55 protein-coding genes and 1 riboswitch (1 of these 56 cut by a window edge) are annotated in these 56,581 nt (G+C 68.5%); of the genes, 35 read left to right on the plus strand and 20 right to left on the minus strand.

All coding sequences use genetic code 11. The annotated features are described in order from the left end of the window. Positions 1-1,308 (minus strand): sensor histidine kinase (locus RU09_RS13090; RefSeq protein ID WP_156145933.1); only part of this gene is annotated, 1,308 nt, incomplete at its 3' end. A 109-nt stretch (positions 1,309-1,417) separates the two neighbouring features. Here RU09_RS13090 and RU09_RS13095 point away from each other — a divergent pair. From RU09_RS13095 to RU09_RS13110, 4 genes are all read left to right on the plus strand, one after another. Further along, positions 1,418-1,822 carry a VOC family protein gene (locus RU09_RS13095; protein ID WP_042541255.1) on the plus strand — a complete coding sequence of 135 codons (405 nt, stop codon included), beginning with the start codon at positions 1,418-1,420 and terminating at the stop codon, positions 1,820-1,822. Next, positions 1,819-2,097: a winged helix-turn-helix transcriptional regulator gene (locus RU09_RS13100; protein ID WP_042541257.1), complete on the plus strand. Its 279-nt coding sequence runs from the start codon at positions 1,819-1,821 to the stop codon at positions 2,095-2,097. The genes RU09_RS13095 and RU09_RS13100 overlap by 4 nt, the downstream gene beginning before the upstream one ends. Before the next feature lie 69 nt (positions 2,098-2,166). After that, on the plus strand, positions 2,167-2,793 hold the full coding sequence (locus RU09_RS13105; protein WP_042541258.1) for a dihydrofolate reductase family protein: 627 nt from the start codon (positions 2,167-2,169) through the stop codon (positions 2,791-2,793). 139 nt (positions 2,794-2,932) lie between these two features. Beyond that, positions 2,933-4,870 carry an MSCRAMM family protein gene (locus tag RU09_RS13110; protein ID WP_082041131.1) on the plus strand — a complete coding sequence of 646 codons (1,938 nt, stop codon included), beginning with the start codon at positions 2,933-2,935 and terminating at the stop codon, positions 4,868-4,870. A gap of 64 nt (positions 4,871-4,934) precedes the next feature. Here RU09_RS13110 and RU09_RS13115 read toward each other — a convergent pair whose 3' ends face one another. Further along, complete coding sequence (locus RU09_RS13115; RefSeq protein ID WP_042541261.1) at positions 4,935-5,750, minus strand: Cof-type HAD-IIB family hydrolase; 816 nt, start codon at positions 5,748-5,750, stop codon at positions 4,935-4,937. 38 nt (positions 5,751-5,788) lie between these two features. After that, positions 5,789-6,637: an exodeoxyribonuclease III gene (locus RU09_RS13120; protein WP_042541263.1), complete on the minus strand. Its 849-nt coding sequence runs from the start codon at positions 6,635-6,637 to the stop codon at positions 5,789-5,791. A 37-nt stretch (positions 6,638-6,674) separates the two neighbouring features. On the opposite strand from RU09_RS13120, the gene pyrE reads away from it, so the two are divergent. Both pyrE and RU09_RS13130 read left to right on the plus strand, forming a co-directional pair. Beyond that, the gene (pyrE, locus tag RU09_RS13125; protein ID WP_042541265.1) at positions 6,675-7,235 is read left to right on the plus strand and encodes an orotate phosphoribosyltransferase; all 561 of its coding nucleotides are present in this window, start codon (positions 6,675-6,677) and stop codon (positions 7,233-7,235) included. Further along, complete coding sequence (locus RU09_RS13130) at positions 7,232-8,134, plus strand: ROK family protein (protein ID WP_042541267.1); 903 nt, start codon at positions 7,232-7,234, stop codon at positions 8,132-8,134. The genes pyrE and RU09_RS13130 overlap by 4 nt, the downstream gene beginning before the upstream one ends. Positions 8,135-8,155: 21 nt before the next feature. On the opposite strand, the gene RU09_RS13135 is transcribed toward RU09_RS13130, so the two are convergent. Further along, positions 8,156-8,539, minus strand: coding sequence for a hypothetical protein (locus RU09_RS13135; RefSeq protein ID WP_052492975.1), 384 nt, complete (start codon positions 8,537-8,539; stop codon positions 8,156-8,158). A 200-nt stretch (positions 8,540-8,739) separates the two neighbouring features. Here RU09_RS13135 and RU09_RS13140 point away from each other — a divergent pair, with 200 nt between their 5' ends. After that, a complete protein-coding gene (locus RU09_RS13140) occupies positions 8,740-9,906 on the plus strand; it encodes an anhydro-N-acetylmuramic acid kinase (RefSeq protein WP_042541269.1) in 1,167 nt (388 codons plus the stop codon). Between the two features lie 27 nt (positions 9,907-9,933). On the opposite strand, the gene RU09_RS18760 is transcribed toward RU09_RS13140, so the two are convergent. From RU09_RS18760 to RU09_RS13160, 5 genes are read right to left on the minus strand one after another with little or no spacing between them, the layout of a single operon-like run. Beyond that, a complete protein-coding gene (locus RU09_RS18760; RefSeq protein ID WP_194285971.1) occupies positions 9,934-10,101 on the minus strand; it encodes a hypothetical protein in 168 nt (55 codons plus the stop codon). Further along, a complete protein-coding gene (locus tag RU09_RS13145) occupies positions 10,098-10,667 on the minus strand; it encodes a YdeI/OmpD-associated family protein (protein ID WP_042541271.1) in 570 nt (189 codons plus the stop codon). Before RU09_RS13145 ends, RU09_RS18760 begins: the two co-directional genes overlap by 4 nt. A gap of 1 nt (position 10,668) precedes the next feature. Then, a complete protein-coding gene (locus tag RU09_RS13150; RefSeq protein WP_042541273.1) occupies positions 10,669-11,478 on the minus strand; it encodes an HAD-IIA family hydrolase in 810 nt (269 codons plus the stop codon). A gap of 55 nt (positions 11,479-11,533) precedes the next feature. Beyond that, positions 11,534-12,166 (minus strand): metal-dependent transcriptional regulator, encoded by a 633-nt coding sequence (locus tag RU09_RS13155; protein WP_042541275.1) that lies wholly within the window; start codon positions 12,164-12,166, stop codon positions 11,534-11,536. Between the two features lie 14 nt (positions 12,167-12,180). Then, the gene (locus tag RU09_RS13160; RefSeq protein ID WP_042541277.1) at positions 12,181-12,483 is read right to left on the minus strand and encodes a hypothetical protein; all 303 of its coding nucleotides are present in this window, start codon (positions 12,481-12,483) and stop codon (positions 12,181-12,183) included. A gap of 158 nt (positions 12,484-12,641) precedes the next feature. Between RU09_RS13160 and RU09_RS13165 the strand changes: the two genes are divergently transcribed. Continuing rightward, complete coding sequence (locus tag RU09_RS13165; protein WP_042541279.1) at positions 12,642-15,203, plus strand: rhamnogalacturonan lyase; 2,562 nt, start codon at positions 12,642-12,644, stop codon at positions 15,201-15,203. Positions 15,204-15,346: 143 nt separating this feature from the next. On the opposite strand, the gene RU09_RS13170 is transcribed toward RU09_RS13165, so the two are convergent. Further along, complete coding sequence (locus RU09_RS13170) at positions 15,347-16,636, minus strand: Nramp family divalent metal transporter (protein ID WP_042541281.1); 1,290 nt, start codon at positions 16,634-16,636, stop codon at positions 15,347-15,349. Between the two features lie 70 nt (positions 16,637-16,706). On the opposite strand from RU09_RS13170, the gene RU09_RS13175 reads away from it, so the two are divergent. Together RU09_RS13175 and RU09_RS13180 are read left to right on the plus strand one after the other, a co-directional pair. Next, positions 16,707-17,366, plus strand: a complete 660-nt coding sequence (locus tag RU09_RS13175; RefSeq protein ID WP_194285970.1) for a TrmH family RNA methyltransferase — start codon at positions 16,707-16,709, stop codon at positions 17,364-17,366. A gap of 70 nt (positions 17,367-17,436) precedes the next feature. Beyond that, on the plus strand, positions 17,437-17,904 hold the full coding sequence (locus RU09_RS13180) for a VOC family protein (protein WP_153302259.1): 468 nt from the start codon (positions 17,437-17,439) through the stop codon (positions 17,902-17,904). A gap of 2 nt (positions 17,905-17,906) precedes the next feature. Here RU09_RS13180 and RU09_RS13185 read toward each other — a convergent pair whose 3' ends face one another. Next, positions 17,907-19,226, minus strand: coding sequence for an MATE family efflux transporter (locus RU09_RS13185; protein WP_042541282.1), 1,320 nt, complete (start codon positions 19,224-19,226; stop codon positions 17,907-17,909). Positions 19,227-19,340: 114 nt separating this feature from the next. On the opposite strand from RU09_RS13185, the gene RU09_RS13190 reads away from it, so the two are divergent. The 4 genes from RU09_RS13190 to RU09_RS13205 all read left to right on the plus strand — a co-directional run bounded on the left by RU09_RS13190 (position 19,341) and on the right by RU09_RS13205 (position 23,466). Then, positions 19,341-19,898, plus strand: a complete 558-nt coding sequence (locus tag RU09_RS13190; RefSeq protein WP_042541284.1) for a J-domain-containing protein — start codon at positions 19,341-19,343, stop codon at positions 19,896-19,898. Positions 19,899-19,961: 63 nt separating this feature from the next. Continuing rightward, the gene (locus tag RU09_RS13195) at positions 19,962-21,926 is read left to right on the plus strand and encodes a M13 family metallopeptidase (protein WP_042541286.1); all 1,965 of its coding nucleotides are present in this window, start codon (positions 19,962-19,964) and stop codon (positions 21,924-21,926) included. 179 nt (positions 21,927-22,105) lie between these two features. Next, positions 22,106-23,029: a serine hydrolase gene (locus RU09_RS13200; RefSeq protein WP_042541288.1), complete on the plus strand. Its 924-nt coding sequence runs from the start codon at positions 22,106-22,108 to the stop codon at positions 23,027-23,029. Positions 23,030-23,070: 41 nt separating this feature from the next. Beyond that, on the plus strand, positions 23,071-23,466 hold the full coding sequence (locus tag RU09_RS13205; RefSeq protein WP_042541290.1) for a hypothetical protein: 396 nt from the start codon (positions 23,071-23,073) through the stop codon (positions 23,464-23,466). Positions 23,467-23,485: 19 nt separating this feature from the next. Here the strand turns inward: RU09_RS13205 and RU09_RS13210 are convergent, their stop codons facing one another. Both RU09_RS13210 and RU09_RS13215 read right to left on the minus strand, forming a co-directional pair. After that, positions 23,486-24,928 (minus strand): MFS transporter, encoded by a 1,443-nt coding sequence (locus RU09_RS13210; RefSeq protein ID WP_042541292.1) that lies wholly within the window; start codon positions 24,926-24,928, stop codon positions 23,486-23,488. Positions 24,929-24,985: 57 nt separating this feature from the next. Then, positions 24,986-26,449 (minus strand): peptide MFS transporter, encoded by a 1,464-nt coding sequence (locus RU09_RS13215; RefSeq protein WP_042541294.1) that lies wholly within the window; start codon positions 26,447-26,449, stop codon positions 24,986-24,988. Between the two features lie 92 nt (positions 26,450-26,541). Between RU09_RS13215 and RU09_RS13220 the strand changes: the two genes are divergently transcribed. Next, on the plus strand, positions 26,542-27,231 hold the full coding sequence (locus RU09_RS13220; protein ID WP_042541296.1) for a GNAT family N-acetyltransferase: 690 nt from the start codon (positions 26,542-26,544) through the stop codon (positions 27,229-27,231). 103 nt (positions 27,232-27,334) lie between these two features. After that, complete coding sequence (locus tag RU09_RS13225; RefSeq protein WP_042541298.1) at positions 27,335-28,720, plus strand: glycine--tRNA ligase; 1,386 nt, start codon at positions 27,335-27,337, stop codon at positions 28,718-28,720. A gap of 57 nt (positions 28,721-28,777) precedes the next feature. On the opposite strand, the gene RU09_RS13230 is transcribed toward RU09_RS13225, so the two are convergent. The 4 genes from RU09_RS13230 to RU09_RS13245 all read right to left on the minus strand — a co-directional run bounded on the left by RU09_RS13230 (position 28,778) and on the right by RU09_RS13245 (position 31,518). After that, positions 28,778-29,203, minus strand: a complete 426-nt coding sequence (locus RU09_RS13230; RefSeq protein WP_042541300.1) for a DUF1801 domain-containing protein — start codon at positions 29,201-29,203, stop codon at positions 28,778-28,780. Beyond that, positions 29,200-29,772, minus strand: coding sequence for an HhH-GPD-type base excision DNA repair protein (locus RU09_RS13235; protein WP_042541302.1), 573 nt, complete (start codon positions 29,770-29,772; stop codon positions 29,200-29,202). The genes RU09_RS13230 and RU09_RS13235 overlap by 4 nt, the downstream gene beginning before the upstream one ends. Before the next feature lie 36 nt (positions 29,773-29,808). Beyond that, entirely contained in the window at positions 29,809-30,066 is a 258-nt protein-coding gene (locus RU09_RS13240; protein ID WP_042541304.1) for a hypothetical protein, read from the minus strand. A gap of 144 nt (positions 30,067-30,210) precedes the next feature. Then, positions 30,211-31,518, minus strand: a complete 1,308-nt coding sequence (locus RU09_RS13245; protein WP_042541306.1) for a glutamyl-tRNA reductase — start codon at positions 31,516-31,518, stop codon at positions 30,211-30,213. Between the two features lie 61 nt (positions 31,519-31,579). On the opposite strand from RU09_RS13245, the gene hemE reads away from it, so the two are divergent. From hemE to RU09_RS13300, 11 genes are all read left to right on the plus strand, one after another. Continuing rightward, a complete protein-coding gene (hemE, locus tag RU09_RS13250) occupies positions 31,580-32,602 on the plus strand; it encodes a uroporphyrinogen decarboxylase (RefSeq protein WP_042541307.1) in 1,023 nt (340 codons plus the stop codon). Positions 32,603-32,701: 99 nt separating this feature from the next. Continuing rightward, positions 32,702-33,040, plus strand: a complete 339-nt coding sequence (locus tag RU09_RS13255) for a metalloregulator ArsR/SmtB family transcription factor (protein ID WP_042541309.1) — start codon at positions 32,702-32,704, stop codon at positions 33,038-33,040. 107 nt (positions 33,041-33,147) lie between these two features. Next, positions 33,148-34,686 carry a protoporphyrinogen oxidase gene (hemG, locus tag RU09_RS13260; RefSeq protein ID WP_052492976.1) on the plus strand — a complete coding sequence of 513 codons (1,539 nt, stop codon included), beginning with the start codon at positions 33,148-33,150 and terminating at the stop codon, positions 34,684-34,686. Between the two features lie 203 nt (positions 34,687-34,889). Further along, the gene (locus RU09_RS13265; RefSeq protein WP_042541310.1) at positions 34,890-35,312 is read left to right on the plus strand and encodes a hypothetical protein; all 423 of its coding nucleotides are present in this window, start codon (positions 34,890-34,892) and stop codon (positions 35,310-35,312) included. 1 nt (position 35,313) lies between these two features. After that, entirely contained in the window at positions 35,314-35,721 is a 408-nt protein-coding gene (locus RU09_RS13270) for a phage holin family protein (protein WP_042541312.1), read from the plus strand. Next, positions 35,708-35,989, plus strand: coding sequence for a hypothetical protein (locus tag RU09_RS13275; RefSeq protein ID WP_042541313.1), 282 nt, complete (start codon positions 35,708-35,710; stop codon positions 35,987-35,989). The genes RU09_RS13270 and RU09_RS13275 overlap by 14 nt, the downstream gene beginning before the upstream one ends. A gap of 67 nt (positions 35,990-36,056) precedes the next feature. Next, positions 36,057-36,734, plus strand: a complete 678-nt coding sequence (hemQ, locus tag RU09_RS13280; RefSeq protein ID WP_042541315.1) for a hydrogen peroxide-dependent heme synthase — start codon at positions 36,057-36,059, stop codon at positions 36,732-36,734. A gap of 7 nt (positions 36,735-36,741) precedes the next feature. After that, positions 36,742-37,758: a hydroxymethylbilane synthase gene (gene hemC / locus RU09_RS13285; protein WP_042541317.1), complete on the plus strand. Its 1,017-nt coding sequence runs from the start codon at positions 36,742-36,744 to the stop codon at positions 37,756-37,758. After that, the gene (locus RU09_RS13290; protein ID WP_042541318.1) at positions 37,755-38,546 is read left to right on the plus strand and encodes a uroporphyrinogen-III synthase; all 792 of its coding nucleotides are present in this window, start codon (positions 37,755-37,757) and stop codon (positions 38,544-38,546) included. Before hemC ends, RU09_RS13290 begins: the two co-directional genes overlap by 4 nt. Further along, positions 38,543-39,520 (plus strand): porphobilinogen synthase, encoded by a 978-nt coding sequence (hemB, locus tag RU09_RS13295; RefSeq protein WP_042541320.1) that lies wholly within the window; start codon positions 38,543-38,545, stop codon positions 39,518-39,520. The genes RU09_RS13290 and hemB overlap by 4 nt, the downstream gene beginning before the upstream one ends. A 106-nt stretch (positions 39,521-39,626) precedes the next feature. Further along, complete coding sequence (locus tag RU09_RS13300; RefSeq protein ID WP_042541321.1) at positions 39,627-40,949, plus strand: glutamate-1-semialdehyde 2,1-aminomutase; 1,323 nt, start codon at positions 39,627-39,629, stop codon at positions 40,947-40,949. A 150-nt stretch (positions 40,950-41,099) separates the two neighbouring features. On the opposite strand, the gene RU09_RS13305 is transcribed toward RU09_RS13300, so the two are convergent. Beyond that, a complete protein-coding gene (locus RU09_RS13305) occupies positions 41,100-42,503 on the minus strand; it encodes an HNH endonuclease signature motif containing protein (protein WP_042541322.1) in 1,404 nt (467 codons plus the stop codon). 144 nt (positions 42,504-42,647) lie between these two features. Here RU09_RS13305 and RU09_RS13310 point away from each other — a divergent pair, with 144 nt between their 5' ends. Further along, a complete protein-coding gene (locus RU09_RS13310; protein ID WP_042541324.1) occupies positions 42,648-43,097 on the plus strand; it encodes a hypothetical protein in 450 nt (149 codons plus the stop codon). 79 nt (positions 43,098-43,176) lie between these two features. Here the strand turns inward: RU09_RS13310 and RU09_RS18765 are convergent, their stop codons facing one another. Further along, positions 43,177-45,081, minus strand: a complete 1,905-nt coding sequence (locus RU09_RS18765; RefSeq protein ID WP_082041132.1) for an ATP-binding cassette domain-containing protein — start codon at positions 45,079-45,081, stop codon at positions 43,177-43,179. Between the two features lie 121 nt (positions 45,082-45,202). On the opposite strand from RU09_RS18765, the gene RU09_RS13320 reads away from it, so the two are divergent. From RU09_RS13320 to RU09_RS13330, 3 genes are all read left to right on the plus strand, one after another. Further along, complete coding sequence (locus RU09_RS13320) at positions 45,203-46,264, plus strand: enoyl-CoA hydratase/isomerase family protein (RefSeq protein WP_042541325.1); 1,062 nt, start codon at positions 45,203-45,205, stop codon at positions 46,262-46,264. Positions 46,265-46,464: 200 nt separating this feature from the next. After that, the gene (locus RU09_RS13325) at positions 46,465-48,192 is read left to right on the plus strand and encodes an ABC transporter ATP-binding protein (protein ID WP_042541327.1); all 1,728 of its coding nucleotides are present in this window, start codon (positions 46,465-46,467) and stop codon (positions 48,190-48,192) included. Further along, complete coding sequence (locus tag RU09_RS13330; protein WP_052492977.1) at positions 48,189-50,432, plus strand: ABC transporter ATP-binding protein; 2,244 nt, start codon at positions 48,189-48,191, stop codon at positions 50,430-50,432. The genes RU09_RS13325 and RU09_RS13330 overlap by 4 nt, the downstream gene beginning before the upstream one ends. A 181-nt stretch (positions 50,433-50,613) precedes the next feature. Here the strand turns inward: RU09_RS13330 and RU09_RS13335 are convergent, their stop codons facing one another. Next, complete coding sequence (locus RU09_RS13335; RefSeq protein WP_052492978.1) at positions 50,614-52,251, minus strand: D-alanyl-D-alanine carboxypeptidase family protein; 1,638 nt, start codon at positions 52,249-52,251, stop codon at positions 50,614-50,616. Between the two features lie 82 nt (positions 52,252-52,333). Then, positions 52,334-52,443, plus strand: a riboswitch (TPP riboswitch). Here RU09_RS13335 and RU09_RS13340 point away from each other — a divergent pair. From RU09_RS13340 to RU09_RS13355, 4 genes are all read left to right on the plus strand, one after another. Beyond that, entirely contained in the window at positions 52,437-53,093 is a 657-nt protein-coding gene (locus tag RU09_RS13340) for an ECF transporter S component (RefSeq protein ID WP_042541329.1), read from the plus strand. It overlaps the preceding riboswitch by 7 nt. Continuing rightward, complete coding sequence (locus RU09_RS13345) at positions 53,090-54,550, plus strand: ATP-binding cassette domain-containing protein (protein WP_231567589.1); 1,461 nt, start codon at positions 53,090-53,092, stop codon at positions 54,548-54,550. Before RU09_RS13340 ends, RU09_RS13345 begins: the two co-directional genes overlap by 4 nt. Further along, the gene (locus RU09_RS13350; RefSeq protein WP_042541330.1) at positions 54,547-55,344 is read left to right on the plus strand and encodes an energy-coupling factor transporter transmembrane component T family protein; all 798 of its coding nucleotides are present in this window, start codon (positions 54,547-54,549) and stop codon (positions 55,342-55,344) included. Before RU09_RS13345 ends, RU09_RS13350 begins: the two co-directional genes overlap by 4 nt. 215 nt (positions 55,345-55,559) lie before the next feature. Beyond that, positions 55,560-56,581: the 5' portion of a TerC family protein gene (locus RU09_RS13355; protein ID WP_042541332.1), read on the plus strand. 67 nt of this gene lie beyond the right edge of the window; the window shows 1,022 of its 1,089 coding nt (coding positions 1-1,022); the start codon lies at positions 55,560-55,562; its stop codon lies beyond the right edge, outside the window.

The raw sequence follows: 56,581 nt of genomic DNA on the forward strand, positions 1-56,581 counted from the left end.
ATCGACTTCGGTAGGCGCCGTGGGGGCGGTGGGCGCGGTGGGGGCGGTGGGGGCGGTCTGGCTGCCGTCGCCGGTCAGTGGAACGCGAGCCCGCACGCGCAGCCCTCCCGCCGCACGCGGGGCGACGTCGAGCGTGCCCCCGGATGCGGCGGCGCGCTCGCGCATGCCGAGCTGGCCGAGCCCGGGGCGCAGCACCGCCACTGCGCGGCCGGTGTTGACGATCTCGACCTCGACGCCGTCGTCGTCGTAACGCACGCGCACATCGGCGGTGGCGCCGACGCCGGCGTGACGGCGGGCGTTCGTGAGCGACTCCTGGGCGATGCGATACAGATTCACGGCGACGATCGAGGGCACGGGCACCGGCTCGCCGATCACGACGTAGTGCGTGGGCAGGCCCGCTTCCGTCGACGCCTCGACCAGCGAGCGGATGTCGTCGAGCGTCACCGTCGATGCGACATCCGTCGTCTCGCCGCCAGGGGTGCGGAGGGTCTCGAGCAGCTGCCGCAGCTCGTGGATCGCATCACGCGCCGATGCCTCGATCCCCGTGAGGATGCTCTTGGACTTCTCCGGATCCTGATCGATCACGAGCCGGGCGGCTCCCGCCTGCACGCCCATCACCGACACATGGTGGGCGACGACGTCGTGCAGCTCTCGGGCGATGCGCACGCGGTCGAGCGCGACGGCCTGGGCAGCGGTGACCTCGCGCTCCTTCTCGAGCTCGGCCGTGCGCTGCTCCAGCACCGCTCGCTCCTGTGCGGCGTGCCACGAGCGCTCGCCGAAGTAGTAGGCGCCGCCGAAGTACAGCACGTTCAGCAGCAGCTGGATGAGCATGAAGGCGAGGTAGGGCGAGAGGAGGCCCGCCGCGACCTCGGCCTTGTCGGCCTCTTCGATCGCCTGTCGGTACATCGTGATGATCAGCCAGACGAACATGCCGACGATAATCGAGACGCGCACGATCATCGCGGCTCTGCGGTTGTTCATCCACGCGCCCACCGTGTACAGCGACACGAACATCGCGATGTTGCCGACGTAGATCTCGGGCACCTGGAACGTGATCGCGAGGAAGTACGCGAGCGAGATGGCGACGGCGACCGGGGCGGGCCAGCGCCGGCGCACGGCGAGCGGCGCGGTGACGGCGACCGCGTAGACCAGCGCGGTCCACGGCTCTGCCCTGGTGTCGCCGTAGATCTCGGCCACCGTCGAGAGTGCGGCGCTCAGCACGGCGCCGACGAACATGACCGCAGCGAGCACGATATCGCCGCGCTGCTCGCGGACGCTGGGGATGCGGGTGAACGGCGCTGCAGGCATCCCCCCACCGTAGAGCCGGGGCGGATGCGGTGGCATCCCCCGCACGGGGGATCGTTGCCCGCCGCGAAGACCTCTTGACGTCTTACTTGCTTTTTGCAAGTGTGGGCGCATGAGCATATTCATCACCTGCCCGGTCGAGAGCGTCGACCGGGCCACCGCCTTCTACACCGCTCTCGGCTGGACCCTCAACGCCGAGATGTCCGATCACAACGTGTCGTGCTTCGCGATCGCGCCCGAGCAGTACGTCATGCTCGGCAGCCGGGAGATGTATGCGAGCGTCGGCGGCACCGAGGACGTGATCGGTGGACCCGATACGCCGTCGAAGGTCACGGTCTCGTTCGATCTCGGCAGCCGCGAGGCCGTCGATGAGCTCGTCGAGCGTGCCGCTGCCGCCGGTGGCAGGATCGGCGACACCGACGACTACTCGTTCATGTATCAGCGCCAGTTCGACGACCCCGACGGGTATCACTACTCGCCGTTCTGGATGAAGTCGGATTCCGATCAGAACGCGTGAGCGACCTCGCTGCCGCCCTCGACATCGTCGGCGCCCGGTGGGCGCTGCTCATCGTCGAGCAGCTGCTCGCTGGGCCGCAGAGATACGGCGACCTGCAGCGTGAGCTCGGGGTGCCGACCAACATCCTCGCGACCCGTCTGCGCGAGCTCGAAGCGGCCGGGGTCTTGAGTCGACTTCCGCTGCGGCACAACACGCGTGCCTACGCGCTCACTGATCGTGGTCTCGCGCTTCGCGAGGCCATCGAGCAGCTCGGGCGCTGGGGCGCGGAAGGGTAGACGGCGCGACGGCAGCGCACGAGCGCATACTGGGAACATCGCCGCACTCTTGTGCAAAGGAGCACTCTGATGACCGGACGCATCCTGATCGACCTCTTCATGACCCTCGACGGCGTCGCCCAGGGCCCGGGCGGCACCGACGAGGATCCGTCCGGAGGGTTCGAATTCAGCGGCTGGCAGGCGGGGTATCCGTCGTCGGGCATGGGAGAGACCGTCTCGCAGGGGATGCAGCGGCTCGACGCCCTGCTGCTCGGCCGCCGCACCTACGACATCTTCGCGTCGTACTGGCCGCATCACACGGAAGGCCCGTCGGGGGAGATCGGCAGGCTCTTCGACCGGGTGCCGAAGTATGTCGCGTCGCGGAACCCTGATGTCGCGCTCTCGTGGCAGAACAGTCACCGCGTCGGGGACGATCTCGCCGCCGAGATCGCCGAACTGAGAGCGCAGCACGACGAGGTGCACGTGATCGGCAGCATCGACTTCGTGCACTCGCTGCTCGCCGGAGGGCTGTTCGACGAGCTCAACCTGTGGGTGTATCCGATCCTGCTCGGCACGGGCAAGAAGGTGTTCGACGACGGTGCCATGCCGTCGGTGCTGCGCCTGCTCGAGCCGCCGGCCGTCGACGACAGCGGCGTGATGCTGCTGCGCTACGGACGAACGGATCGGGTGCCGGAGGTCGGGACGTTCGAGGACTGAATCGAAATATCGCCCCGCTTGTTCCCTCCTGCGCTGTGATCGGATAGCTTCAACCCAACGCGGCCGAATCGGCAGCGGTTCCGAGGTCCGGCGCAGGGTTCACTCACGGCGCGCTCGACCTCCGTCGGAGGGTGGGACTATGGCGCAACGACGCGCTCTGATTCATGCAGTCCTGGGTGGGGTGGCGGCGATCGCCCTCGCACTCGGGGGAGCGACGGCAGCGGGAGCGGTGGAGGACGATCCCCCGACGGGCGCGGTCGCGGACGTGGTGGCTGCGGCCGCCGGCGAGACCGCCGACCCGCTCGAGGGCGTCGCCGACGACGTCGACACGGCACCTGCCCCGGCCGTCGTCGAGGACGCACCGGCATCTGCATCGGCACAAGCGCTGATACCGACCCCCGCAGTGGTTCCGCCGCCGCCCGTGCCACAAGGCACAGGAACGATCAGCGGCACAGTGACGCGCGAAGACGACGGGGCTCCGATCTCAGGCGTCAGCGTGTCGCTGACCGGGCGCGGGTGGGTGACGCCGTCGGCCCTCACCGACGCGAACGGCGACTACACCGTGAGTGGACTCGCGGACGATTCTTACGTCGTGTCCTTCTTCGCGGGAGGAGGAACGGACCTCATGCGCGAGTACTGGCAAGGCGTGACGGACTTCTCAGCCGCCACGCCTGTCGCCATCACGGGCGGCGCGTCGGTCACCGACATCGACGCTTCGCTGCGTGCCGGAGGCGCCATCGAGGGAGTCGTCACGCGAGCGCAGGATGGTTCCCCGGTTGCGGGGGCTGACGTCTCGGCGCTCAACGCGAACAACGAGATCGTCGCGTCCACGCAAGCGGACACCGCGGGAGAGTACCGTCTCGGCGGACTTCCTGCGGGCGCGTACCGCGTACGTTTCGGCTCGCCTGACCCGGAGCTCGTCTCGGAATACTGGAGCAACGCATACAGCTGGGACACAGCGACGCCCGTCACGATCACCGGGGCGCAGGCGATCATGAACGTGGATGCCGCGCTCGACTCCGTCGGCTACATCAGCGGCACCGTGACGAAGAGCGCCGACGGAACTCCCGCTTTCGGTTCTGTCATGATCAGCGGCGTCGACCGGGACATGCGAGTCGTCTCGATCAACGGTGACGGGAGCTATCGAGCGGCCGTCGCACCGGGGACCTATGTCGTGCACTTCGACGCATTCGATTCCGGCCTGCTCGACGAGTACTGGGAGGATGCCGCCACCGAGGAGGCTGCGACTCCAGTGGTCGTCGAATCTGGCGACGACATCACAGGCACCGACGCTCAGCTCGACTCAGCAGCGACAATCACCGGCACCGTCACGATGGTGAGCTCGGAGGGCCGCGAGATGCTCGTCGAAGCCTGGGATGGCGATGAGCGTGTCGGATATGTGATCGCCGACTGGCAGACGGGGTCATACACGCTCAACATCCCGGCGGGAACGTACATCTTCAAGGCATCCGTGATCTTCTACAACGACAGCCCGACGACGGCGAAGCCGCAGTTCTACGACGGCGTCGAGACGGCGGATCTCGCGACCCCCGTGACGGCGGCAGCGTCCACGACAGTGGGCGGCATCGACTTCACGCTCGTGCCCATCACGAAGCCGGAGCCGGAGCCCGAGCCGGAGCCGGAGCCGGAGCCGGAGCCGGAGCCGGCACTCGCGCTCGCAACGGGGTCGATCCGGGCCGGCAGCGACATCGACATCTCGGGCACGGGGTTCGCGCCTGGCGCGAAGATCGCATTCGAGTTGCGCTCGGCTCCTCAAGCGCTGGGAACTCTGACCGCCGATGCGAGCGGCGCGCTGACGGGTACCTTCCGCGTCCCTGCGAGCACGTCACCCGGAACGCACACGCTCGTGGCGTTGAACGCGCAGTCGGAGGTCGTGGCGAGTGCCCGGCTCCTGGTGACTGCGGCACCCGGCGCCACGGTCACGGGGGCGGTGACAGGGGCCGACGCACCATTGGCCAGCACTGGCGCGGATGCGCCGGCGTTCGCGGTGATGATGGCATCCGGCCTGCTGCTCGCCGGCATGCTGCTTGTCCGTCGTCGACGGGCTCAGAACTGACCCGAATGCTGACGAGGGCCCGGCAGCTTCCGCGGAAGCGGCCGGGCTCTCGTGTCATGTCCGGTCAGCAGACCCCGAGCACCCGCTCGATCACCCTCGCCACTCCGTCGTCGTCGTTCGACGCGGTGGTCTCGTCGGCGGCATCCTGCACGACGTCCGCCGCGCCGGCCATCGCGACGCCGTGGCCCGCCCAGCGCAGCATCTCGACGTCGTTGAGGGCATCGCCGAAGGCGATGACGTCGCGGCGTTCGATCTCCAGGTGCTCGCAGAGGCGAGCCAGCCCCGTGGCCTTGGTGACGCCGTCGGCCATGACCTCGAGGAACGGGGCGCCTGACAGCGTCGCCTCGAAGCCGGTGAGTTCGAGCGCGCACAGTGCGTCGAACAGCGCTGTCGGGGCAAGCTCGGGATGCCGGATCACCAACTTGAGGCTCGGTGCGGCGAGCACGTGGTCGAGGGCGACGCCGCCCATCGTGCGCGGATCGCGTTTGTGGTCGGCGAGGTCGGCGATCTCGGCGTAGCCGTGCTGGGCCACGAACGTCTCGCCGCCCTCCCGCACGCTCGCGAACAGCAGCCCGGGGATGCTGGCGCGCAGCGCCTCGGCTAGGGTGCGGATGGTCTCTGCCGGAAGCTCTTCGGCGAACAGCATCCGCCCGTCGACGAGGTGGGTCGCGTAGGCGCCGTTGCTGCACAGCGCCCATCCGTCGAATCCTGCATCACTCGCGAGAGTGCGCAAGCCGATCGGCTGACGGGCCGTCACCGGAACGACGTGGATGCCGCGTGCCCGCGCCGCGTCGAGCGCCGCGCGCGTGCGCACGCTCACCTCGGATGCCGACGTCAGCAGAGTGCCGTCGAGGTCCGTGGCGATCAGGCGCAGGGTCATCCGTTTCGTCTCGCTTCGCTCGCTCAACGACGGGGAAGTCAGGAGAAGATCATCGGCAGGTCGTCGTCGTCTTCGTCGGCACCGCCGAGGTCGAACTCGACGACCACGGGAACGTGATCGCTGGGCTGCTCGCCCTTGCGCTCTTCCCGGTGGATGGATGCGCCGGTGACGGCCTCTGCAAGCGTCTTCGAGCCGAGGATGAAGTCGATGCGGATGCCCTCGTTGCGAGGGAACTTCAGGCGCTGGTAGTCCCAGTACGTGTAGCCCTCAGGGAGCAGCGGGCGCACGACGTCGGTGACTCCCGCGTCGCCGAACGCGAAGAAGGCCTGGCGCTCCTGCGGCGAGACGTGCGTCGAGACGCCCTCGACGATGTCGGGGTCGCCGTTGTCGGCGTCGAACGGGATGATGTTGAAGTCGCCCACCAGGGCGAGGGGCAGATCGGGGTTCGCCGCGAGCTCGGCAGCGGTCGACTTCTTCAGCTCTTCGAGCCAGTGCAGCTTGTAGGCGTAGTGCGGGTCGTCGAGCGAGCGGCCGTTCGGCACGTACAGGCTCCACACGCGCACGCCGTCGACGAGCACCCCGAGGGCGCGAGCCTCGAGCGGAGCATCCGGCCCCTCATGCCCCTTGGCGAAGCCCGGCATGCCGTCGAACGCCGTGCGCACATCGGTGATCGGCAGCCGGCTCGCGATCGCGACGCCGTTCCACTGATTCAGTCCGTGCACCTCGACGTGGTAGCCGGCCTCTTCGAACGGAGCATAGGGGAACTGCTCGGGTTTGCACTTGATCTCCTGCATCGCTAGCACGTCGATGTCTTCCCTGACGGCGAACTCGACGGTGCGGGTGACGCGGGTGCGGATGGAGTTGACGTTCCAGGTGGCCAAGCGCATGCGTCAAGCCTAGGGCCCACCTCCTACACTGGATGCCGTGACCGCACTCGACGCTGACCGCCAGACCCTCCTCGACCTGATCAAGGACGAGGCCGTGTTCCACGGAGACTTCACGCTCTCGAGCGGCAAGAAGGCGACGTACTACGTCGACATGCGCAAGCTCACCCTCGACCACCGCGCCGCTCCCGCGATCGGCCGCATCATGCTCGACCTGATCGGCGACCTCGACGTCGTGGCGGTCGGCGGCCTGACCCTCGGCGCCGACCCGATCGCCAACTCGGTGCTGCACGCCTCGGTCGCCGCCGACAAGCCGCTCGACGCCTTCGTGGTGCGCAAGGAGCCGAAGGATCACGGCCGCGGCCGCCAGATCGAGGGCGCAGACGTCAAGGGCAAGCGCGTCGTGGTGCTCGAGGACACCTCGACCACGGGTCAGTCCGCGCTCAAGGCCGTCGAGGCGCTGCGCAAGGAGGGCGCCGAGATCGTCGCCGTCGCCGTGATCGTCGACCGCAAGACCGGCGCTCAGGCCGCGATCGAAGCCGAGGGTCTCGAATGGCGTGCGGCCTTCGACCTCGACGACCTCGGACTCGACCCCCAGTGACCCGCTACGCACTCGCCGTCGACGTCGGCGGCACCAAGATGGAGGCCGCGCTCGTGAGCGAGCACGGCGTGCTGGTCGACGGCAGCCGCTCGCGTCAGGCGACCGGACGCGAGGCGACGCTCGAATCGCTGGACCTGGCCGTCAGTGCGATCGTCACGCATGCTCTGGCTGCGCTCCCCGCTGACGCGGAACTCGTCGGTGCGGGAGCGGGCAGTGCCGGCCCGATCGACCGCGGCGCCGGAGCGATCATGCCGGTGAACATGCCGCTTGCGCGGGGATTCGGGCTCGCGGAATCGGTGCGCTCTGCGGCATCCGCTGCGCTCGGCCGCGAGGTGCCGACCATTCTCGGCCACGACGGCGGGGCGCTCGCGCTCGCCGAGTCGTGGCTCGGTGCGACGCAGGATGCCGGTGCCTCACTGTCGATCGTCGTCTCGACCGGAGTCGGTGGAGGGTTCGTCGTCAATGGCGCATACATTCCCGGCGCCACCGGCAATGCCGGACACCTGGGCCAGGTGCGCCGCGAGGGCGGACTCACGCTCGAGGAGATCGCCTCCGGCCCGGCGAGTGCCGCCTGGGCGCAGCAGCAGGGCTGGACCGGAGCCACCGGTGAAGACCTGGCGCGGGATGCCGCTGCCGGTGACGCCATCGCCCGCGCGGCCATCGAACGGTCGGCGAAGGCGGTCGGCGAAGCGCTGGCGGATGCCGCGACCCTTGTCGACCTCGACATGGTCGCGATCGGCGGCGGGTTCTCGCGGGTCTCGGCCGACTACATCGACCTCGTGCAGCAGGCCCTCACCGCGAGCGCGGCGCACGAGTACTCCCGCCGCACGCGTGTCGTGCGCTCGGGTCTCGGCGACGAGGGGCCGCTCATCGGCGCCGCGGCGCTCGTCCTGCGCTGACGTCCGACCCCTGACAGCAGGTCAGTGCGTCGCGACGATCAGATGACGCTGCGGCCCTTCGAGTCTGGCCATCGCGATCTTGAGCTCGGTCGTATCGGCGGCGACCGTGTCGATGCGTGCGCCGAGCGAGCCTTCGACTCCGTCGATGCGTGCGGTGAGGTTCTGTTCCACTCCGTCGATGCGTGCGGTGAGGTTCTGTTCCACTCCGTCGATGCGTGCGGTGAGCTTCTGTTCCACTCCGTCGATCCGCGCTCCGAGCGACTTCTCGACGCCTGCGAGATCGGTGCGGAGGGAGTCGGATCGGCGGATGCACCAGGCGAAGCCCGCGAACATAGTGCCGCCCAGCGCCAGCAGGAGGCCGACTGCGCTGATGACGATCGTGATGATCTCGACGGACATGAACATGCTCCCATTCTGGGGGTGGAGGGCGAGGTCTCGCAGAATGCTACGGGCGACGACCGGGGGCCGCCGGCGGTGCAGGTCATCCTTCGTGCACTAGGGAGAACGCCGTCTAGAAAGTGATCGTGCAGAAGAGATCGATCCGTTCCGTTCGCCTCCCTAACAAATCGGCCTTACGCTCATAGCAGGCGACGGAAGGAACACGCATGCGCATACTCGGACTGCTCTCGGGCACCTCGCACGACGGCATCGACGTCACGGTCGTGGATTTCGAGGAGAGCGATGGCGCGCTGCACGGCACGGTGCTGCACGAGGACAGCATCCCGTACGCGCCAGACCTCCGTGCCCGACTCGTCGCCGCGCTGCCCCCGGCGCCCACGACCCTCGCTGAGGTCTGCGAACTCGACACTCTGATCGGGCAGGCCTTCGCCGAGGTCGCCGCGGCGGCATCCGACGCGGTCGGGGGAGTGGATGCCGTGTGCACGCACGGCCAGACCGTCTTCCACTGGGTCGCCGACGGCCACGCGCTCGGCACGCTGCAGATCGGCCAGCCGGCATGGATCGCCGAGCGGGTCGGCGCGCCGGTCGTGTCGGATGTGCGCATCCGCGACATCACCGCCGGCGGACACGGCGCTCCGCTGGTGTCGTTCCTCGACGAGCTGCTGCTGCGTGGCCGAGCGGGCGTCTCGGCGGCCGTCAATCTCGGCGGCATCGCGAACATGACCGTGGTGGGCGCCGACGGGCTCTCGGCGTATGACATCGGTCCGGCGAACGCGCTGGTCGACGCCGTCGTCGTGGCGGAAGGCCTGAACGAGCGCGGGTACGACGCGGACGCCGCGATCGCCCGCACCGGAACGGTCGACGAGGCGCTGCTGGCCACGCTCCTCGCCGACCCCTATTACGCGCTCCCCGCCCCGAAGAGCACGGGCAAGGAGCACTTCCACCTCGACTATGTGCGTGCTCACATCGATCGCATGACCGCAGACGGACGAGAGATCTCAGTCCCCGACCTCGTGCGCACCCTCACGGAACTCACCGTCCGCACGGTGGCTCAGGACGTGCGTGCCGCCGGTATCCGATTCCTGGCCGTCTCCGGGGGCGGATGCCACAACCCGCTGATCATGCAGGGTCTGCGCGATGCTCTCCCCGGCGTCGAGGTCGTGCTCGCCGATGAGCTCGGTGCCCCGGTGGACAGCAAGGAGGCGATCCTGTTCGCACTGATCGGGTGGTGCACCATGCACGGAGTCGCCGCGGTGACGCCCGGCGGCACGGGAGCGCGCGAGCCGCGCATCCTCGGCACGATCACGCCGGGTGCGGGGCCGCTGCGGATGCCGGAACCGGTCGAGCGCGTGCGCAGTCTGACGCTGCGCTGATCCACGTCGGGTGCGAAACGCCGCCGGTCAGCGCTTGCGGTCGTCGTCGTCCCAGGGGCCTTCCCACCAGCCGGCGCGGCCGTCGCCGTCGCCTCCGCCGCGGCGACGGGAGCGGACGAACTGCACGATGAACACGGTGAGCGAGCTGAGCAGGATCACGAAGATCACCAGGAACAGCAGGTCGGACTGGTTCATGGGCGCTTCCCTTCGGCGGCATCCGCCACGATCTTCGCGATCCGGGCGGATCGCGTCTCTGCACGCTTGGCCATCGCGATGTGCGTCAGGCCGAACTTCTTGACCGACTTCGGGAAGGCGTCCCAGTTGGCTCGTGCAGCGGGCACGGCATCCAGCGCCTCGGTCAGCTCCGGCGGCTCGATGCCCGCCTCCGGGCCGTCGAGCAGTGTCCACGACCCGTCGGCCTTGGCGGTCTCGAGCACGCGGATGCCGGCGGGCGCGAGCAGCCCGGCGGCCTCGAGATCGATCAGCCGCGCCTTGTTGGTCGCCGCCCACCCGCTGCCGCGTCGGCGGGGCGAGAACCACTGACCCACGGTCTCGTCGTCGAACGTGCGCACGGGGCCGTCGATCCATCCGAAGCACAGAGCCTGACGCACGGCGTCGTCGTATCCCACCCTGCCCTCGTTCTGACCGCGCACGCTCAACAGCCAGACGCCGGAGGTGCGCTCGTGATGCTCTTCGAGCCAGGCGCGCCAGGCGGCCGCATCCGCTGCGACGACCCGTTCTCCTTCGTCGAGCGCGCCCATCTCAGTCCTCGTCGAGCGTCGGAATCGACTCGGTGACCGTCGGCAGCAGATCGGCGACCGAGTCGACGATCTCGTCGGGGCGGAACGGGTACTTCTCGACCTCGGCCTCGTCGCTGATGCCCGTCATGACGAGCACGGTGTGCAGTCCTGCCTCGATGCCGGCGATGATGTCGGTGTCCATGCGGTCGCCGATCATGCCGGTCTTCTTCGAGTGCGCGCCGATCTTGTTGAGGGCCGAGCGGAACATCATCGGGTTCGGCTTGCCGACGACGTACGGTTCCTTGCCCGTGGCCTTGGTGATCAGGGCCGCGATCGCGCCCGTCGCCGGCATCACGCCGTCGGCTGACGGCCCGGTGGCATCCGGGTTCGTGACGATGAAGCGCGCGCCCTTGATGATGAGCCGGATCGCCTTGGTGATCGCCTCGAACGAGTAGTTGCGGGTCTCGCCGACGACCACGAAGTCGGGGTTCGTCTCGGTCATGATGAAGCCGGCCTCGTGCAGGGCCGTGAGGATGCCCGCCTCGCCGATCACGAAGGCCGAGCCGCCGGGCAACTGCTGCGCGAGGAAGTCGGCCGTCGCCAGTGCCGAGGTCCAGATCCGCTCCTCGGGCACGATGAGCCCGCTGGCGCGGAGGCGGGCCGACAGGTCACGAGCCGTGAAGATCGAGTTGTTCGTCAGCACGAGGTAGGGGATCTCGTTCTGCTCCCACCCTGCGAGCAGCTCGGACGCTCCGGGGATGGCATCGTTCTCATGAACGAGCACGCCGTCCATGTCGGTCAGCCAGCATTCGATGTTGTCGCGGTGTGCCATGTGCACAGCCTATGCGGCGGCGGTTACGGGCAGGTGTCAGGTTCTGACGAGGTTCTCAGGCGCTGAGCCAGACGACCTGTGCGGCGCCGTCGGGGAGCTCGGTCGCGGTGCCCTCGAGTTCGATGCCCGTGGGGGTCGTCGTGATGTTCGCGGCGACGGTGACGCCCGCCCCCTCGAGAGCACGCAGCAGTTCCGGGTCTCGGTCATCGACGCGCAGCACGCGTCCGACGTGCCCCGACGGCGCATCGGCGAGAAGCACGAAGGGCTCGCGTTCGACGACACCTGCGGCATCGGGGATCGCGTCGCCGTGCGGGTCGAACCGCGGGCGTCCGAGGCGTGCGTCGATGCCCTCGAGCAGACGGTCGCTGATCGTGTGCTCGAGCACCTCGGCTTCGTCGTGCACCTCGTCCCATCCGTAGCCGAACTCCTGCACCAGCCAGGTCTCGATCAGGCGGTGCCGACGCACCATGGCCAGAGCTCGCTGCGTGCCGGCATCCGTCAGCCGCACCGCACCGTAGGGCACGTGCGAGACGAGCCCGGCGGCGGCGAGCTTCTTGACCATCTCGGTCACCGACGACGGGGCGATGCCCAGCTTCGCCGCGAGCACCGAGGGGGTGATCGGCGCGTCCTGCCATTCGGTGTGCGCGTAGACGGTCTTCAGGTAGTCGTCTGCTGCAGGGGATGCCACGGGTCCAGCCTAGATCAGGGGTTCGCGACGTCGACGAGGATGCCGAAGGCGACCTGCCCCGCGAAGAAGATGATGAGGAACCCGAGCAGGGCGGCGAAGAGCGAGAGCCGACCGTCGAACCCCTCGATCTCGGCGATGCCGATCTTGCGCGCGCGGAAGGCCAGCACGAGGGTCGCGATGCCCAGGGCGAGCTGCACCCAGGGGCCGCCGAAGGGCAGCACGGTGGGGAAGGCGACGAGCAGCCCGCCGATCACGCCGGTCGCGATGCCGATCCAGGTGAGGATGCGGACGTTGCGGCGCGCGGTTTCGGCAGACATCCTTCGAGCCTAACCGTCGGAGCACTCCGCCGCGCACGCTGTGAATCGTGTCAATCGGCCCGGATTCCTTGACGGGGGACGAGCTCTGCGGGTAGCTTCGACCGGGCACGGGAAAACGCTATCCGAGCGGGCGCCATGCCCAGAGAAGGATTTCGACGATGAATATCCGACACCAATCGTTCCGCGCCGTCGTGGCGGTGGCCGCAGTCGGCTGCCTCCTCGTGGGAGGCGCGCAGAGTGCGACGGCGGCGTCGCCCACAGCGCCGACGGCCGGCCGCCATGACTCCGGTCCGAAGACGCCACAGCTCGAGACGCTCGACCGCGGTCTTGTCGCCGTCTCGACCGCCGACGGGGTCTTCCTCAGCTGGAGACTGCTCGCCACCGAGGCGAGCGGTGCGACCGCCACCGGGCTCGCGGGTCCCGACTTCGCCGTCTACCGCGACGGAGCGAAGATCGCCACGATCACCGACAGCACGAACTACGCGGATGCCGACGGCGCGGCCGCATCGCAGTACTCCGTGGTGCCGGTGGTGAACGGCGTCGAGCTGACGGCATCCGCTTCGCCATCCGTATCTGCGTGGGCGGAGGGGCACTACGACCTTCCGCTGCAGAAGCCCGCCGACGGCGTCACACCGAAGGGCGAGGCCTACACCTACTCGGCCAACGATGTGTCGGTCGGCGACGTCGACGGCGACGGGCAGTACGAGTACGTCGTGAAGTGGGACCCCTCGAACTCGAAGGACGTCTCGCAGCGCGGTTACACGGGCCCCGTCTACCTCGACACCTACGAGCTCGACGGCACGCTGCTCAATCGCCTCGATCTCGGCGTGAACATCCGCGCCGGTGCGCACTACACGCAGTTCCTCGTCTACGACTTCGACGGCGACGGACGCTCCGAGACGATGCTGAAGACGGCCCCTGGCACGAAGTCCGTGCAATACACCGCCGACGGCAGCGTCGCGAGCGAGTCGTACATCACGCTGCCGAAGGACGACCGCAAGGCGGGCTACTCGAACGACGACGACTACCGACTCAGCGCCGCGGACTACGAGCAGCACCTCGTCGAGATGTTCCTCGGCTGGAGTGAGCGGGAGGAGGTCGTGTCGGGTCAGTGGCCGGCCACTCTCGAAGAGGCGTGGGGCATGCCTGTCACGCACGAGTATCCGCTTTCGCCCGAGTCGGCGCAGGAGCTCGCCACGACCTTCATCGACGTGTACGCGCCCGGTCGCAGCTCTCGCAACCTGCTGCGAGAGTTCGAGGGGTTCATCGTCGACGGACCCGAGTACCTCACCGTCTTCGACAGCGCGACGGGCAAGGAGCTGCAGACCATCCCGTATCCGACCGAGCGCGGCGACGACGGCCTGCTGTGGGGCGACTACGCGATGTCGCGCATCGAGCCGGGCAACCGCGTCGACCGCTTCCTCGCGGGAGTCGGTTACCTCGACGGTCAGCATCCGTCCGCCGTCTTCGCCCGCGGCTACTACACACGTACGACCGTCGCGGCCTTCGACTGGGACGGCAAGCGGCTGAAGGCCCGCTGGGATGTCGACAGCGGCCACGTGCCCCTGACGAACCCGTTCAACGACTCGCCGCACGGCCGCGACGGCAGCGACCCCGAGTTCGGCACCATCACGACGCAGGGCGATCACTCGCTGAGCTTCGCCGACGTGGATGGCGACGGCAGGCAGGAGCTCGTCTACGGTTCCGCGACGATCGACGACGACGGCAGCCTGCTGTACAGCTCGTTCGACGTGCTCCCCGAGGGCAGTGCGGATCCCGGAGCATCGGTGCGCCTGGGACACGGCGACGCGATGCACGTGACCGACATCGATCCGAGCCGCCCGGGTGTGGAGATCTGGACGGCTCATGAGGGTGCGACCAGCGCGCCGTACGGGTCGGTGATGCGCGATGCCGCCACGGGAGAGTCCCTCTTCGGCGCCTACTCGGGCCGAGACACGGGTCGGGCGATGATCGGCGACGTGCGGCCGGACGTGCCGGGGATCGAGGTGTGGTCGAGCATGCCGGGCGGCACGGAGGGCAGCGGTCTGCTCAGTGCGACGGGCGAGGTGCTGCAGGCGCAGACGCCCGGCACGAACATGTCGATCCGCTGGGCGGGCGACCTGACGACGCAGCTCGTCAACGGCAGCGGCGACCAGACGCCGACCATCGACGACTGGACGCGAGGCACTGTGCTCACCGCGACGGGCACGCTCACCAACAACGGCACGAAGGGCAACCCCTCGCTCGTCGCCGATGTGCTGGGCGACTGGCGCGAGGAGCTGCTGGTGCGCACGGCCGACTCGAGCGCGCTGCGGTTCTTCACCACGACCGAGCCCACGGCGCACAAGCTCACGACCCTCATGCACGATGTGCAGTACCGGGCTGAGACCGCGCGTCAGCAGACGACCTACAACCAGCCGGCGTACACCTCGTTCTATCTCGCGAGTGACCTCGACTGGGCGGACGTGCCGGTGCTGACGGCCCCGACGGAGCCGAAGGCGCCGAAGTTCACCGACAAGCCGGGCACCTCTCGCGACGAGGTCAAGGTGCCGACGAACGTGAAGGGCGTCAGCTACTACGTGAACGGCGAGAAGGTCGAATCGCCGGGCGGCAAGGTGCGGGTCACCGGTGAGGTGACCGTCGTGGCGGTGCCGGACGCCGGCTACCGCATCGCCGACGGCGCGACCTCGCGATGGACGGAGAACCTCCGCTCTCGGTGACAGACCGCCGCCCCGAGTCGACTCTTCCCGTGCCGGCTCGGGGCGGTTCTGTGCGCTCTGCGTCTTGCGTCCTGACCCCTGCGTCTTGCGTCCTGACCCCTGCGTCTTGCGTCCCGGTGCCTGTCTGCTCGAGGGGCTGCGGTTCAGGCGCCGGTGAGCACCAGCCAGAGCAGGGCGCCGTTGAGGGCGATGAGCAGGACGGACGCGATGATGCCGGCCGCCGTCGTCCACAGGCGGTTCGCCCAGACGCCGAGTGTGCGACGCTGAGCCGTGAGCGCGATGAGCGGGATCAGGGCGAAGGGGATGCCGAACGAGAGCACGACCTGGCTGAGCACGAGGGCGAGCGTCGGATCGAAGCCGATGCCGAGGATCACGAGCGCGGGGATCAGAGTCACCAGCCGACGCGCGAGCAGCGGGATGCGCACGTGCAGCAGTCCGTGCATGATCTCGGCTCCCGCGTAGGCGCCCACCGATGTCGAGGCGAGGCCTGAGGCCAGCAGCCCGACCGCGAAGAACGTCGCGACGACAGGACCGAGCCCTGCGGCCAGCGCGGCGTGCGCGCCTTCGAGCGAGTCGGTGCCCTCGACACCGGCGAGGTTCGCGGCCGCGAGCAGCAGGATGCCGAGATTCACCGTACCCGCGATGACCATCGCGATCGAGACGTCCCACCGGGTCGCGGTGAGCAGGCGACGGATGCGCGAGGTCTCCGTGCGCACGGCCTCCGTCGGCGCATCGGTCGTCGTCGAGCCGAAGCGGTCTCGGGTGAGCGACGAGTGGGCGTAGATCGCGTGCGGCATGATCGTGGCTCCGAGGATGGATGCGGCGAGCAGCACCGATCCGGTGTCCTCGAAGCGGGGCACGAGGCCGCCGACGATGCTCGAGGCGTCGGGCGGGGCGACGAAGAGGCCCGCGATGAAACCCACGGTGATGATCACCATGAGCGCGATGATCACGAACTCGAAGGGTCGGGGCCCTCGGCGGCTCTGCACCGCCAGCAGGATCATCGACACCGCCCCTGTGATGATCCCGCCGAGCAGCAGGGGGATGTCGAACAGCAGATGCAGAGCGACGGCGCCGCCGATGACCTCGGCCAGATCGGTCGCCATCGCGACGAGCTCGGCCTGCAGCCAGTACGCGCGTCGTGCCCACGGGTTCTTCAGTCGCGTTCCCAGCACTTCGGGCAGGCTCTGACCGGTGACGACTCCGAGTTTGGCCGAGAGGTACTGGATCAGCCAGGCCATGATGTTGCCGGCGACCACGACCCACACGAGCAGGTACCCGTACTGAGCGCCCGCGGTCATGTTGCTCGCGACGTTGCCCGGATCGAGATACGCGACGCCGGCCACCAGCGCGGGGCCGAGAAGCCAGAGGCTGCGGGGCGCTGTGGCGCGAGCGGTCGGCGCAGCCGTCTCGAGTGCGGAATTTTTAGGCATGCCGAAATCGTAGCGGATTTTTCGGTGTACCTAAATATTTCGTGCGGGGCTCGGCGGATAGCCTGGCGGAATGGAAGAGCAGGCGGCCGCAGATGCAGCAGAGACAGGCGGATCGTCGGCGCAGCCCGGCTACGGAGTGGGGCCGTGGCCCGGAGGCGAGGCGGAATGGCCCGCGGGAGAGCAGTACGACCCTGAGCTGCTGACGGTCGGCGACACGCGCAATGTGATCGATCGCTACCGCTACTGGCGGATGGACGCGATCGTCGCCGACCTCGACACCAGACGGCATCCGTTCCACGTCGCGATCGAGAACTGGCAGCACGACATGAACATCGGCTCGATCGTGCGCAGCGCCAACGCGTTCCTCGCCGATACCGTGCACATCATCGGGCGGCGCCGCTGGAACAGACGGGGCGCCATGGTCACCGACCGCTACCAGCACGTCGTGCACCACGAGGACGTGGAGACGTTCACCGCCTGGGCCGCGGCAGAGGGGCTGCCGGTCATCGCGGTCGACAACGTCGACGGCGCAGTGCCGGTCGACCGCGCCGACCTGCCGCAGCGCTGCGTGCTGCTGTTCGGACAGGAGGGGCCGGGGCTGTCGGATGCCGCGCTCGCCGCGGCGTCGGCCCATATCGAGATCACGCAGTATGGCTCGACGCGATCGATCAACGCCAGCGCGGCAGCCGCCGTGATCATGTACGAGTGGTGCCGGAGGCACGCGGGCTGACAGGTGGGCGGACCCTCTCGACACGGCGGCTGCGCGGGCGTAGCGTGAGTGCCGATCTGAGGAGGTCGACATGGCAGAGATCAGTCGCATCCGCCCGTTCCTCTGGTTCGACGGTCAGGCGCAGGAGGCGATGGAGTACTACGTCTCGGTGTTCCCGAACTCGTCGATCGACCAGGTGGTGCTCTACCCCGACGAGTCGCTCGATCGACACTTCGAAGGGATGACCGGCAAGGTCCTCAACGGCGACTTCACGCTGAACGGCTCGCCGTTCGGATGCCTCGACGGCGGACCTGAGTTCGCGTTCAACGAGTCGATCTCGTTCGTGATCGGATGCGAGGACCAGGCCGAGATCGACCACTACTGGCAGGCGCTCTCGGCCGTGCCGGAGTCGGAGGCGTGCGGCTGGTGCAAGGACAGGTTCGGCGTCAGCTGGCAGGTCGTGCCCGCAGGCCTGGATCTGCTGCAGCAGAGGCCGGAGCAGATCCAGGCGCTCATGCACATGAAGAAGATCGTGATCGCCGAACTCGAGAACGCCTGATCTCAGACCCCGGCAGTGACCCAGCGTCCTGAGCGCACGCGCCAGCCGAGGGTGGCCAGCCGAGCGAGCAGGTACACCCCGAAGAACGCGACAGAGAGCCAGACGAGACCTGCGGCGTCGTCGACGCCGGTCGCGGCGATGACCCACAGCGCCGGGAGGAACGGCAGGAGGTTCAGGCCACCCGCGATCGCGAGATAGCGCGCGTCGTTCGCACCCATCAGCACCCCGTCGAGCACGAAGACGACACCCGCGATCGGCTGCGCGACCGCGAGGATGAGGAGCGCAGGCTGCACGAGCGCGGCGATCGACGGATCGCCCGTGAACACGATGCCGAGCACACCCGAGAGCGCCGCGATGAGCGCGCCGACCACGACGCCGAACGACACTCCCCAGGCGACCGTGCGTCTGAGCACCCGGTGCACCTGCCGTTCGTCGCCCGCGCCGAGCTCCTTGCCGATCAGTGCCTGGGCCGCGATCGCGAGGGCATCCAGTGCGAACGCGGCCGCCGAGAAGATGGTGAAGACGATCTGCCACCCGGCGAGTTCCTCCGTGCCGATGCCCGTGGCGACCGCGACGGTCGCCAACAGCGCAGCCCGCAGGCTCACCGTGCGCAGGAACAGCCAGCCGCCCGAACGCGCAGTGCTGCCCATGCCCGCTCGCTGCGCCATCAGCGACGCATCGTGCTTCGCGGCGAGGCGCCGGATCACCAGCACGTAGGCGCCGACCATGCCCCACTGGGCGACGACCGTGCCGGCCGCCGACCCGGCGATGCCCCAGCCCAGCCCGTAGATGAACAGCACGTTGAGCAGCGCGTTCGCGCCGAAGCCGATGCCGGCGATCCACAGGGGCGTCATGGTGTCCTGCATCCCGCGGAGCAGTCCGGTGGCGGCGAACACGATGAGCATCGCCGGGAGCCCCCACATCGAGACGACCAGATAGGCGTTGGCGTCGGCGGCCACGGCCTCGCTCGCGCCGAACAGCGACACGAGCCACGGCGAGGCGACCGCCCCGGCCGCGGCGAGCACGGCCCCGATCGCCAGCGCCAGCCACATGCCGTTGATCCCGACCGAGACGGCCTCGCCCGGCCTGCCGGCGCCGAACAGCCTGGCGACCGCCGGGGTCGTCGAGTAGGCGAGGAAGACCATGAGTCCGACGATCGTCTGCAGCACCGCACCCGCGATGCCGAGCCCGGCGAGCGGCGTCGTGCCGAGGTGCCCGACCAGGGCGGCGTCGACGATGAGGAACGCGGGCTCCGCCATCAGGGCGCCGAGCGCGGGGACAGCGAGGCGCAGGATCTCACGATTGAGAGTGCGCTCGGTCATCCTCCGAGCCTATGGGCTGGCGCCGACCTCAGAGCATCCAGCGCGCCCGCACTCGGCCCGCCGGATCCCGTGCAGTCGTACCCTGGAGGAATCCCGGATGCGACGGAGGCGCCCATGACGGATCCACGAGAGGCCGCGGCGAGGTACCGCGCGCGACAGCAGAGTGAGAACGCCGGCGAGGACGCCGAAGACGGCACGGCACCGGGCATCGCCGCAGCCACCGACCGGGCCGCCTTCATCGAGACGGCGATCCAGGTCGCGATCCGCAGGGGCGACTTCGACGATCTCCCCGGAGCCGGCAAGCCGCTCGAGGGTCTCGGCACGCACCACGACCCGGACTGGTGGATCCGGCGCAAGATCGAGCAGGAGAACCTGACGGGTCTCGGCCCGCCCGCCATCCTGCTGCGGACCGAGAACCGAGAGCTCGACGACCAGCTCGACCTGCTCGGTCGCGAGGTCGACGTGCGGGAGGTGCTCGAGGACTTCAACCGTCGGGTCATCGAGGCTCGACGTCAGCTGCAGGGCGGACCGCCCGTCGTGACGGAGCCTCGCGACATCGACGCCGAGGTGGCCGCGTGGGCCGAGCGTCGTGCGGCGCGCCTGGCCGCTCGGCCGACGCCGGAGCCGATCCAGCCGCGCACGCGTCGCTTCGGCATCCGTCGCCGGGGCTGAGGTCGGCGAGGACCGCCAGCCCGTTCCCGCCCGAATGTCGGAGCGACGCCTAGGCTGGTCGGCATGACCGACGTGCTTCCCTCTGGCCTTGAGACCTCCGAGTTCAGCTCCGACATCCGCCCGCAGGACGACCTGTACCGCCATGTCAACGGCGCATGGCTCGCCCGCACCGAGATCCCCGGCGACAAGGCGCGCTGGGGCTCGTTCCATCTGCTCGCCGAGCAGGCCGAGAAGGACGTCAGGGCGATCATCGAGGAGTCGCAGGATGCCGAACCGGGCACCCTCGCCCGCAAGATCGGCGACCTGTTCGCGAGCTTCATGGACACCGAGCGCATCGCCGATGCCGGTGTCACGCCGCTCGCCGAGACCCTCGCCGAGATCGAGGCGATCGATGACATCCCCGCGTTCCTGCGCACCGTCGGCGCCTACGACCGCGACGGTCGCGCGCACCTGATCGGGTTCTACGTCGACGGCGACCCCGGAGATCCCGAGCGCTACCTTCCGGTGATCGTGCAGTCCGGCCTGTCGCTGCCGGACGAGAGCTACTTCAGACTCGACACCTTCGCCGAGACCCGAGCGGCCTACCGCGCCCACCTCGAGCGTCTGCTGGCGCTCGCCGGTGTCGCCGATGCCGCGGGCACCGCCGACCGCTCGGTCGCCCTCGAGACCGAGCTCGCGGGCCACCACTGGGACAACGTGCGCAGCCGCGACGCCGTCGCCACCTACAACCTCAAGACATGGGCCGAGATCCAGGAGCTCGCCGGTGTCGACCTCGAGCCGTGGCGCGACTCCGTCGCGCCGGCCCACCCCGAGGCCTTCGCCGAGGTGGTCGTCTCGCAGCCGAGCTTCCTCGAAGGGCTCGGATCGCTGCTCACCCCCGAGCGCCTCGACGACTGGAAGGCCTGGCTGCGCGCGCAGGTCGTTCACGCGGCGGCTCCGTATCTCACCGACGACTTCGTGCAGGAGAACTTCTCGTTCTACGGCACCGAGCTGACCGGCGTCCCGTCGATCCGCGAGCGGTGGAAGCGCGGTGTCTCGGTGACCGAGGGCGCGCTGAGCGAGGCGATCGGCAAGGTGTACGTCGAGCGGCACTACCCGCCGACGGCGAAGGCGGCGATGGACGAGCTCGTCGCGAACCTCATCGAGGCCTATCGGCAGAGCATCACCGACCTCGAGTGGATGACGGCCGAGACCCGCGAGCGAGCTCTCGCCAAGCTCGACTCGTTCACGCCGAAGATCGGCCACCCCGCCGTCTGGCGCGACTATTCGAGCCTCGAGATCGACCGCGCCGACCTGTTCGGCAACGTGCGGCGGGCGGCGATCTTCGAGCACGACCGCAACGTCGCGAAGGTGGGAAAGCCGATCGACCGGGACGAGTGGCACATGCCGCCGCAGATGGTCAACGCGTACTACAACCCGTCGATGAACGAGATCGTGTTCCCGGCGGCGATCCTGCAGTATCCGTTCTTCGATGCGTCGCGTGATGCGGCTGCCAACTACGGCGGGATCGGCGCGGTCATCGGCCATGAGATCGGTCACGGATTCGACGACCAGGGCAGCCGCTACGACGGAGACGGCAAGCTCGAGGACTGGTGGACGGATGCGGATCGCACGGCGTTCGAGCAGCGCACCAAGGCACTGATCGCGCAGTACGACGAGCTCGTGCCCGAAGGCCTCGACGCCGAGCATCACGTCAACGGCGCCCTGACGATCGGCGAGAACATCGGCGACCTGGGCGGCCTCGGCATCGCGCTCAAGGCCTACGAGATCGCGCTCGGCGGAGAGGAGGCCCCGGTCATCGACGGCTACACGGGCGTGCAGCGCCTTCTTCTGTCGTGGGCGCAGGTCTGGCAGCAGAAGAGCCGCGACGCCGAGACGCTGCGACTGCTCACGATCGACCCGCACTCGCCGAACGAGTTCCGCTGCAACCAGATCGTCCGCAACATCGACGCCTTCTACGAGGCGTTCGACGTCTCAGAATCCGACGCGCTGTGGCTGCCGCAGGGTTCGCGAGTGACGATCTGGTGAGTCGTTCTCTATAACCGATCAGGTGTCGACGGGTGCCCTGCTGTCTCCTGGATGACGATCTGATGACCGTATACCGGAGTATGTAGGGCATCCTCACCTGACGGGGTTACGATATCGGTGCTGCGGAGGATGGACACCGCAGCATCCCGCCAATCCAACCCCCCTATTAAGGATCACGCGTGGGTGCTTCCGAGCCTGCCGACGGCCCGCCACTGGCCTCGCTGCGCCGCTCTCAGCGGCCCAGCCGACGCTTGCCGCGTCGTGCGGCCTCGGGGCGGCGGTCGTTCACTTCGACCCTCCGGGCGCTCGAACAGCTCGCGGACGCGGGCGCGCAGGTGTCGGTTCATGTCGTCGATCTCGACAACCACACGCATGTCCTCTCCGGTGATGACCATGTGACCATGCCTGTCGCGGGGCTCGGGGTCGTACCGCTGCTGATCGAGGTGGCGGCAGCGTTCGATGCAGGCACCCTCGACCCGCTCGAGATCGTCGAGCGCACCGCCGTCGAGTCGGTGTCGACCTCGGGTCTCTGGCGACACCTGCATGCGCCCGCGCTGCCGCTCGAAGATCTCGCCGTGCTCGCGGCGACAGCCGGTGACCCGATCGCGGTCAACGCCCTGCTGCAGCGGGTCGGTCACGATCGCGTGCGTGAGCGTATCGAGGCCCTCGGACTCCGCCGCACAGCCCTTCTCGATCGATTCCGCGACGAGCGCGGTCCCGACGACGCGCCCCAGGTCGCCGTGGGTTCCGCGCGCGAATTCGCCGGACTCTTCTCGGCACTCGTGAACTCGCAGGTGGTGGGCGCCTCGGTGAGCGCTCAGGTGTCCGAGTGGCTCAGTCTGAACCAGGACCTGAGCCTGGTGGCCTCGTCGACGGGCCTCGATCCCTTCGCTCACGACCACGACGCCCACGGTCTGCTGTTCATCAACAAGACCGGGCGCGATCGCGGCGTGAGGGCAGAGGCGGGAGTCCTCGCCGGGCCGCGCGCCGGCGTCGCCTATTCCCTGATCGTCTGCTTCGACGACCTGTCGATCACGCACCGGCTTCGTGCACACGATGCCTTCCGCGTGCTCGGGGTCGAGCTCATGGAGTACACGCACTGAGCTCACGGGCGCCCTCGCCCCGGCGTCGCTAGCCTGGAGGCATGCCCCGCCCCGATTGGACTCCGCACCGCCGTGACGACGGCGAGCTGCTCGGATGGATCCACCCCGACGGCGACGACTGGGTGGCCGTCGACGTGCTGGGTCGCCCGGTCTCCGCTCCCACCGAGTGGCTCGACGCCGAGACCGCGCTCGAGGAGCGGGGGATCGGCTGGCTCGCCGATCCGTGGATGCTCGAGGGTGAAGCCGACAGGCCCCTTCGCGTGCGCATCCTCGAGGTCACTCCCGACGACGAAGGCGTTCCCGGACGCATCGTCGTGAAGATCGACGACTTCGGCGACATGGCGCGTCCGCCCGTGCAGCAGTACGTGCTCGAGTGGCCGATCCCCGCGCGGTTGCGAGCGCCGACGACGGGCGATCCCGATCCGCGCGTGCTCTGATCGCGATCCGGGCTGACGGCTAGCCGGGCAGCGACGGATGCTGCTCTGCTGCACGCTGCCGGGGGATGAACAGCGACAGGACCAGAGCGACGATCCCGGCCCCGATCGCCAGCCAGAAGCACAGATCGAACGCCGCCCGCGTGGGCACCGAGACTCCGCCGACGTCGATGCTCATGGCGGCGAGCACCCCGCCCATCACGGCGGACGCACTCGACGTGCCGATCGAGCGGAAGAGCGCGTTCAGTCCGTTCGAGGCGCCCGTCTCGTTCGCGGGCACCGATCGCATGATGATCATCGGCATGGCGGCGAACGTGAATCCGATGCCGACGCCGATCAGCAGGTTGCCGACGAGGATGTGCCAGACCTCGCTCGACCACAGCAGCACGAACACGTAGGCGAGCACGATCGCCGCAGCGCCGACGCTGAACAGCGGGCGAGGCCCGACGGTGCGCTCGAGCCAGCCAGACAACGGCGAGATCACCATCATCACGAGACCCGCCGGCATGATCACGAGTGCGGCAGAGACCATGTCGAGTCCGAAGCCCGCACCGGAGGCGGTCGGGCCCTCGAGCAGCTGCGGGAAAGTCACGTTCGACGCGAACAGGGCGAAGCCCATGCCGATCGCGGCGATGTTGGTGAACAGCACGGCGGGGCGGGCAGCGACGCGCAGATCGAGCAGCGGATCCTTCGTGCGCAGCTGATACCACCCCCACACCAGCAGCACCCCCACGCCTCCGATGATGCATGTGAGGGTCAGCGGTGCCGTCCAGCCCCACTCCGCGCCGCGCGAGACGAACAGCAGGATGCCGGTGAGGCCGATCGCGAGTCCGATCGCGCCGATCACGTCGAGGCGCCCGGGGAACCGCAGCACATCCTCGGGGATCACGAGCAGCACGAGGGCGAGGCCGATGACGCCGAGAGCGGCCGCGAGCCAGAACAGCCAGTGCCAGTCGGCGTTCACCGCGAGCAGGGCGGCCACCGGCATCCCGATCGCACCGCCCACGCCCATCGTCGCGCTCATCAGGGCGACGGCGGTGCCCAGGCGTTCGGGCGGCAGCACGTCGCGCATGATGGCGATGCCCAGCGGGACCACACCGGTCACCGCCCCCTGCAGCGCCCGGCCGATGATCACGCCGACGATCGAGCCAGACAGCGCGGCGATCAGCGACCCGAGGATTAGCAGTCCGAGCAGCACGATCACGACGCGGCGCTTGCCGTACATGTCGCCCAGTCGGCCCGAGATGGGGGTGGCGACCGCGGCGACGAGCAGCGTGATCGTGACGACCCAGGTGGTGTCCTCGCGGGATGCGTTCAGCAGGTGAGGAAGCTCGGCCTGCAGCGGCACGACCAGTGTGAACATGAACGACGAGCAGAGACCGGCGAACGCCAGCACCGCGACGATCGCCCATTTCGGTGATGTCCGGGAGAGTCTTCTGCGCGCGCGATCATCGTTCTCTCCCATCGCTTCAGGCTATCGGCGTCTGAGACACTCGAGGCGCGTGCCCGCGTGCTGCGATCGTCAGCTCACGCCCTTCATCAGTCGCAGCACCGGCTTGACGGCGACGAGCAGTCCGAGGCCGACCACGATCGCGATGGCGCCGAGGATCGAGAAGTAGGGCACCTCGTTCTTCGGGTCGTAGAACTGCACGAGCCAGCCCGAGATCGCCGTGCCCAGCGCGATCGACAGGAAGAACAGCGCGACCATCTGGGTGTGGAAGACCTTCGGGGCGAGCTTCGTGGTGACAGACAGCCCGACCGGCGAGATCAGCAGCTCGGCGACCGTGAACACGAACAGGATGCCGATGATGGCGATCAACGGGGTGGAGTTGGCGCCACCGCCCGCGAACGGCAGGAACAGCAGGAACGCCGCCCCCATGATGATCGCGCCGAGTGCGAACTTGACCGGCGTCGAGGGCTGACGGCGGCCGAGGCGGGTCCAGATCGCCGCGAAGACGCCGGACAGGATGATGATGAACACGGGATTGATCGACTGCACCCACGAGACGGGCATCTCGAATCCGAAGATGTTGCGGTCGAGGCGCTCGTCGGAGTAGACCGTGAGCACGGTGAACTGCTGCTGGTACAGCGACCAGAACGCGACGCTCGTGATGAAGAGGGGCAGGAATCCCCACACGCGCGAGCGCTCGGTGCCGTCGATCCGGCGGCTGCTGAGGATGACCGCGAAGTAGGCCACCGTCGCGACGATCGTTCCGATGATCACGATGGACGCCAGGTTGTCGGCCCTGACCACGCCGACGAGCACCAGCACCGCGATGAGGGCGACGGCGGCGACCGCGATGATCGCGACGAGCGGATAGCGCGAGGAGGGCAGCGGATTGGGCACGCGTCGTGCCTCATCCGGCAGCGCCTTGCGGCCGAAGGAGTACTGCACGAGTCCGAGCGTCATGCCGATCGCGGCGAGCCCGAAGCCGTAGTGGAATCCGAGGGTCGACTGCAGGATGCCGGTGAGGATCGGACCCATGAAGGCGCCGAGGTTGATGCCGAGGTAGAACAGCGAGAATCCGGCATCCCGACGGGTGTCGTCTGCGCTGTAGAGGGTGCCGACGACGGAGGTCGCGTTCGCCTTCAGGCCGCCCGAGCCGAGCGCGACGAGCACGAGGCCGACCCCTACGCCGATGAATCCGGGGAGAAGGGCGAGGGCGACGTGCCCTGCGACGATCACGATCGCGCTGAGGAACAGCACGCGTTCCGAGCCCAGCATCCGGTCGGCGATCCAGGCGCCGAGGATCGTCGAGAGGTAGACCGACCCGCCGTAGGCGCCGACGATCCCGCCGGCGACGGCCTGGGAGAGTCCGAGACCCCCCTCGGTGACCGAGAAGTACAGGTAGATGAGCAGGATGCCCTGCATGCCGTAGAAGCTGAACCGCTCCCACATCTCGACGCCGAAGATGTGGACGAGTGCCCAGGGCTGCCCGAAGAATCGGGTGTCGGACTTCTCGGCCGTCGTGTCGCTGGTTGCCATTCCTCCACGGTACGCCCGGTCGCGACGTGGTTCCCAGCCCACTCGCACGTGTTCGATTCCGATATCTGCGACCGGAGGGGCAGACTGGGGGCGTGCGAACCATCCGTGATCTGGACACCGTTGAACTCATCATCGCCGCGCAGGGCCTGCTCGACTCCATCCGCGGCCCCGAGCGCGTGATCGACGCCGGCACTCTGCGAGCTCTTCAGCAGTCGGGCAACTACGTCGTCGGACTCTTCGATGCCGAGGACGGGGAAGAGCGGATGGTGGGGGCCTCGATCGCCTTCTTCGGCGCCCCCGGACGCCGGGCGATGCACTCGCACATCACGGCGTTGCTGCCCGAGTACCGCGGACGCGGCTGGGGACGAGAGCTCAAAGAGCACCAGCGCCAATGGGCGTTCTCGCGGGACGTCGGTCGCATCACCTGGACGTTCGATCCGCTGGTCGCCCGCAACGCGCACTTCTTCCTCACAGTGCTCGGTGCCCGCGTGACCGGGTACTCGGTGAACCGCTACGGCATCTTCGGCGGAGGCGATGCCGGAGACGAGAGCGACCGGCTCGACGTCGAATGGGCGCTCGCCGACATCGCCAAGTCGCCGGCATCCGACGAGGTTGTGGAGACGCTGGAGATCCCGAGCGACATCGAGAGCATCCGCGTCGAGGATCCGGATGCTGCGCACGAATGGCGCACCCGTCTGCGTGCGCAGATGGAGGGTCTGCTGAGCAGCGGCCTGACGCTCTCGGGGTTCGATGTCGAGAAGGGCTACCTCTTCACGGCCTGAGGGCTCGGACAGACCTGGCCAGGGTCCTGAGGCGAACCGGTCGCGGATAAGATTGATGTGCCCGTGATCACGGGCTTTCCCGCATGCGACCATTGGAGCCACCGTGGCCGAACAGTCCCGTCTTGACAAGGTCATCGCCCTTGCCCGCCACCGCGGGTTCGTCTTCCAGGCGGGTGAGATCTACGGCGGTTCCCGGTCCGCGTGGGACTACGGGCCCCTCGGCACGGAGCTCAAAGAGAACATCCGCCGCCAGTGGTGGCAGACGTTCGTGCGCGGCCGTGGCGACATGGTCGGACTCGACTCGAGCATCATCCTGCCCAAGCGCGTGTGGGAGGCCTCTGGTCACGTCGCGACCTTCACCGACCCGCTGGTCGAGTGCCTGAGCTGCCACAAGCGCTTCCGCGCCGACACTCTGATCGAGGACTTCGAGGCGCGCAAGGGTCGCAAGGCGGAGAACGGCCTCGCCGACGTGCCGTGCCCCAACTGCGGCACCAAGGGCCAGTACACCGAGCCGAAGTCGTTCTCGGGTCTCGTGAAGACGTACCTCGGTGTGGTCGACGATGAGTCGGGCCTCTACTTCCTCCGCCCGGAGACGGCACAGGGCATCTTCGTCAACTTCTCGAACGTTCTGACGGCCAGCCGCAAGAAGCCGCCGTTCGGCATCGGCCAGGTCGGCAAGGCGTTCCGCAACGAGATCACCCCCGGCAACTTCATCTTCCGCACGCGTGAGTTCGAGCAGATGGAGATCGAGTTCTTCACGCCCCCCGCTGACGCGCAGCAGTGGTTCGAGCACTGGGTCGAGGCGTGCTGGAACTGGTTCATCGATCTCGGGATCGACCCCGAGAACATGCGTCAGTTCGACGTGCCCGAGGACGACCGCGCGCATTACTCCGCCGGCACCATCGACGTCGAGTACCGCTTCGGCTTCACAGGCAAGGAGTGGGGCGAGCTCATGGGCGTCGCCAACCGCACCGACTACGACCTGTCGAGCCACAGCGAGGCGTCTGGTCAGAGCCTCACCTACTTCGACCAGGCCACGGGCGACCGTTACACGCCGTACGTGATCGAACCGTCGTTCGGCCTCACCCGCGCCATGATGGCCTTCCTCGTCGACGCGTACCGCGAAGAGGAGGTGCCGAACGCCAAGGGCGGCACCGACGTGCGCACAGTGCTCAAGCTCGACCCGCGGCTGGCCCCGGTCAAGGCGGCCGTGCTGCCGCTGAGCCGCAACGAGCGGCTGTCGCCGCTCGCTCGCGAGGTCGCCGACACGCTGCGCAGCTCGTGGGCCGTCGACTTCGATGACGCGGGTGCGATCGGTCGCCGGTATCGCCGACAGGACGAGATCGGCACGCCGTTCTGCGTCACGATCGACTTCGACTCGCTCGACGACCGTGCCGTGACCGTGCGCGACCGCGACACCATGGCGCAGGAGCGCGTCTCGATCGACGAGCTGCACCAGTACCTGGCTGAGCGACTCAAGGGCGCGTGACGCTCGGATGATCAGAACGAGAGGCTCGCTGTCCGACAGGACGGCGGGCCTCTCGCGTCACCCGGTGACGGTCAGCTGCACCTGATCGGTGCCGCCCGCCTCGACCCAGGCCAGCGATCGCTCGAGGATGCCGCGGAGCACGTCGAGGTCGATCTTCTCGAGATCCTTGATGTAGAGGCATCCGACGCCCGTGCTGTGCGGGCCGAGCTTCTCGAGTGCCTCGGAGTGTGCGTCGACGCCGTCGAACAGATAGATCGTCGTAGCCGCCTTGCGGGGGGCGAAGCCGAGGAGTCCGCTGTCGCCCTCGGTGCCGGTCGGATACCTATAGTGGCAGCTGCCGAATCCGATGATCGTGCCCCAGGTCTGAGGGTCGCGGCCTGTGATCTCCTGCATCAGGGCGGTCAGCGTCTCGGCATCCCGGCGTCGGACCGCCGGAGTGGATCGGGCGATGAGCCCGGCGACGTCGTCGCCGGTGGGCTTCATGCCTTCGCCTTCGCCGCGGCCTTCATGGCCTTCTTGTGTTCGCGCACCTTGGTGAGCGATTCGGGCGAGACGATGTCGGCGACGCTGCGGTAGGAACCCTCGGTACCGTAGTCGCCCGCGGCCTCGCGCCACCCGGCGCCGGTGAACCCGTACTGCTTGCCGAGCAGAGCAAGGAAGATCTTCGCCTTCTGCTCGCCGAAGCCGGGGAGAGCCTTGAGTCGCTTGAGCACCTCGGCGCCCGACGGGTCGCCTTCGGTCCAGAGTGCCGAGGCGTCTCCGCCCCACTGATCGACGATCTCCTGACAGAGCGTCTGCACGCGAGTCGCCATCGAACCGGGGAACCGATGCACGGCTGGGGTCGTCTTGAACGCCTCGAGGAACTCGTCGGGGTCCATCGCCGCGATGGTGGCCGCATCGGTCGCGCCGGTGCGCTGCTCGATCTTGAGGGGTCCTGCGAACGCCGTCTCCATCGGGACCTGCTGGTCGAGCAGCATCCCGACCAGCAGCGCGAGCGGGTTGTTCGTGAGCAGAGCGTCGGCGGCGGTGTCTCCGGTGATGTGAAGGGCCATGCGTCCAGTCTGGCATCCCCGATGGCGGCAGCGGGGTCAGATGCGCTGCAGCTTCGGGAGCGGACCCTCGAGGCGTGCGATGGACACTCTCACGTCGGCGATGTCGCCTTTGAGCTCGACCCTGAGTTCGGTGATCTGCGTCTCGAGTCGCGTGAACCTCTCATCGATGCTGTCGAAGCGGGTGTCCAGTCCCCGGGAGTGCTTCGCGAGCATTCTGGAGACCCCGCCGAGCACGGTCGCGCTGAACGCGAAGAGGGCGATGATGATGCCGATCACATCCGGATCCACGAGCATCCTCCCAGTCTGCGTTCGGGGAAGGGATTTGTCATGGTTCGACGATATGAAGCACGGACGATGCGTGCAGGCGTCCGAGCCGAGATCCTCGGAGCCGGGGGAGAGGTCTCCGCCGAGGATGATCGTGCAGTGAGGGTGAGGCCCTCAGGCGGTCGCTGCGTCGTCTGCGTCAGACGCCTGCGCGGGCTCGATCGGCTCGATGCCGTACATCGTCGAGAGCGCGGCGGCGAAGTCGTCTGCCCGGCCGGTGGCGGCGAGTTCGTGCGCGCGCGTGGTCGGCACGTGCAGCAGCACGCCGGTGAGGTGGCGCAGGGCCTGCTCGACCTTGCCGTCGTCGTCGCCCCTGGCGCGGGCTCGGGCGATCTCGGACTCGAGCAGTGCGAACATGTGCGACCGCAGTGCGACGACCGAGGGGGTGACGCTCTGGCGGCTGCCGACGACGTGGAAGGTGTCGGCGGCTTCGCGCACGACGGTGCGCGCGGCATCCGTCGCCTGCAGCTCCTCGAGCGGTGCGTGCAGGCTGATGGTCTCGAGGTCGAGCAGAGCCACGCCCTCGAGGGCAGCGACAGCGGGGTCGACGTTGCGCGGCATGCCGAGGTCTACGACCATCTGGTTGTGGGATGCGACGGGGCAGCCCTCAGGGGCGATGCCGGTCGGCGCCTGCAGGTGCTCGGGGGTGAGCACGGGAGCGGCGGCCGTCGTGCAGGTGATCAGCAGGCTCGATCGCGAGGCGACGCGCGCGTAGTCCTCAGCGGAGACCGGGCGGATGCCGTGCTTCGCGGCGAACTTCTCAGCGCGGCCCGAGGGCGAGTACACCGAGATGTTCACGGCTCCTCGTTCGCGCAGCGTCGCGAGGGTGACGGCTGCATAGGCGCCGGTGCCGACGAGCAGCACGCGCTCGGCCGACCAGTCGACGATGCGGCTGTCGGCGAGCTCGAGAGCGAGTCGCACGAGTGAACGACCGGCGCGGCCGAGCGCAGTGACGTTCTTGACCTTGCGCTGCGCCTGGCTGGCCCGCTGGAAGAGGCGCTCGAGCTCGGGGGAGGTCGTGCCCTCCTTGCGTGCGGACTTGAGCGCACGACGCACCTGGCCGGCGATCTCGCCTTCGCCCGACACGACGGACTCGAGGCCGGATGCGACCGAGAAGAGGTGCTCTGCGACACGGCGGCCGGAGTGCACCTCGTAGGCGCCGTCGAGTTCGGTGGCGCGGATGCCCGTGGACGCCTCGACGGCCTCGAGCACTGCCTCGACGCCGATCGCACCTGCGGCGGTGACGGGCTCGTCCATCTCGACGTAGGCCTCGAAGCGGTTGCAGGTAGCAAGAACGACCGCACCCTGCACGCAGGACGCCATGTCCACAACCGTGGAGGCGACGTCGTCGGGGGTGCGGCTCAGGCGTTCGAGCAATTCGAAGGGGGCGGTCTTGTGACTCGCCGTGACAACCAGCAGCACCTTTCGATTCTACCTGAGGCTTCATGCAGGTCGGCCCAGGGGCGGATGGGAGGATGGACGCATGCCTCTCTCCGACGCTCCGCTGCTGCGCGCCCTCACCGGCCCCCGACCTGAGCACGCCCCCGTGTGGTTCATGCGCCAGGCCGGCCGATCGCTGCCCGAGTACCGCGAGCTGCGGGTCGGAACGCGGATGCTCGACGCCTGCCTCACGCCCGACCTCGCCGCCGAGATCACTCTGCAGCCGGTGCGGCGTCACGGCGTCGATGCTGCGGTGTTCTTCAGCGACATCGTCATCCCCCTGCGACTGGCGGGCGTGGAGGTCGAGATCGAGGCCGGACGCGGTCCGGTGTTCGCGAATCCCGTGCGCACCGCGGGTGACGTCGATCGCATCACCTCCATCGATCCCCTCTCGCTCGACGGCTCCGCGATCGCCGAGGCCGTGGGCATCGTCACCGCAGAACTCGGGGAGACCCCGCTGATCGGCTTCGCCGGCGCTCCGTTCACGCTGGCCGCCTACCTCGTCGAGGGCGGCCCGTCGAAGGAGCACCTGCGGGCCCGCGCCATGATGCACGCCGACCCCGACTCGTGGAATCGTCTCGCGGGCTGGCTGGCGCAGGTCTCGCGCCGGTTCCTCGAGATCCAGCGCGACGCGGGAGCATCCGTGGTGCAGCTGTTCGACTCGTGGGCCGGATCCCTGAGCACCGCCGACTACCGCGCATTCGTGGCTCCGCACTCGAAGGTCGCGCTCGATGGCATCGGCGTGCCGAGCATCCACTTCGGCGTGGGCACCGGACCCTTCCTCGACGACATGCGCCTGGACGGAATCGCGGACGGCGTCGGCGTCGACTGGCGCCTGCCGCTCGATGAGGCCGCGGCGATCCTCGGACCCGACGTCTCGGTGCAGGGCAACATCGACCCGGCGCTGCTCTCGGCGCCGTGGCCGGTGCTCGAGGCGCACGTGCGCGACGTGGTCGAACGCGGGCGCGCGGCCAGGGGCCACATCGTCAACCTCGGACACGGCGTTCCCCCCGAGACCGACCCCGATCAGCTCACCCGGATCGTCGAACTGGTGCACTCGATCTGAGAGAACCGGTCCACCCGATCTGACAGCCAGGGGCGGGTCGCTCCGGCGTCATCGTCTCGGACGCGGAACGCTATCTAGCATGAGTGCTATATTGCAAACATGACAGACAGTGCGTCAGACATCTTCGCGGCATTGGCCCATCCGACGCGTCGTCAGATCCTGCAGGACCTCAAGGACGGCGAGCTCGCGGCGGGTGAGATCGCCTCGCGGTTCTCGGCGAGCGGCCCCACGATCTCGCGGCACCTGAGCGTGCTGCGCCAGGCGGGCCTCGTCAGTGAGCGTCGCGATGCCAACCGCATCCTGTACTCCCTCGTCGGCGAGCGTCTCGCGCTCTCCGTCGGCGACTTCCTCTCGACCGTGTGCCCCGAGCAGATCGTGCTCCGCGAGGTGCGCAAGCGTGGCTCCGGGCGCGCCGCCGCTGCGGCCGTCGAGGCCTGAGCCGGCGCATCCTCGACTGAGCGGCCCCCGGATGGATCTCCGCACCGTGCCCGTTTCTCCGGTCGCAACCGGCGAGGCATCCAGGTCGCGGGTGAAAGGATTGACGTATGCCGTCGAATCCCGCGAACCGTGAGTCGTCCCGAGCCGAGCCCGCCACGCTGGCAGCCCGCGCGGCCACGCGCCACATCGTCGTCATCGGCGGTGGCATCGGGGGGCTGATCGCGGCTCGCGAATGCGTCAAGGTCGGCATGCACGTCACCGTGCTCGAGGCGGCGGATGCCGTCGGCGGCGCGATCCGTCAGGCCGAGATCGACGGCGTCGTCGTGGATGCCGGGGCGGAGAGCTACGCGACGCGGGGCGGACGGGTGCGAGCGCTCCTCAACGAACTCGGCCTCACCGATCGCATCGTCGCCCCCGCGGCGGGCAGCGCCTGGCTCGCGGGCATCCCCGGCGTCGGGGCCGCGCCGCTGCCGGTCGGCGGCATCCTCGGCATCCCGAGCAACCCGTTCCAAGAGGACGTGCGCCGCATCATCGGCTGGTCGGGAGTGTGGCGTGCCTACCTCGACCGCGTGCGCCCGCCCCTCACGATCGGCCACAGCCAGAGCCTCGGCAAGCTGGTGTCCTCGCGCATGGGCGTCAAGGTGCGAGACCGGCTGGTGGCTCCGGTGACGACGGGCGTGTACTCCGCATCACCCGAAGACGTCGATGTCGACATCGCTGCGCCCGGGCTCAACGCCGCCCTCACGCGCGTCGGTTCTCTGTCGGGTGCTGTGCAGGCTCTGCGTGACGAGAGCGCGGCGCGGGCGGCGCAGGCGGCTGCGGCGCAGGCGCCCGGTGCGGCCGTGGAAGGCATCGCCGGCGGCATGATGGTGTTGGTCGAGGCACTGGTCGCCGACATCGAGAAGCTCGGCGGCGTCGTCCGCACGGGCGTGCGGGTGTCTGAGATCGCGCAGTCGGCTGCGAGCTGGACGGTGCGTGCCGAAGGGCGAGCGCTCGCGGATTCGGATGCCGATGCGGAGTCGGCCACGGAGGCCCTCGAGTTCAGCGCCGACGGCGTGGTGCTGGGCACCTCGGAGGCGGTGGCGCGGCGTCTGCTCGAGAACATCGCACCCGCACTCGCCGAGACCACGGCGGCGGATGCGCCCGAGATCGAGATCGTCACGCTGCTGCTGCGGGCCTCCGCACTGCAGGGTGCTCCTCGGGGAACGGGCGTCCTCACAGTTCCAGGAAGCCACACAGCGAAGGCGCTCACGCACTCGACGGCGAAGTGGGAATGGCTCAGGGCCGCCGCCGGTGATCGGCATCTGGTGCGCGTCTCCTTCGGCGCTCAGGGAGAACCGGCCGCCACCGCAGGCCTCGACGATGACGCGACCGCTCAACTCGCGCTCCGTGAGGCATCCGCTCTTCTCGGCGTTCCGCTCGCCCCTGGCGATCTCATCGGTGCGCACCGTTCGCGTTTCGTCCAGTCGCAGCCCGCGTCGATCATCGGCTCGGGCGAGCGGCGGGAGGCGGCGCGCGCGGCCATCCAGGCCGTTCCCGGCCTCGCGGCGGTGGGTGCGTGGCTCGCCGGCACCGGACTCGCGCAGGTGATCCCCGATGCGCGCGAGGAAGCCGATCGGCTGCGGCGCTCTCTGATCTGGGACTGACACGCGTGGCGTGGGGCTGAGTTCCGGGCGCGGTCGAGAGCGTGACGCGCACCCTGAGGTCAACCCGAAAGTCGCCCTGCTGTCAACCCTCTGCCTGACAGATGCCGAAATCGGCATACGGGGCTACGCTGGACACCTGGCAGGCGGCTCCGTGTCGTCGGTTCGCCCCAGGCGTTCACACCGGAACAACGTGAGGAGACCCCATGAAGGGGAAGATCGGACTCGTCGTAGGAATCGGCGTGGGATACGTACTCGGAACGCGCGCAGGACGCGAGCGCTACGAGCAGATCAAGACGCAGTGGCTGAAGGTCTGGAACCTCGACCCCGTGCAGGATCAGGTCGACAAGGTCAAGGGCTACGTCGGCGACAAGGCCGCAGCAGTGCCCGGTGCGATCTGGACCGGCGTGCAGAAGGTCGTCAAGTCGGCCAGCGGCGGCGACAAGACCGCAGGTCAGCGACTCGACTCCGCTGTCGCTGCCGGACGCAAGGCCGCTGACGACATCGTCGACGCCACCGAAGACGCTGTCGAAGAGGTCAAGGACGCCGCGAAGAAGGACGACGCGAAGAAGCCCGCGGCCAAGAAGCCGGCATCCTCGCGCTCCACCGCCGCGAAGTCTGGCAGCTGACATGCCCCGCGGATACCGCGATCGTGCCGAGGACAGCCTGCTGTCCCTGATCGGCGATCTTCCCGAGCTCATCAGCAACCTCGTGAAGGCCGAGATCAACGCGGCCAAGACCTGGATCTCGAAGACGGCGAAGGATGCCGGAATCGGCTCCGTCTGGTTCCTCGTCGCGCTCTTCTTCCTGTTCTGGGCCGTGCCGGTGATCCTGGTCTTCGCGATCGCCGGGCTGTCGTCGTGGTGGCCGGTCTGGCTCTCCGCGCTGGCAGTGTTCGGAATCCTGATCCTCGCCGTGCTGCTGTTCGCGCTGCTCGGCATCCTGAAGTTCCGCAAGGTGCTCGCTCGGAAGAACCCCGCCCAGGCGGTGGGCGAGGACATCAGACTCGTGAAGGAAGCCGGCTATGACGAACTCTGAGATCACGAGGCCGCTGCCCAAGACGGCTGTCCCCGCAGGGATCGTCGATCCGGTGCAGTCCGCCCGCGCCGAGCTCAAGGCCGCGCTCGCGGCGATCGAGGTCAAGGGCAACTTCCCTCGGCGGATCGACAAGGCATCGAAGCGCGCTGCGGCGAAGGCGCGGGTCTTCGCCGACCGCAACCCAGCCGCCGCCATCGCCGGAGCGGTGGGAGTCGCCGTGATCGTGGGCGGAGCCGTCTGGGCGATCGCCCGCGCGCTTTCTCGCTGACCGGAGGCGCATCCTCCCATCCTGACTCGCGTTCGCGAGTGATTCACAAAGGGGGCAGACTGGATCCATGTCCGATGCACGCGAAGAGAACCCGTCCGGCTTCACCCTCTGGGCCGTCTGGCGACGAAACCCCGATGTCGCGGTCACCGAGTCCGACTCCACGGAACTCGAGACGATCGTCTCCTACATCGAGGATTCCGGAGTCACGGTCCGCGGCTTCTACGACGTCTCGGGCCTGAAGGCCGACGCCGACCTGCTGGTGTGGCTGCACGGGGACACTGCGGAAGATCTTCAGAAGGCCCTGCGGCGCCTGCGGCGCACCGAGCTGCTGCGCACTCTGCTTCCTGTGTGGAACGTCATGGGCGTGCATCGGGATGCCGAGTTCAACCGTGCGCACGTGCCCGGGTTCCTCCGCGGTGTCGAGCCGAAGGACTGGCTGTGCCTCTACCCGTTCGTCCGCACGCCCGAGTGGTATCTCGCACCGGAGGAGGAGCGTCGCAAGATGCTCGCCGATCACGGTCGCAAGGGCGCTGCCTTCAAGGGAGTCATCGCCAACACGGTCGCCGCATTCGCTCTGGGTGACTACGAGTGGATCCTGCCGCTCGAAGCCGACGAGGTCACCGAGCTGGTCGACCTCATGCGTGACCTGCGCTACACCGACGCGCGTCTCTACGTGAAGGAGGAGATCCCGTTCTACACGGGCCGTCGCCTCCGGTTCGACGAGATCGCGGACGTGCTGCAGTAGGTCGACGATGAGCACTCAGAGTCACACTGCCGTCCCGATCCGACTGGGCACTCGCCGCAGCGCGCTCGCGCAGGCGCAGTCGGGTCATGTCGCCGCCGCCCTAGAGAAGATCTCGGGGCGCCCCGTCGAGCTCGTGCCGATCACCAGCGAGGGCGACACGAATCGTGCGTCGCTGTCGGAGATCGGCGGCCAGGGCATCTTCGCCACGCGTCTGCGTGAGGCGCTGCTCGCGGGGGAGTGCGACATCCTCGTGCATTCGCTCAAAGACCTTCCCACCGCGATCCCCGAGGGGCTTGTCATCGCCGCCACTCCGGTGCGTGAGGACGCGCGCGATGTCGCGATCACGCGCGGGGGCACGCCGCTGCACGAGCTGCGCACCGGCAGCAAGGTCGGCACGGGGTCACCTCGCCGCATCGCGCAGGTGCACCGCAGGGCTCCGCACGCGGAGGTCGTCGACATCCGCGGCAACGTCGACTCGCGTCTGCAGCGGGTCGCGTCGGGTGAGCTGGACGCCGTCATCCTCGCTGCCGCCGGCCTTTCGCGCCTCGGCACCGACTCGCCGCTTCGCCGTGAGGAGCTGGGGCTGTCCGAATGGCCGACCGCACCGGGTCAGGGTTCGCTCGCGGTCGAGACCCGGTCCGATGCTCCGGCTGAGCTCCTCGCCGCGCTCGCCGAACTCGACGACCACGACACTCGGCTGGCCATCACGGTCGAGCGCGGGATTCTGGAAGGACTCGACTCCGGATGCCAGGCGCCGATGGCCGCTCATGCGGTCGTGGACGGCGATGAGATCCGCGTCAGGACGGTCGTTTACTCGACCGACGGCGGTCGTCGGATCGGCCTCGACGTCACGGAGAGTCTGAACGGGGAGTATATTCGTCGGAACGGCAGCGGCAATGGAGCGGACGCTGCCGGTGGTGCAGACCCGATGCGCACAGCACGCGAGTTCGGGTTGTCTGTCGCCCATCGGCTGCTCGAGCAAGGGGCGGCCGACCTCGTCTCCCGAGAGCATTCCTCATCATGACCAATTCGAAGCAGGACCGACCGCTGGACGGCTGGCGCATCCTCGTACCCCGTGGAGGCCCGTGGGGCGACGGCGTCGCCGCCAGTCTCCGTTCCCGGGGAGCGGTGCCCGTCGTCGCGCCGCTGATCAACTTCGCGGCCACCACAGATCAGGCCGCGCTCGACGTGGCGCTCACCCGCCTGGCTGCCGGAGAGTACGACTGGTTGACGGTGACCAGTGCGACGACCGTCGACGTGATGTTCGCGCACCGCGCTGTGGTGCCGCGTCGTACGAAGATCGCGGCAGTCGGAGAGACGACCGCAGCCGCTCTGCAGGCCGTCGGGTATGAAGTCGCGATGGTGCCGGATGAAGACAATTCGGCCGCGGGCATGGCCGAGCAGCTCATCGCCCTCGAGGCCGAGCCGCGTCGCATCCTGGCTCTGCGCAGCGAGATCGCGAAGCCCGTGCTCAGCGTCCTTCTGCAGGAGGCCGGTCACGACGTCGACAGCGTCGTCGCCTACCGGACCGTCGGCGTGCCGGTCACCGACCGCATCAAGCGCGACGTCGAGAACGGACGCATCAACGCGATCCTGATCACGAGCGGTTCGGTCGCCGAGCAGGTGCGCGAGCAGTTCCCGCTGATCCCCGATGAGACGCTGCTGGCTGCGATCGGTCCGCGGACTGCGAAGGATGCCGACAAGGCAGGTCTTCCGATCACGGTCGTCGCCGATCGTCAGACGGTCGACGCGCTCATCGATGCCGTGTCGAGCCACACCCTCCCGCACGCGGCGGACGAGCTGGCGCCGTGAGCTTCCCCGACGTCCGACTGCGCCGACTGCGGCAGTCCCCTGCCGTCAGGGGTCTGGTGCGTGAGACCTCCCTCGAGCCGCGGCAGCTGGTGCTCCCGCTGTTCGTCCGTGAGGGACTCACCGAGGCCGCCCCCATCGGGTCGATGCCCGGAGTCGCGCAGCATTCGCTCGATTCTCTGCGTGCCGCCGCCACCGAGGCCGCCGAGGCGGGTGTCGGCGGTGTGATGCTGTTCGGAGTCCCCGCAGTCAGAGACGCGCAGGGCTCGGGTGCCGACGATCCCAAAGGCATCCTGAACGTCGCCACCGAGGTGCTCGCGGCCGAGGTCGGGGACGCCCTCGTGGTGCAGACCGACCTGTGCCTCGACGAGTTCACCGACCACGGGCACTGCGGCGTGCTCGCGCCTGACGGCACCGTCGACAACGACGCGACGCTCGAACGCTACGCGTCGATGGCCCTGGCTCAGGCTCGGGCGGGCTCTCAGCTGCTCGGCCTCTCGGGAATGATGGACGGCCAGGTCGCCGTCATCCGCGAGGCGCTCGATTCCGAGGGCTTCACCGACACCCTGCTTCTCGCCTACGCCGCGAAGTATGCGAGCGCGTTCTACGGTCCGTTCCGTGAGGCCGTGGATTCGCAGCTGAAGGGCGACCGTCGCACGTACCAGCTCGACCCCGGCAACCGCCGCGAGGGCGTGCGGGAGGCTGTCGTCGACGAGGAGGAGGGTGCGGACATCGTCATGGTGAAACCCGCCATGGCCTTCCTCGACGTGCTGCGTGAGGTGCGAGACACCGTGCACATTCCGGTGTGGGCATATCAGGTGTCCGGCGAGTACGCGATGATCGAGGCCGCTGCCGCGAACGACTGGATCGATCGCCGCGCGTCGATCCTCGAGTCGCTGCTGTCGATCCGCCGCGCTGGCGCAGATGTCGTCCTGACGTACTGGGCGACAGAAGCCGCTCGCTGGCTGCGCCCCTGATCGCGCTCCGTCGACTCGGCGAGGTCGTCTGAGTCCCTCCCTCAGGTCTGCGGACTAGCCTAGAGGGGATGCCGGGAGAGCTCCGTGCATCGCTGAGGAGTGTGCTGTGACCGACCGCAATGATGACCTGTTCTCCGCTGCCCGCACGGTGATCCCCGGTGGTGTGAACTCGCCCGTGCGCGCATACGGTTCGGTCGGGGGCACGCCGCGCTTCCTCGCATCGGCCGCGGGTGCGACGGTGACCGATGCCGCAGGCAACGAGTACGTCGACCTCGTCGCGTCGTGGGGTCCGGCCCTGCTCGGCCATGCGCAGCCTGAGGTCGTCGCCGCCGTGCAGGAGGCGGCGACTCGAGGACTCTCGTTCGGCGCCCCGACCGAGGGCGAGGTCGAACTCGCTCAGCTGATCGCAGATCGTGTGCGGTTCGGGGAGACCCGGCCCATCGAGCGAGTGCGGCTCGTCTCGACCGGCACAGAAGCGACGATGACCGCGATCCGCCTTGCCCGCGGTGCCACCGGGCGCGACCTGCTGGTCAAGTTCGCCGGCCACTACCACGGTCACTCCGACGGTCTCCTCGCCGCGGCCGGTTCCGGCGTCGCGACTCTCGCTCTGCCCGGCTCCGCGGGGGTGCCCGCGCCGATCGCCGCACAGACCCTCGTGATCGACTACAACGACCCGGGCGCGCTCGAGGCCGTCTTCGCCGAGCACGGTCCGCGCATCGCCGCGGTGATCGTCGAGGCCGCAGCCGCGAACATGGGTGTGGTTCCGCCGCTGCCAGGGTTCAACCGGCTGCTGGCCGAGACCGCACACGCTCATGGCGCGCTGTTGATCCTCGATGAGGTGCTGACGGGCTTCCGCGTGCACCCCGCAGGCTTCTGGGGGCTCCAGGCCGCGGCCGGCGAGGACTACCTGCCCGACATCTTCACGTTCGGCAAGGTCGTCGGCGGAGGAATGCCCCTGGCCGCTCTCGGTGGACGCGCTGAGGTCATGGACCTGCTGGCACCTCTCGGCCCGGTCTACCAGGCTGGCACGCTCTCGGGCAACCCGCTGTCGGTCGCCGCCGGCCTGGCGACTCTGAGGCTCGCGACCCCTGAGGTCTATGCGACCGTCGATGCCGCCGCAGCCAGGGTCTCTGGCGCCCTGGACGCCGCTCTCGCGGACGCAGGTGTCACCCACGCCGTCGCGCACGCGGGAAACCTCTTCAGCGCTTCGTTCCGCGCTTCAGCGCCTCGCAACTATGCCGAGGCCCAGGCCCAGGAGTCGTTCCGGTACGCGCCGTTCTTCCACGCGATGCGCGAGCAGGGCGTCGCGCTGCCTCCGAGCGTGTTCGAGGCCTGGTTCCTGACAGCCGCGCACGGCGAGGAAGAGCTTCAGCGCATCGAAGCGGCGCTCCCGATCGCGGCCGAGGCTGCTGCCCGCGCACAGGCGTAAGCTGCACGATCCCGCCTCATGCCGGGCGTGAGTGCTTTGCGTGAGGCACGTGCGCGTCGCGCGAAGCGTGTGTGTATCGCGTGAGGCGCGTCTGCGTCGACTGAGTCGTGTGTGCCGCTCGAGATTCGACGGACTACGGCGTGATCAACGTCAGACGAACATGACTCGTCGTGACGGTGAGTCCCTATAGGTGCGGCCGAGTGGGCTGAACCAGTCGATCGTGCCGTCGGGAAGCTGCTGCGCCGTCCAACGATGGTCGTCAGCGACGTCTGGATGCTTGAGAGAGTGGTGCCGCGCGCACAGATGGGCGAGGTTGTGGATCTCCGTCCGCCCGCCCTTGGCATGATCGAAAGTGTGATCGATCTGGCATCGATGCGCCGGCATCCTGCAGCCGGGGAATCGGCAGTGTTGATCTCGCGCACGGAGGAACCGCCGCATGGGTTCTGTCGGCCGGTAGGTGTCGGTCTCGACGACAAGTCCGGTCGGATCGAGGAACAACCGGGACCATCCGCCGTTGCGGCCCGCGAGATCGCGGGCGATATCGGGGTGCAGCGGCCCGTGTCCGTCGAGCTGCGCGGGGCGATGGTCGCACCCCGCGAGCGTGGTCGCGGCGACTGCGACATGGATGCGCCCCTGGATGTTGTCGAGTCCTGAGCCGTTTGCCGCGCTCGGATCGGAGGCGAGCAGGAGGTCGATCAGCAGATCTACCCGCACCTGATCGATCGTGCGGGTGTCGGACGGGATGTGTTCGACCGTGGGGCCGGTCGGATCGGTTGTGAAAGTCCCGTCGCCGAAGATCGCATAATCGTCACGCGACGGGTCGTCTTGCGCGATGTCGTCCGGATAGATCGGATTCTCGCCGTCGTCCATCGGATCGAGCGTCGGCTCACGGTCGTTCCGCCCGGCGATGACGACGTGCGCGAGTCGGGTGAGTCGGTCGAGGATCGCCGTCGCGAGATGCTCGGGGAGCACGACTGTCAGCGCACACAGACCGTCTCCTGCCGGGCGTACGGTGACTGTGCGCTCCGACTTCGAGCGCGCATGGCGCTCGGCGACCGTGGAGCCTGCCAGGACGGCGGCCAGCTCGCGCAGGTGCGCTCGTGTTCGTGCAGGGGTCTCCCGCTCGGCCACGATGACCGCGACCGTGTCGTACAGCGGCAGCACATCGGCATCCGCTCGCCCGTTGTTGACCGCCTCCCGGACCACTCCTGCGGCCCGCACGATCTCGCGGACATGCGCCGCCGTGATGCGGCCGGCCCTGAAAGCCGAACGCACACCAGGGTGGCTGGCGGCGAGGAAGCCGGCATCGGTGAACGCGTATTCGACGCTGCCCTGAGTGAGGCGGCCCGCCGCGGAGTACTCCGCGATCATCGACCTGTGGATGGCGTCGCGGTGGAACGGGTTCTCGTCGGAGTCAGACCGGCTCAGGCGCATCCGCTCGGCAAGAAGATCGGACGCCTCGGCTTCGAGGCGTGCGATCTGTCGCCGCTTCTCGACCCACGAGTCGAGCAGCGCAGCGCGTTGCTCGAGGTCGGAATCGGTGGCGGATGTCATGCCCCGACTCTAGTAGATTTGTTCGAAGGTCGAGCAGAACATCGGAATGGAAGAAGGTGGAATCGTGGGAACCGACAACGGATCGTTGCCTTCCTGTGAACAAGACACAGACATCTGGAAGGGTGCCGCTGGCAGACTGGACGCATGGTGACGTTGCTGCTGGACCAGACGCAACTCGAGATCGTGCTCTCGCCGATCGAACGTGCGGCGAGCTTCCACCGCGACAATGTGAGGCTCGTGCGCGACACCATCACCAAGGTCCAGCTGATCGACGACGCATGGACCTGGTTGCGTGGCGTGCCGAATCCGGGAACGCACATCCCCGGAGTGCTCGCCGCCGGAACGTGGAAGGCTGCGGGCAGCGTCGACTTCGTCCTCATCCGCCGCCGACGTCCCAGCGTCGTCATCGACCTCTCCGGTGACGAGCAGTACCGACGACTGATCCTCACGACGAAGCACGGCCTCGCTCTGACCCAGGCGCTCCGACTCGACGTGTCGGATGAACCGGCAGACGTCGAGGAGATCGTGGCCACATCGCCCACGCCGGTGTCGAAGGGGAGTCGCCGTCCGGTGATCCGCCCACGGCCCGCCTGAGCGATCCGAGAACGAGCGAACGCCCTCCGCAGCCTCACGGCGCGGAGGGCGTTCGCGTCGGTGCCCTCGAGTGGTGACCTCAGGGCCGGTCGTGCTCGCCCTCGTGGTGCTCGTGGTGCTCGCCCTCGTGCTGCTCGTGGTGCTGGCCCTCGTGGTGCTCGTGGTGCTCGCCATCGCGACCGTCGTTCGCCTCGGGAGCGGCATCCGCCTCTGTCTCCGCCTCTGCTGAGGCGTCGACTTCTCCGAGCGGGTAGTCCTTGGGCTCGTCCTCGTAGTACGCGCGTGCAGCGGCGGCGAGCATCGAGGTGACGGCAGCCGAACGAGGGTCGTCGTCGCCAGACGCTTCAGCCGTCGCGTCATCCGACGACTCGTCGGAATCGTGCGACTCGTCGGACTCGTGTGCCTCGGCGAAGAACTCGACTCCGGAGTGCTCGCCGGTGCCGTCTTCGTTCGCAGTCGGGTCTGTCGCGTCAGGGACGTGACCGTCGGTGTCGTCGCTGACGCGGGCGTCGGTGTCGTCGGCGGCATGAGCGTCCGGCGCGTCGGCCGGGGCGGTGCCGAAGAGGATGTCGTCGAACGACGGCTGGGCGTTCGCCGCTTCGGTGTCCGCGGGCGTCTGCGGCTCGGTCGATCCACCTGCCGGGTCATCATCGCCGTGGGCGTCCTCGCGGCCCGCATGCGCGGCCTCCGACGCGACGTCGGCCGCATCTTCCGCGTCGTTCGCATCCGAGGCATCGGCCGCATAGCGGAGCTCTGCCGCGGCGTACTCGACGTCACGAGCAGCATCCGCCGCATCAGCCGCGTCGTCGGCCTCGGCATCCGCCGCTTCGGCCTCTGCGCGGGCGGCGTCGGCCGCGTCCGCATCGGATTCGGAGAGAACCGACGCATCCGCATCGGTCGCAGCTGCATCGGACTCGGATACATCGGACCCCGCGACATCCTGAGCCTGAAGGGTCTCGGAATCGGCGTGGTCGGAGTCGGCCACGTCCGACGACTCGGATGGCGTCGCGGAATCGACGACAGGCGCTCCGGCATCCGCGACCGGCGCTGCGGAATCGACCGGCGCGGCGGTGATGGCCTGCGGCGCGAGCCTGCCGCCGCGGACGAGCTCGATGAAGACGTCCTCGAGAGTGGGGCCGCGCTGCACCAGGGTGGCGAGGGCGATGCCGGCCGATGCCGCGATGGCGCCGACGGCTCCCGCGTTGCTGCCGCGAACCGTGAGACCCGATCGGAGGACCTCGACCTCGAGGCCCGCTGCCGAGAGCGCGGACTTCAGTGCGGCACGATCCGCCGCGTCGACCACGACCGAACCGGCAGAAGGGTCGGCGAGCGTCTCGATGCCGCTCGAGAGAACGAGCTGGCCCTTCGAGAGCACGAGCACGTGGTCTGCGACCTGTTCGATCTCGCTCAGCACGTGCGAGGAGACGAGAACCGTGCGGCCCTCGTCGGCGAGGCGGCGCAGAAGGAGGCGGATCCAGCGGATGCCCTCAGGGTCGAGGCCGTTGGCCGGCTCGTCGAAGACCAGAGCGCCGGGGTCGCCGAGCAGCGCGTGTGCCACGCTCAGCCGCTGACGCATTCCGAGCGAGAAGCTGCCGATGCGACCTTCGGCCTCGTGCTCGAGACCGACCAGCGAGAGGACCTCGTCGACACGCGAGAGCGGGATGCCGTTGGCCTTGGCAGCGATCGTCAGCTGGCGTGAGGCCGAGCGGCGAGGGCGATACGCGGTCTCCTCCAGGACGGAACCGATCGTGCGCAGCGGGTGACGCAGCTCTGCATGCGAGACTCCGCCGATCGTGGCGGTGCCGCTCGTGGCGCGCACCTGGCCGAGGAGGATGCGCAGGGTGGTGGTCTTGCCGGCGCCGTTCGGGCCGAGGAAAGCGGTCACGACACCGGGCTCGACTCGCGCGGAGAAGTCGGACACCGCCGTCACGTCGTTGAAGCGCTTCGTGACGTGCGTGAACTCGAGCACCTGTCCGTCGGGCATCTGCGACCTCTCGTTGCAGTGGGCAGTTCTGTCTATCCTGCCGGAAAAGCCGCAGGATCGTGCATTTACCCTACGAACGCGGCCGGATGCAAGGGTCCGTCGAGCGGGTAGCCTGGCACCCGTGACCGAATCCAGCGCCGCTTCCCGGGTCCTCGTCCGCGCCGAAGGGGCCCTCGGCAGGCTGACCCTGAACCGGCCGGAAGCGATCAACGCGCTCGACCCCGGGATGATCCAGCAGCTGACCGAGGCCCTCGAGCGTTGGCGCGACGACACCGATGTGCAGATCGTCGTCATCGACGGCGCGGGCGAGCGAGGCATGTGCGCGGGGGGAGACGTTCGCGCACTGCATGGGCAGATCGTGGCCGGACGCACTGAGGAGACCGCCGAGTTCTTCCGCGCCGAGTACGCGTTGAACGCGATGATCGCCGAGTACCCGAAGCCCATCGTCTCCATCGCCGACGGCATCACGATGGGCGGCGGCGTCGGCCTGTCGGGTCACGCGGCCATCCGCATCGTCACCGAGCGTTCCCAGCTGGCGATGCCCGAGACGCGCATCGGATTCACCCCCGACGTCGGCGGCACGTGGCTGCTGGGGCGGATGCCAGGGCGATTCGGGGAGTACTTCGGACTCACGGGCTCGACGATGAACGGAGCGGATGCGGTGCTGCTCGGCTTCGCCGACCACTTCGTGCCGTCCGATCGGCTCGATGCGCTGCGCGAGGCGCTGGCCTATCGTGCCGACCCGACGGGGCCGGCCGAGATCGTGCTGCTGTTCGACGAGACCCCCGAGCCGTCTGCGCTCCCGGCGTCACGCGATTGGATCGACCGCGCGTTCTCGTCCGACACGATCGCGGAGACCGTGTCGCGGCTCCGCGCCGAGGAGGCTGCGGATGCCGCGACGACCGCGGACCTGCTCGAGAGCCTGGCGCCGACCGGACTCGCCGTCACCCTCGACGCCGTCAGGGAGGCACGTGGACTCCCGAACCTGCGCGCCGCTCTCGAGGGCGAGTACCGCCGCGTGATGTGGTTCGTGACGCAGCATCCCGATCTGGTCGAGGGCATCCGCGCGCAGGTCGTCGACAAGGACCGCAATCCGAAGTGGAACCCGGCGACCATCGCCGAGCTCCCATCGGATGCCGGTGCTGAGGCTCGGGATTTCGTGCCCGAACGCTCGCTCTTCTGAGGTATCTCGATATATCTGCGGTTGTTCGCCGCGGTGCATAAACCGCTGGCCGCGGGCCAAATGGTTCGCTGTCAGCGAAGGTCCGCCCATCGGGGGATACGAATGTCCGAAGTTCATGCCACTCTTGCTTGTGCGCGATCGTCGGCCTGCGTCCGCCCGTCGGGAGATCCGCCGATTCATCCTTCCTAGAAAGTCCGCCTGTGCTGGGAAAAATCCTCCTCCGTTATCTCGCCCGCTATAAATGGCTGCTCGCGGCCGTCCTGGTGTTCCAGTTCGCCAGCGCGCTCGCCACCCTCTACCTCCCGCGCCTGAACGAAGACATCATCAACAAGGGCGTCGCCCAGTCGGACACCGACTACATCTGGCGCACCGGGCTCTTCATGCTCGCCGTCTCGCTCGGGCAGATCATCGCCTCGGTCATCGCCACCTACTTCGCCGCCCGCGCGTCCATGGGTGCGGGCCGCGACATCCGCGCCGACGTCTTCGCCAAGGTCAGCGGATTCTCCGAGCGCGAGGTGTCGCAGTTCGGTGCAGGCTCCCTCATCACGCGCAACACGAACGACGTGCAGCAGGTGCAGATGCTCGCGATGATGGGCGCCACCATGCTCGTCACCGCGCCGCTGCTCGCGATCGGCGGCATCATCTTCGCCGTGCAGACGAACATCGGTCTGAGCTGGCTCATCGCCGTGTCCGTGCCGCTGCTGCTGATCGTCGCCGGGCTCGTCGTCAGCCGCATGGTTCCGCTGTTCCGCAGCTACCAGGGCAAGCTCGACACCGTGAACCGCGTGCTGCGCGAGCAGCTCACCGGCGTGCGCGTCGTGCGGGCCTTCGTCCGGGAGAACATCGAAGAAGAGCGCTTCCGCGGAGCCAACACCGACATCATGGTGGTCGGCCGCAAGGTCGGCTCGCTGTTCGTGCTGCTGTTCCCGCTGTTCATGCTGATCCTCAACGTCACGATCGTGGCAGTCGTGTGGTTCGGCGGCATCGAGGTCAACAGCGGCACGGTGCAGGTCGGCACGATCTTCGCGTTCATGCAGTACATCGGTCAGATCATGGGCGGCGTCATCATGGCCAGCTTCATGGCGATCATGATCCCGCGCGCCGCGGTCTCGGCCGAGCGCATCGGCGAGGTCCTCGACACGCAGTCGAGCATGGAGCGTCCGGCGAACGGCGTCACCGACTTCCCGACGCCCGGCTCGGTCGCCTTCGACGACGTCGAGTTCACCTACCCCGGGGCCGACTCTCCCGTGCTCAAGGGCATCAGCTTCGCTGCAGAGCCCGGCGAGACCGTCGCGATCGTGGGGTCGACCGGTGCGGGCAAGACGACACTCGTGTCGTTGATCCCGCGACTCTTCGACGTCTCGGGCGGAGCCGTCCTCGTCGGCGGCACGGATGTCCGCGAGGCGGATGTCGAATCGCTGTGGGCGACGATCGGTCTCGTTCCGCAGCGCCCGTTCCTCTTCACCGGCACGGTGGCGTCGAACCTCCGCTACGGCAGAGAGGACGCGACCGACGAAGAGCTCTGGCATGCCCTCGAGATCGCACAGGGCCGCGACTTCGTCGAGGAGATGCCGCAGGGCCTCGAATCGCGCATCACCCAGGGCGGCACGAACGTCTCGGGCGGACAGCGACAGCGTCTGGCGATCGCCCGCGCGATCGTGCGTCAGCCGCAGATCCTGGTGTTCGACGACTCGTTCTCGGCTCTCGACCTCACCACCGACGCCCGATTGAGGCAGGCGCTATGGCGTGAGCTGCCGCACGTGACCAAGATCGTGGTCGCGCAGCGCGTCTCGTCCATCACCGATGCGAACCGCATCGTCGTGCTCGAAGGGGGCACCATGGTCGGCGTCGGCACGCACGAGGAGCTCCTCGAGACGAGCACCACGTACCGAGAGATCGTCGAATCGCAGCTGGGGGTGGACGCATGAGCGAGCAGAACACGCCCCAGACCCGCCGCGGTCGCGCAGCCAAGGCGACGGCCGCGACCACTGCGGTCGAGCCCGAGATGACCGAAGAAGAGAAGTACGAAGCCGAGCTCGCCGAGAAGGCGCGCCAGGACGGCGGCGGCTGGGACAGCGTCGCACCCGGCAAGGCCGACAACTTCGGCAAGAGCTTCGGTCGGATGATCGGGCTGCTCAAGCCGTCGGCCGTGTGGTTCATCCTCGTGTCGATCGCCGGCGCCGTCGGCGTCGTGCTGACGGTCGCCGCGCCGAAGGTGCTCGGTGAGGCCACGAACCTGATCTACAAGGGCTTCATCTCGGTGCAGCTCGCGCAGGCGAACGGGGACTTCCCCGGATTCCCCGCCGGCACCCCGCAGGACGATGTCGTCGCCGCGCTCCGTCAGGGCGGGCAGGACGACTTCGCCAACCAGGTCGAGGCTCTCGGCAGCTTCAGGGTCGGTGACGGAGTCGACTTCGACGCGCTGCGCTGGGTCATCATCGCCGTGCTGGCGATCTACATCACCGCCGCCTTCCTCAGCTGGCTCCAGGGCTACGTGATCAACGTCATCATGGTCCGCACCATGTGGCGCCTTCGCGAAGCGGTCGAGGCGAAGATCAACCGCCTGCCCCTGTCGTACTTCGACAAGGTGCAGCGCGGAGACCTGATCTCCCGTGTGACCAACGACATCGACAACATCACGCAGACCATGCAGCAGTCGCTGTCCGGTGCGATCACGGCCGTTCTCACCGTTGTGGGAGTGCTCGTGCTGATGTTCTCGATCTCGTGGCAGCTCGCGCTCGTCGCGCTGGTCGCGCTCCCGCTCATGGGTGTGATCTTCGGTGTCATCGGCCCTCGGTCGCAGAAGGCCTTCGGCACCCAGTGGCGCAAGGTCGGTCGCCTGAACGCCCGCGTCGAGGAGGCTTTCTCCGGCCACGCGCTGGTCAAGGTCTTCGGTCGCGAGCAGGATGCGCTGGAGAAGTTCAAGGACGAGAACGAGGAGCTGTTCCAGGCGAGCTTCAAGGCGCAGTTCCTCTCCGGCATCATCATGCCGGCGATGACCTTCGTCGGCAGTCTCACCTATGTGGGCATCGCCGTGCTCGGCGGTCTCATGGTCGCGAGCGGGCAGCTGCGTCTCGGAGACGTGCAGGCGTTCATCCAGTACTCGCAGCAGTTCACGCAGCCGCTGTCGGAGCTCGGTGGAATGGCCGCGGTCGTGCAGTCGGGAACGGCGTCGGCCGAGCGGGTGTTCGAGCTGCTCGACACCGAAGAGCAGGAGGCCGACGCCGCAGATGCTCCGAAGCTCGCCGACGGCAAGGGCGTCGTGGAGTTCGAGAACGTCGCGTTCTCGTACACGCCCGAGCGTCCGCTCATCAGAGACCTCTCTTTCCGGGTCGAGCCCGGTCAGACGGTCGCGATCGTCGGTCCGACCGGAGCGGGCAAGACGACGCTCGTCAACCTGATCATGCGGTTCTACGAACTGAACGGCGGGCGGATCCTGCTCGACGGTCAGGACATCTCCGAGGTCACGCGCGAGCAGCTGCGCTCACGCACCGGCATGGTGCTGCAGGACCCGTGGCTGTTCGCCGGCAGCATTCGCGAGAACATCCGATACGGACGCTCCACGGCGACCGACGACGAGGTTCTCGAGGCGGCGAAGGCGACGTATGTCGATCGCTTCGTGCGCTCCCTCCCCGAGGGCTACGACACGGTGCTCGACGAGGACGCGTCGAACGTCTCGGCGGGTGAGCGTCAGCTGATCACGATCGCGCGAGCGTTCGTCGCTCAGCCGTCGATCCTGATCCTCGACGAGGCGACGTCGGCGGTCGACACCCGCACCGAGGTGCTGCTGCAGCACGCGATGGCGGCGTTGCGACAGGGACGCACCTCGTTCGTGATCGCTCACCGACTGTCGACGATCCGCGACGCGGACCTCATCCTCGTGATGGAACACGGCGACATCGTCGAGAAGGGCACGCACGACGCGCTCATCACGGCGCAGGGCGCGTACTGGCGCCTCTATCAGTCGCAGTTCGAGCAGGCGGCCACCGACATCGACGCAGAGGACGCACTCACGGGTTCGACCCCTGTCGTCGTCAGCGGCGACGCCGACGAAGCTGCGGCGGCGGCACAGGTCGGGGTCTCGGTGGGGGCGCAGGTTCCTGCCGCCGAAGCCGCTGCGGCACAGTCCGTCGTCGAACGCTCGGACGACGGGGGCCAGAAGGGCTGATCCGCACGACGGCCGATCCGCCCGACGGTCGATCCGTCCGACGGTCGATCCGTCCGACGGTCGATCCGCCCGACGGCCGACCCGCACGACGGTCGATCCGCACGACGGCCGACCCGCATGTCGGCCGAGAAGCAGAATGCCCCGACTCCCTTTCATCCGGGGGCGGGGCATTCTGCTGTCGTCAGCGCTGAGCTTCGGTGATGCCGAGGAGCTCGAGCGGATGGGTCAGGCGCCACCACGGGCTCGGGGCATCGACGTCATCGGCGAGCGACAGCGACGTCGTCACCGTGTTCAACGGTCCTGAGCTCGTCAACGTGCCGACCTCGTCGCCCGACTCGCGGTTGTCGCCCAGGGAGAAGTCCGTCGAGGCCTCGGCCATCGCGCCGTTCCACAGCACGATGTCGGCGTCGGCATCCGTCACCACATCGGCGGTCGCGCCCCACGGCGTCGTGACGGTGCCGACGACCGTGCCGGCCGCGACAGCGGGGGCCTGCTGCTCCAATGCCGTCTCGACCTGCGAGAACAGCGAACGGGTCTGGGCGAGGCGCTGCTCATCGTCGGCCTGCCCGAGAACCGACGCATAGAGGTGCACGGTCGTGTCGTCGAGCGTGATGACCTTCGCGGTCAGCAGGTTCCAACTGTCGCCGAGCGTGCCGGTCTTAACTCCGACCACGCCAGGATCCGCCAGCATCCCGTTCGTGTTGACCACTGTGCCGGCGCCCGGAAGATCGACAGACGGAGTGCCGACGATGCCGGCGAACACGGGGTTCTGCATCGCCAGTTCGGCCAGCGCGACGAGCGACTCAGGCGTGGCCGTGTTGCGGGCGTCGAACCCCGATGGGGTCACGATCGTGATGCTGTCGAGGCCACGGTCGCGCAGCCACACCTCCGCCGCAGCGGTGAACGCCGAGGGGGAGCCCCAGATCTCCTGAGAGAGACGGTCGATGTAGTTGTTCGCCGAACCGAGCAGCGTTCCCTGCAGGAGCTGGAACTCGGTGAGAGTGCCGCCCACGGGCACGTCGAGCGCCGACTGGTCGGAGCGGCGGTAGTCCCAGTACGCCAGGTTGTCCGCCCGCGTGAACGAGAACTCCGGGCCCTGCTCGCCCACGGCGAGAGGCATCCGATCGAGCACCATCAGACTCGAGACCACTTTGGTGACGCTCGCGATCGCCGCCGCATCGAGCGATGACGACGTCGTGCCGATGCCGCCGATTCCCACGGCGGCGCTTCCCTGGGTGGGCCAGGTGATGGCGGCTGCGGGCGCGGCGACCGTGGAGAGCTCCACTGCCTGCACGGTCGGCGCCACCTCGTGCAACGGCCACAGCATGGCCGACCCGACATAGGTGCCGAGCAATCCGACGAGAACGCCGAGCGGGACCAGCACGCCGGGGCGGGTGATCGCCGGGCGCAGATGCGCTCCGGTCAGAAGTGCGCCGCCGCTCGCGGCGGGAGGCGTGTCATCGAGCGCCTCGGTTGCCGGGTGCCGCGCCACTTCGACCGCGTCGACCCACGTCAGGGGCGTCCCACCGCTGGCGCCCTCTGCCCACTGGGCGTGGGGAGTCGTCTCGGGAGTCTCGAGAGCCGCCTCGAGAGCGATGAGTCCGGGGGCGTCGTCAGCATCTGATCTGGGTGCCGCATCCGTCGTGCCGGCCGACGAGACGTCGGCATCAGGAAGCGCCGCAGTCGAACCGGCGGGCTCCGACGAGTCAGCCGCGGCACCGGCAGGCGCTGACGCATGAGGCGCTGTCGCATCGGGCGTCGACGCATCGCCCGCAGGAACGGCGGAGGCGGTGGCCTCGGCGGAGTCAGGAGCGGTCACCCCCTCACGGTACCGAACTCGCGCAGGGATCAGTGTCGCTGCAACAGGAGCAGACGTGAGTGTCGTCACTGGGTAAGATCGTCAGAACAACCACGGGAGTCCGGCGAGCCGGGCTGAGAGGGAGCGAATCGCGCTTCGACCGTCGAACCTGATCTGGGTAATGCCAGCGCAGGGAGGAGTCACTGATGAGTACATCCACGTCCGGATCCACCACGGAATCCGCAGCCGTCTCGCGCGCCTCGAAGGGCCTCGGTCGCCCTGAGCTCTGGCGCTGGCGGGTCGTCGACATCGTCGTCGCCAGCGTCATCGCCGTCGCGTGCGCGCTGATCTTCCTGCTCTGGAACGTCGGCTACGAGGTGCCCAGCAGCATCCTGAAGCCGCTGCTCCCCGGCGTGCAGGGCCTGCTCGCCGGCCCCTGGCTCATCGCCGGTGTGCTGGGCGCGCTGATCATCCGCAAGCCGGGCGCCGCGCTCTACACCGAGCTGGTCGCCGCGATCATCTCGGCCCTCGTCGGCAACGCCTGGGGTCCGCTGACCATCGTCTCGGGCCTCGTGCAGGGTCTCGGTGCCGAACTGATCTTCCTCGTGTTCCTCTACGGCGTCTGGCGTCTGCCCGTCGCGATGCTGGCGGGTGCCGGAGCGGGACTCGCGTGCGGCATCAACGACCGCATCCTCTGGTACGCCGGAGCAGACACGCTCTTCACGACCATCTACATCGTCTCGACCACCATCTCGGGTGCGGTGATCGCCGGACTCGGCGCGTGGCTGATCGCCCGAGGACTCGCGGCGACGGGAGCCCTCAGCCGGTTCGCCGCCGGCCGCGAGGTCACCGCACGGGTGTGAGGTCGCCCACGACGCCCGCCACCCTCGAAGCCCGCGGCTGGGGATGGCGGTACGCGACGCGACTGCGGTGGGCGGTGCGCGACGTCGACCTGCGCATCGAACCGGGCGAGCGGGTGCTGCTGCTGGGGGTGTCGGGCTCGGGCAAGTCGACCCTGCTGCAGGGGTTCGGCGGGGTGCTCGGAGGCGCGGACGAGGGCGAGACGCACGGAGGGCTGCTCGTCGACGGCGTGCCGCCCATCCAGGCGCGTGGTCGAGTCGGCATGGTGCTGCAGGACCCCGACACGCAGACGATCCTCGCGAGGGTCGGCGACGACGTGGCATTCGGCTGCGAGAACCTCGGCGTCCCCCGCGAGGAGATCTGGCAGCGGGTGCGCGCGGCGTTGGACGCCGTCGAGCTCGATGTCGCACTCGATCGATCGACGGCCGCGCTCTCGGGAGGTCAGAAGCAACGTCTCGCGCTCGCCGGCGTGCTGGCGATGCGACCGGGCGCGATCCTGCTCGACGAGCCGACCGCGAACCTCGACCCCGAAGGAGTGCAGGACGTGCGGGATGCCGTCGCCGCCGCCCTCGACGCAACGGGCGCTACCCTCGTGGTGATCGAGCATCGCATCGACGTCTGGCTGCCGCTCGTCACGCGGGTGATCGTGCTCGGCGCCGAGCCGGAGGGCACGGTCGTCCTCGCCGACGGGAGCCCTGAGCAGGTGCTCGGCGCGCGAGGGGCCGAGCTCGCGGCATCCGGTGTGTGGGTTCCCGGCCACCCGCCCGCCGTTCCGCCCGCGCCGGCGCACCAGCCGGGGGAGTCCCTCCTCGAAGCGCGCGGCCTCACGGTCGCTCGGCGACGGGGGCTCGCGGTCGCCGGGCCGTTCGATGTCGAGGTTCGCGCGGGCGAGGTGCTCGGCGTCACCGGCGCGAACGGCGCAGGAAAGTCGACGCTCGGTCTCACGCTCGCAGGGCTCATCCCCGCCGAGGACGGCCGGGTCGCGGCTCTGCCCGCGCTCGCCGCCGGAGAGAAGCCCGACCCCTTCCGCTGGTCGTCGCGCGCGCTGCTCACCCGCATCGCATCGGTCATGCAGACTCCCGAGCACCAGCTGCTCGCGAAGACCGTGCGCGACGAGCTGTCTGTCGGCCCTCGGGCTCTGAAGCTCTCCGACCCCGAGATCACCGCTCGTGTCGACGACCTCCTCGAACGACTGCGGCTCAGCTCGCTCTCCGGGGCCAACCCGTACACGTTGTCCGGCGGGGAGAAGCGGCGGCTCACGGTCGCCGCGGCCCTCGCCACCCGGCCGCGGATGCTGGTGCTCGACGAACCCACCTTCGGGCAGGACGCCACGACCTGGGCCGAACTCGTCGGCCTGATCGCACGCCTGCGTGACGAGGGCACGGCGATCGTGGCGATCAGCCATGACGAGGCCGTGCTGAAGGCCCTGCATGCGCGGCGCCTGGAGGTCGGCCGATGATCGATCCGCTGACCGCCCGCATCGAGAGACCGGGGCCGATCGCCCCTCGCTCAGCGCTCGCGAAGCTCGCCGCGGCGCTGCTGATCGCGCTGCCGCTCGTGCTGACGATCGACGTCGTCTCAGCATCCGTCGCCCTGCTGCTCGAGATCCCGCTGCTCCTTCTCGCCGGCCTGCGGGCCAAGGAGTTCTGGACCCGCACCGCCGTGCTGTGGATCGCAGCGCCGCTGAGCGCGGTCACCATCGCGCTCTACGGCGCGACCAGCGGAACGGTGCACTTCGAGTGGCTGGTCATGCGCGTCAGCGACGGATCGCTCGCCCTCGCTGCAGCGACCGCCGTGCGCGTTCTCGCGATCGGGCTGCCGGCCGTGGTGCTCTTCGTCACGGTCGATCCCACCGATCTCGCCGACGACCTGGCTCAACGGGTGAAGCTGCCGGCGCGGTTCGTGGTCGGCGCGCTCGCGGGGATGCGGATGCTGGGGCTGCTCGCCGATGACTGGCGCGCACTGGCACTCGCGCGGAGGGCTCGCGGCGTCGCCGACGAAGGGCGGGTTCGCCGAGCTCTCGGCATGGCCTTCGCGCTGTTCGTGCTGGCCATCCGACGCGGATCCTCCCTGGCCACCGCGATGGAGGCCCGCGGCTTCGGCGGCACAGCGCCCCGCTCGTGGGCGAGGGAGTCGAGGTGGGATCGGCGGGACACGGTGCTGGTCGTCGTCGCGGCGGTGATCCCGGTGGTGGCGATCGTTGTGGCTGTGCTCACCGGTGCGTGGAACTTCATCCTCGGCCCGACCGCCTGAGGCGCACGAACGACAGACCCGCAGCATCCACTCAGCTTTCTCATAGCTGGAATGCCGATGTATTCGCTAGCATCGAGTGAACCCAAGGGGAGTACTCCACCACGGGCGGCTCGTCATTACGGATGTCCCTGCATCCCGGGTCCCCGGTTCTCGTTCTCGAGGATGGAGAAGACCTTGGCGTCGACATCGTCACGCCTACGTCTTCTGGAGACCTCTTGAACATCACGCCTCTCGTGTGGATCATCACGATCGCCGTCACGATCGCCTTCTTCGTGTACGAGTTCTTCGCCCACGTGCGAAAGCCCCATGAGCCGACCATCGGCGAGTCCGCCCGCTGGTCTGCCTTCTACATCGGCCTCGCGCTGCTGTTCGGTGTCGGCATCGGCACCGTGTCCGGCTGGACCTACGGCGGCGAGTACTTCGCCGGGTACCTCACCGAGAAGGCGCTGTCGATCGACAACCTCTTCGTCTTCCTGATCGTGATGACCGGCTTCGCCGTGCCGCGCATCTATCAGCAGAAGGTGCTGATGATCGGCATCGTGATCGCGCTGATCATGCGCGGTGGGTTCATCGCCCTCGGCGCCACGCTGATCGAGAACTTCTCGTGGATCTTCTACCTCTTCGGCGCCCTGCTGCTGTTCCTCGCCTACCGACAGGCCTTCGCGCACGGCGAGTCCGACCCCGCCAACGGCCGCTTCATGCGGTTCGTACGCCGTGTCCTGCCGGTGAGCGACGAGTACAACGGCGATCGCCTGACCGTGCAGCGCGACGGCAAGCGCTTCTTCACTCCGATGTTCCTCGTGATCATCGCGATCGGCTTCGTCGACCTGATCTTCGCGGTCGACTCGATCCCCGCGATCTACGGTCTGACCGAAGAGGCGTACATCGTCTTCACGGCCAACGCATTCGCCCTCATGGGTCTGCGTCAGCTGTACTTCCTCATCGGCGGTCTGCTGCAGCGCCTGGTGTACCTCGCCCAGGGTCTCGCGGTCATCCTCGCCTTCATCGGCGTGAAGCTCGTGATGCACGCCCTGCACGTCAACGAGCTGCCGTTCATCAACGGCGGCGAGCCGCTGCTGTGGGTGCCCGAGATCCCGATCTGGTTCTCGCTGGTCTTCATCGGCGCGACCATCGCCGTCGCCACCATCGCGAGCCTCATGAAGACGCGACGCGATGACAAGCGCACCGCGCTCGAGACCGAAGCCGCAGCTGCGCTCCCCGGATCCTCGGATGCCGA

It is taken from the genome of Microbacterium sp. MEJ108Y, assembly GCF_000834175.1.
GTDB lineage: Bacteria > Actinomycetota > Actinomycetes > Actinomycetales > Microbacteriaceae > Microbacterium > Microbacterium forte.

Coding starts and splice junctions, on each gene's coding strand:
- RU09_RS13095 (WP_042541255.1), top strand. CDS start 1,418: ATGAGCATATTCATCACCTGCCCGGTCGAGAGCGTCGACCGGGCCACC.
- RU09_RS13105 (WP_042541258.1), top strand. CDS start 2,167: ATGACCGGACGCATCCTGATCGACCTCTTCATGACCCTCGACGGCGTC.
- RU09_RS13110 (WP_082041131.1), top strand. CDS start 2,933: ATGGCGCAACGACGCGCTCTGATTCATGCAGTCCTGGGTGGGGTGGCG.
- RU09_RS13115 (WP_042541261.1), bottom strand. CDS start 5,750: ATGACCCTGCGCCTGATCGCCACGGACCTCGACGGCACTCTGCTGACG.
- RU09_RS13120 (WP_042541263.1), bottom strand. CDS start 6,637: ATGCGCTTGGCCACCTGGAACGTCAACTCCATCCGCACCCGCGTCACC.
- RU09_RS13135 (WP_052492975.1), bottom strand. CDS start 8,539: ATGTTCATGTCCGTCGAGATCATCACGATCGTCATCAGCGCAGTCGGC.
- RU09_RS13140 (WP_042541269.1), top strand. CDS start 8,740: ATGCGCATACTCGGACTGCTCTCGGGCACCTCGCACGACGGCATCGAC.
- RU09_RS18760 (WP_194285971.1), bottom strand. CDS start 10,101: ATGAACCAGTCCGACCTGCTGTTCCTGGTGATCTTCGTGATCCTGCTC.
- RU09_RS13145 (WP_042541271.1), bottom strand. CDS start 10,667: ATGGGCGCGCTCGACGAAGGAGAACGGGTCGTCGCAGCGGATGCGGCC.
- RU09_RS13150 (WP_042541273.1), bottom strand. CDS start 11,478: ATGGCACACCGCGACAACATCGAATGCTGGCTGACCGACATGGACGGC.
- RU09_RS13160 (WP_042541277.1), bottom strand. CDS start 12,483: ATGTCTGCCGAAACCGCGCGCCGCAACGTCCGCATCCTCACCTGGATC.
- RU09_RS13165 (WP_042541279.1), top strand. CDS start 12,642: ATGAATATCCGACACCAATCGTTCCGCGCCGTCGTGGCGGTGGCCGCA.
- RU09_RS13170 (WP_042541281.1), bottom strand. CDS start 16,636: ATGCCTAAAAATTCCGCACTCGAGACGGCTGCGCCGACCGCTCGCGCC.
- RU09_RS13175 (WP_194285970.1), top strand. CDS start 16,707: ATGGAAGAGCAGGCGGCCGCAGATGCAGCAGAGACAGGCGGATCGTCG.
- RU09_RS13180 (WP_153302259.1), top strand. CDS start 17,437: ATGGCAGAGATCAGTCGCATCCGCCCGTTCCTCTGGTTCGACGGTCAG.
- RU09_RS13185 (WP_042541282.1), bottom strand. CDS start 19,226: ATGACCGAGCGCACTCTCAATCGTGAGATCCTGCGCCTCGCTGTCCCC.
- RU09_RS13190 (WP_042541284.1), top strand. CDS start 19,341: ATGACGGATCCACGAGAGGCCGCGGCGAGGTACCGCGCGCGACAGCAG.
- RU09_RS13195 (WP_042541286.1), top strand. CDS start 19,962: ATGACCGACGTGCTTCCCTCTGGCCTTGAGACCTCCGAGTTCAGCTCC.
- RU09_RS13205 (WP_042541290.1), top strand. CDS start 23,071: ATGCCCCGCCCCGATTGGACTCCGCACCGCCGTGACGACGGCGAGCTG.
- RU09_RS13210 (WP_042541292.1), bottom strand. CDS start 24,928: ATGGGAGAGAACGATGATCGCGCGCGCAGAAGACTCTCCCGGACATCA.
- RU09_RS13215 (WP_042541294.1), bottom strand. CDS start 26,449: ATGGCAACCAGCGACACGACGGCCGAGAAGTCCGACACCCGATTCTTC.
- RU09_RS13230 (WP_042541300.1), bottom strand. CDS start 29,203: ATGAAGCCCACCGGCGACGACGTCGCCGGGCTCATCGCCCGATCCACT.
- RU09_RS13235 (WP_042541302.1), bottom strand. CDS start 29,772: ATGGCCCTTCACATCACCGGAGACACCGCCGCCGACGCTCTGCTCACG.
- RU09_RS13240 (WP_042541304.1), bottom strand. CDS start 30,066: ATGCTCGTGGATCCGGATGTGATCGGCATCATCATCGCCCTCTTCGCG.
- hemE (WP_042541307.1), top strand. CDS start 31,580: ATGCCTCTCTCCGACGCTCCGCTGCTGCGCGCCCTCACCGGCCCCCGA.
- RU09_RS13255 (WP_042541309.1), top strand. CDS start 32,702: ATGACAGACAGTGCGTCAGACATCTTCGCGGCATTGGCCCATCCGACG.
- hemG (WP_052492976.1), top strand. CDS start 33,148: ATGCCGTCGAATCCCGCGAACCGTGAGTCGTCCCGAGCCGAGCCCGCC.
- RU09_RS13265 (WP_042541310.1), top strand. CDS start 34,890: ATGAAGGGGAAGATCGGACTCGTCGTAGGAATCGGCGTGGGATACGTA.
- RU09_RS13270 (WP_042541312.1), top strand. CDS start 35,314: ATGCCCCGCGGATACCGCGATCGTGCCGAGGACAGCCTGCTGTCCCTG.
- RU09_RS13275 (WP_042541313.1), top strand. CDS start 35,708: ATGACGAACTCTGAGATCACGAGGCCGCTGCCCAAGACGGCTGTCCCC.
- hemQ (WP_042541315.1), top strand. CDS start 36,057: ATGTCCGATGCACGCGAAGAGAACCCGTCCGGCTTCACCCTCTGGGCC.
- hemC (WP_042541317.1), top strand. CDS start 36,742: ATGAGCACTCAGAGTCACACTGCCGTCCCGATCCGACTGGGCACTCGC.
- RU09_RS13290 (WP_042541318.1), top strand. CDS start 37,755: ATGACCAATTCGAAGCAGGACCGACCGCTGGACGGCTGGCGCATCCTC.
- RU09_RS13305 (WP_042541322.1), bottom strand. CDS start 42,503: ATGACATCCGCCACCGATTCCGACCTCGAGCAACGCGCTGCGCTGCTC.
- RU09_RS13310 (WP_042541324.1), top strand. CDS start 42,648: ATGGTGACGTTGCTGCTGGACCAGACGCAACTCGAGATCGTGCTCTCG.
- RU09_RS18765 (WP_082041132.1), bottom strand. CDS start 45,081: ATGCCCGACGGACAGGTGCTCGAGTTCACGCACGTCACGAAGCGCTTC.
- RU09_RS13330 (WP_052492977.1), top strand. CDS start 48,189: ATGAGCGAGCAGAACACGCCCCAGACCCGCCGCGGTCGCGCAGCCAAG.
- RU09_RS13340 (WP_042541329.1), top strand. CDS start 52,437: ATGAGTACATCCACGTCCGGATCCACCACGGAATCCGCAGCCGTCTCG.
- RU09_RS13350 (WP_042541330.1), top strand. CDS start 54,547: ATGATCGATCCGCTGACCGCCCGCATCGAGAGACCGGGGCCGATCGCC.